General features: G+C 42.4%; 50 protein-coding genes and 2 pseudogenes (1 of these 52 running past the window's edge). 20 read left to right on the top strand and 32 right to left on the bottom strand.

Annotated elements, in window-relative coordinates:
• The 4 genes from DQX05_RS21935 to DQX05_RS21920 form a co-directional block, all read right to left on the bottom strand.
• On the bottom strand, positions 1-22 hold the 5' portion of the coding sequence (locus DQX05_RS21935; protein ID WP_119795597.1) for a hypothetical protein. Its footprint begins 338 nt before the window's first position; 22 of the gene's 360 nt are visible here — the first part of the coding sequence; its start codon is at positions 20-22; the stop codon falls past the left edge of the window.
• A gap of 157 nt (positions 23-179) precedes the next feature.
• On the bottom strand, positions 180-620 hold the full coding sequence (locus DQX05_RS33300; protein WP_397335862.1) for a DUF4258 domain-containing protein: 441 nt from the start codon (positions 618-620) through the stop codon (positions 180-182).
• A gap of 8 nt (positions 621-628) precedes the next feature.
• Positions 629-1,786 carry a DNA polymerase III subunit beta gene (gene dnaN / locus DQX05_RS21925; RefSeq protein ID WP_119795595.1) on the bottom strand — a complete coding sequence of 386 codons (1,158 nt, stop codon included), beginning with the start codon at positions 1,784-1,786 and terminating at the stop codon, positions 629-631.
• A gap of 506 nt (positions 1,787-2,292) precedes the next feature.
• On the bottom strand, positions 2,293-2,514 hold the full coding sequence (locus tag DQX05_RS21920; protein WP_119795594.1) for a hypothetical protein: 222 nt from the start codon (positions 2,512-2,514) through the stop codon (positions 2,293-2,295).
• Between the two features lie 779 nt (positions 2,515-3,293).
• Between DQX05_RS21920 and DQX05_RS21915 the strand changes: the two genes are divergently transcribed.
• Entirely contained in the window at positions 3,294-3,653 is a 360-nt protein-coding gene (locus DQX05_RS21915; protein ID WP_119795593.1) for a hypothetical protein, read from the top strand.
• A 451-nt stretch (positions 3,654-4,104) separates the two neighbouring features.
• On the opposite strand, the gene DQX05_RS21910 is transcribed toward DQX05_RS21915, so the two are convergent.
• The 4 genes from DQX05_RS21910 to DQX05_RS21895 form a co-directional block, all read right to left on the bottom strand.
• Positions 4,105-6,759, bottom strand: coding sequence for an ABC transporter permease (locus DQX05_RS21910; RefSeq protein ID WP_119795592.1), 2,655 nt, complete (start codon positions 6,757-6,759; stop codon positions 4,105-4,107).
• Positions 6,756-7,442, bottom strand: coding sequence for an ABC transporter ATP-binding protein (locus DQX05_RS21905; protein ID WP_119795591.1), 687 nt, complete (start codon positions 7,440-7,442; stop codon positions 6,756-6,758). The genes DQX05_RS21910 and DQX05_RS21905 overlap by 4 nt, the downstream gene beginning before the upstream one ends.
• A gap of 104 nt (positions 7,443-7,546) precedes the next feature.
• Positions 7,547-8,791 (bottom strand): sensor histidine kinase, encoded by a 1,245-nt coding sequence (locus DQX05_RS21900; protein ID WP_119795590.1) that lies wholly within the window; start codon positions 8,789-8,791, stop codon positions 7,547-7,549.
• A gap of 3 nt (positions 8,792-8,794) precedes the next feature.
• Positions 8,795-9,490 carry a response regulator transcription factor gene (locus DQX05_RS21895; protein WP_119795589.1) on the bottom strand — a complete coding sequence of 232 codons (696 nt, stop codon included), beginning with the start codon at positions 9,488-9,490 and terminating at the stop codon, positions 8,795-8,797.
• A 355-nt stretch (positions 9,491-9,845) separates the two neighbouring features.
• Here DQX05_RS21895 and DQX05_RS21890 point away from each other — a divergent pair.
• Both DQX05_RS21890 and DQX05_RS21885 read left to right on the top strand, forming a co-directional pair.
• Positions 9,846-12,814, top strand: a pseudogene (locus DQX05_RS21890) (Tn3 family transposase).
• Positions 12,811-13,518, top strand: coding sequence for a tyrosine-type recombinase/integrase (locus DQX05_RS21885; protein WP_119795588.1), 708 nt, complete (start codon positions 12,811-12,813; stop codon positions 13,516-13,518). The pseudogene DQX05_RS21890 and the gene DQX05_RS21885 overlap by 4 nt, the downstream one beginning before the upstream one ends.
• A 319-nt stretch (positions 13,519-13,837) precedes the next feature.
• Here DQX05_RS21885 and DQX05_RS31025 read toward each other — a convergent pair whose 3' ends face one another.
• From DQX05_RS31025 to DQX05_RS21790, 20 genes are all read right to left on the bottom strand, one after another.
• Positions 13,838-14,044, bottom strand: coding sequence for a hypothetical protein (locus DQX05_RS31025; protein WP_182914866.1), 207 nt, complete (start codon positions 14,042-14,044; stop codon positions 13,838-13,840).
• Positions 14,045-14,274: 230 nt separating this feature from the next.
• On the bottom strand, positions 14,275-14,424 hold the full coding sequence (locus DQX05_RS31020) for a hypothetical protein (RefSeq protein WP_182914865.1): 150 nt from the start codon (positions 14,422-14,424) through the stop codon (positions 14,275-14,277).
• Between the two features lie 120 nt (positions 14,425-14,544).
• Positions 14,545-15,936, bottom strand: coding sequence for a hypothetical protein (locus DQX05_RS21875; RefSeq protein WP_119795587.1), 1,392 nt, complete (start codon positions 15,934-15,936; stop codon positions 14,545-14,547).
• A 105-nt stretch (positions 15,937-16,041) separates the two neighbouring features.
• Positions 16,042-19,251, bottom strand: coding sequence for a DUF5704 domain-containing protein (locus DQX05_RS21870; RefSeq protein WP_259392172.1), 3,210 nt, complete (start codon positions 19,249-19,251; stop codon positions 16,042-16,044).
• Positions 19,252-19,262: 11 nt separating this feature from the next.
• Positions 19,263-20,408 carry a copper amine oxidase N-terminal domain-containing protein gene (locus DQX05_RS21865; protein WP_119795586.1) on the bottom strand — a complete coding sequence of 382 codons (1,146 nt, stop codon included), beginning with the start codon at positions 20,406-20,408 and terminating at the stop codon, positions 19,263-19,265.
• Positions 20,409-20,444: 36 nt separating this feature from the next.
• Complete coding sequence (tnpA, locus tag DQX05_RS21860; protein ID WP_119795585.1) at positions 20,445-20,843, bottom strand: IS200/IS605 family transposase; 399 nt, start codon at positions 20,841-20,843, stop codon at positions 20,445-20,447.
• Between the two features lie 50 nt (positions 20,844-20,893).
• Positions 20,894-21,865 carry a hypothetical protein gene (locus DQX05_RS21855; protein WP_119795584.1) on the bottom strand — a complete coding sequence of 324 codons (972 nt, stop codon included), beginning with the start codon at positions 21,863-21,865 and terminating at the stop codon, positions 20,894-20,896.
• The gene (locus tag DQX05_RS21850) at positions 21,852-22,403 is read right to left on the bottom strand and encodes a death domain-containing protein (protein WP_119795583.1); all 552 of its coding nucleotides are present in this window, start codon (positions 22,401-22,403) and stop codon (positions 21,852-21,854) included. Before DQX05_RS21850 ends, DQX05_RS21855 begins: the two co-directional genes overlap by 14 nt.
• A 12-nt stretch (positions 22,404-22,415) precedes the next feature.
• Entirely contained in the window at positions 22,416-22,796 is a 381-nt protein-coding gene (locus DQX05_RS21845) for a hypothetical protein (protein WP_119795582.1), read from the bottom strand.
• Positions 22,797-22,858: 62 nt separating this feature from the next.
• Positions 22,859-23,332 (bottom strand): ABC transporter permease, encoded by a 474-nt coding sequence (locus DQX05_RS21840; RefSeq protein WP_119795581.1) that lies wholly within the window; start codon positions 23,330-23,332, stop codon positions 22,859-22,861.
• Between the two features lie 212 nt (positions 23,333-23,544).
• Positions 23,545-25,635 (bottom strand): hypothetical protein, encoded by a 2,091-nt coding sequence (locus DQX05_RS21835; protein WP_119795580.1) that lies wholly within the window; start codon positions 25,633-25,635, stop codon positions 23,545-23,547.
• Complete coding sequence (locus DQX05_RS21830; protein ID WP_182914864.1) at positions 25,628-27,508, bottom strand: P-loop NTPase family protein; 1,881 nt, start codon at positions 27,506-27,508, stop codon at positions 25,628-25,630. Before DQX05_RS21830 ends, DQX05_RS21835 begins: the two co-directional genes overlap by 8 nt.
• A gap of 4 nt (positions 27,509-27,512) precedes the next feature.
• Positions 27,513-28,343, bottom strand: coding sequence for a chromosome partitioning protein ParA (locus tag DQX05_RS21825; protein ID WP_119795579.1), 831 nt, complete (start codon positions 28,341-28,343; stop codon positions 27,513-27,515).
• A gap of 2 nt (positions 28,344-28,345) precedes the next feature.
• Entirely contained in the window at positions 28,346-29,032 is a 687-nt protein-coding gene (locus DQX05_RS21820) for a hypothetical protein (RefSeq protein ID WP_119795578.1), read from the bottom strand.
• Positions 29,033-29,058: 26 nt separating this feature from the next.
• Positions 29,059-30,027, bottom strand: coding sequence for an SAF domain-containing protein (locus DQX05_RS21815; RefSeq protein ID WP_119795577.1), 969 nt, complete (start codon positions 30,025-30,027; stop codon positions 29,059-29,061).
• Positions 30,028-30,056: 29 nt separating this feature from the next.
• Positions 30,057-30,920 (bottom strand): CpaE/TadZ family protein, encoded by an 864-nt coding sequence (locus tag DQX05_RS21810; RefSeq protein WP_119795576.1) that lies wholly within the window; start codon positions 30,918-30,920, stop codon positions 30,057-30,059.
• Between the two features lie 22 nt (positions 30,921-30,942).
• Positions 30,943-31,890, bottom strand: a complete 948-nt coding sequence (locus DQX05_RS21805; RefSeq protein ID WP_119795575.1) for a hypothetical protein — start codon at positions 31,888-31,890, stop codon at positions 30,943-30,945.
• Positions 31,871-32,764: a S1 RNA-binding domain-containing protein gene (locus tag DQX05_RS21800; RefSeq protein ID WP_119795574.1), complete on the bottom strand. Its 894-nt coding sequence runs from the start codon at positions 32,762-32,764 to the stop codon at positions 31,871-31,873. Before DQX05_RS21800 ends, DQX05_RS21805 begins: the two co-directional genes overlap by 20 nt.
• 248 nt (positions 32,765-33,012) lie before the next feature.
• Positions 33,013-35,907 carry a type IV secretory system conjugative DNA transfer family protein gene (locus DQX05_RS21795; protein WP_182914863.1) on the bottom strand — a complete coding sequence of 965 codons (2,895 nt, stop codon included), beginning with the start codon at positions 35,905-35,907 and terminating at the stop codon, positions 33,013-33,015.
• Positions 35,904-37,406 carry a hypothetical protein gene (locus DQX05_RS21790; protein WP_147385221.1) on the bottom strand — a complete coding sequence of 501 codons (1,503 nt, stop codon included), beginning with the start codon at positions 37,404-37,406 and terminating at the stop codon, positions 35,904-35,906. The genes DQX05_RS21795 and DQX05_RS21790 overlap by 4 nt, the downstream gene beginning before the upstream one ends.
• A gap of 1,201 nt (positions 37,407-38,607) precedes the next feature.
• On the opposite strand from DQX05_RS21790, the gene DQX05_RS21785 reads away from it, so the two are divergent.
• The 6 genes and pseudogenes from DQX05_RS21785 (at position 38,608) to DQX05_RS32450 (ending at position 44,088) form a co-directional block, all read left to right on the top strand.
• Positions 38,608-39,024: a hypothetical protein gene (locus tag DQX05_RS21785; RefSeq protein ID WP_119795571.1), complete on the top strand. Its 417-nt coding sequence runs from the start codon at positions 38,608-38,610 to the stop codon at positions 39,022-39,024.
• 6 nt (positions 39,025-39,030) lie between these two features.
• On the top strand, positions 39,031-40,467 hold the full coding sequence (locus DQX05_RS21780; protein WP_119795570.1) for an FtsZ/tubulin family protein: 1,437 nt from the start codon (positions 39,031-39,033) through the stop codon (positions 40,465-40,467).
• A gap of 461 nt (positions 40,468-40,928) precedes the next feature.
• On the top strand, positions 40,929-41,975 hold the full coding sequence (locus DQX05_RS21775; protein WP_119795569.1) for a hypothetical protein: 1,047 nt from the start codon (positions 40,929-40,931) through the stop codon (positions 41,973-41,975).
• A gap of 549 nt (positions 41,976-42,524) precedes the next feature.
• A complete protein-coding gene (locus DQX05_RS33295) occupies positions 42,525-42,854 on the top strand; it encodes a hypothetical protein (protein ID WP_397335849.1) in 330 nt (109 codons plus the stop codon).
• Positions 42,760-43,743 (top strand): annotated as a pseudogene (locus tag DQX05_RS33290) (condensation domain-containing protein). The gene DQX05_RS33295 and the pseudogene DQX05_RS33290 overlap by 95 nt, the downstream one beginning before the upstream one ends.
• Before the next feature lie 210 nt (positions 43,744-43,953).
• Positions 43,954-44,088, top strand: a complete 135-nt coding sequence (locus DQX05_RS32450; RefSeq protein ID WP_259392170.1) for a hypothetical protein — start codon at positions 43,954-43,956, stop codon at positions 44,086-44,088.
• Between the two features lie 281 nt (positions 44,089-44,369).
• Here the strand turns inward: DQX05_RS32450 and DQX05_RS21750 are convergent, their stop codons facing one another.
• Positions 44,370-44,750 carry a hypothetical protein gene (locus tag DQX05_RS21750; RefSeq protein WP_119795564.1) on the bottom strand — a complete coding sequence of 127 codons (381 nt, stop codon included), beginning with the start codon at positions 44,748-44,750 and terminating at the stop codon, positions 44,370-44,372.
• Between the two features lie 418 nt (positions 44,751-45,168).
• On the opposite strand from DQX05_RS21750, the gene DQX05_RS21745 reads away from it, so the two are divergent.
• Together DQX05_RS21745 and DQX05_RS33285 are read left to right on the top strand one after the other, a co-directional pair.
• Positions 45,169-45,765 carry a restriction endonuclease gene (locus tag DQX05_RS21745; RefSeq protein WP_182914861.1) on the top strand — a complete coding sequence of 199 codons (597 nt, stop codon included), beginning with the start codon at positions 45,169-45,171 and terminating at the stop codon, positions 45,763-45,765.
• Positions 45,766-45,799: 34 nt separating this feature from the next.
• Complete coding sequence (locus DQX05_RS33285; protein WP_397335860.1) at positions 45,800-45,886, top strand: topoisomerase DNA-binding C4 zinc finger domain-containing protein; 87 nt, start codon at positions 45,800-45,802, stop codon at positions 45,884-45,886.
• A 276-nt stretch (positions 45,887-46,162) separates the two neighbouring features.
• On the opposite strand, the gene DQX05_RS21740 is transcribed toward DQX05_RS33285, so the two are convergent.
• Complete coding sequence (locus DQX05_RS21740; protein ID WP_119795563.1) at positions 46,163-46,834, bottom strand: hypothetical protein; 672 nt, start codon at positions 46,832-46,834, stop codon at positions 46,163-46,165.
• A gap of 242 nt (positions 46,835-47,076) precedes the next feature.
• Between DQX05_RS21740 and DQX05_RS21735 the strand changes: the two genes are divergently transcribed.
• The 9 genes from DQX05_RS21735 to DQX05_RS21695 all read left to right on the top strand — a co-directional run bounded on the left by DQX05_RS21735 (position 47,077) and on the right by DQX05_RS21695 (position 55,915).
• Complete coding sequence (locus tag DQX05_RS21735; RefSeq protein WP_119795562.1) at positions 47,077-47,463, top strand: hypothetical protein; 387 nt, start codon at positions 47,077-47,079, stop codon at positions 47,461-47,463.
• 63 nt (positions 47,464-47,526) lie between these two features.
• Positions 47,527-47,844, top strand: a complete 318-nt coding sequence (locus DQX05_RS33280) for a PrgI family mobile element protein (RefSeq protein WP_119795561.1) — start codon at positions 47,527-47,529, stop codon at positions 47,842-47,844.
• Positions 47,844-48,728, top strand: coding sequence for a hypothetical protein (locus DQX05_RS21725; RefSeq protein WP_119795560.1), 885 nt, complete (start codon positions 47,844-47,846; stop codon positions 48,726-48,728). The genes DQX05_RS33280 and DQX05_RS21725 overlap by 1 nt, the downstream gene beginning before the upstream one ends.
• Positions 48,700-50,808: a VirB4 family type IV secretion system protein gene (locus tag DQX05_RS21720; protein WP_119795559.1), complete on the top strand. Its 2,109-nt coding sequence runs from the start codon at positions 48,700-48,702 to the stop codon at positions 50,806-50,808. The genes DQX05_RS21725 and DQX05_RS21720 overlap by 29 nt, the downstream gene beginning before the upstream one ends.
• Positions 50,805-53,045: a TrbL/VirB6 family protein gene (locus tag DQX05_RS21715; RefSeq protein WP_119795558.1), complete on the top strand. Its 2,241-nt coding sequence runs from the start codon at positions 50,805-50,807 to the stop codon at positions 53,043-53,045. Before DQX05_RS21720 ends, DQX05_RS21715 begins: the two co-directional genes overlap by 4 nt.
• Positions 53,046-53,075: 30 nt before the next feature.
• Entirely contained in the window at positions 53,076-54,449 is a 1,374-nt protein-coding gene (locus DQX05_RS21710) for a M23 family metallopeptidase (RefSeq protein ID WP_119795557.1), read from the top strand.
• The gene (locus DQX05_RS21705) at positions 54,446-54,955 is read left to right on the top strand and encodes a hypothetical protein (protein WP_119795556.1); all 510 of its coding nucleotides are present in this window, start codon (positions 54,446-54,448) and stop codon (positions 54,953-54,955) included. The genes DQX05_RS21710 and DQX05_RS21705 overlap by 4 nt, the downstream gene beginning before the upstream one ends.
• Positions 54,952-55,275, top strand: coding sequence for an S-layer homology domain-containing protein (locus DQX05_RS21700; RefSeq protein ID WP_119795555.1), 324 nt, complete (start codon positions 54,952-54,954; stop codon positions 55,273-55,275). Before DQX05_RS21705 ends, DQX05_RS21700 begins: the two co-directional genes overlap by 4 nt.
• A gap of 16 nt (positions 55,276-55,291) precedes the next feature.
• Positions 55,292-55,915, top strand: coding sequence for a hypothetical protein (locus tag DQX05_RS21695; RefSeq protein ID WP_119795554.1), 624 nt, complete (start codon positions 55,292-55,294; stop codon positions 55,913-55,915).
• A gap of 265 nt (positions 55,916-56,180) precedes the next feature.
• Here the strand turns inward: DQX05_RS21695 and DQX05_RS30385 are convergent, their stop codons facing one another.
• Both DQX05_RS30385 and DQX05_RS31010 read right to left on the bottom strand, forming a co-directional pair.
• Positions 56,181-56,972 carry a hypothetical protein gene (locus tag DQX05_RS30385; protein ID WP_147385220.1) on the bottom strand — a complete coding sequence of 264 codons (792 nt, stop codon included), beginning with the start codon at positions 56,970-56,972 and terminating at the stop codon, positions 56,181-56,183.
• 271 nt (positions 56,973-57,243) lie between these two features.
• A partial coding sequence (locus DQX05_RS31010) for a hypothetical protein (protein ID WP_182914860.1) occupies positions 57,244-57,671 on the bottom strand: 428 nt, incomplete at its 5' end.

Genomic DNA, 57,671 nt, shown 5'->3' with positions numbered 1-57,671 from the left:
AAGCAGCTTTGAACTGTATCATCCAATATTCCTCCCTCGTCACTCGCGTCTCAGGAATAATACAGGATTTTGGGTTATCGGATTCTGGCCGCCCTGGTTTTCTTCCCATTAGCTGCACTCCTTCCCTATCTTCTCCTATATTATATCCAGAATGATTATTTTTTGCACGACAAAAATTATTATTTCATAGAAAACTCACAAAAACAGATCTGCTTTTCATAAGACTCATTCCATTTCCACGGCCTCTCTGATGGATCCATTACGGTTATTACCTTCCACACTGATGGTTCAACCACTTCAATCACAATGTGAATAGGGCGGTACGTACGGCTGCCTACACTTACATAGGACATCAACGTGAGTAATCTTCTCCCTTTATCATTCTGCGATGCAGAAATAACCCATCCATTTTCAACAGTTGAGGCTATGTCTCGATTGGAGTAGAGTCTATCTACTAAGCGTTGATGAGAATGAAAAGAGGCTACTAAGGTGGCCTCTCCCTCTATCAGCTTCTCTCGAAATTCGTCGTGTATCTTATCTGCAATTTTTTGGCTTCGTTTGAAACTGTTATACTTGCGCTCAGCCTTCTTAATGCATTTATATAAATTTGAACAGCTCATCATTCAGCTCACCCTTCTTCTAACCGCATTGGAATAACCAGGCCAAATGTATCAATCGCATTGTCACTAACCGGAAGAAATCGAACAGCTCGCAGTGGGCCTTCAATATCCATCCTTATCCGGTCTGAAGGAATATGCTTCAGTGTATCGATCATAAAGGGCAAAGATAATGCTAATCGAATATCTTCGCCCTCTCGTTCTATCGCTATCGTTTCTAGTGCAGCTCCAATTTGTGTTGAACTGCTTAACTTCATATCGTTACCAATATCAACATAGACTCTAGCTTTCTTTTTCTCTCTTTCTCTATCAAATAAGATTATTCTTGACAGAGAATCCAATACATCAGATTTGTTAAAGGTCACTTTATGATTTACTTCTTTAGGCAGTAACGTACGGACATCTGGAAAGATACCCTCTAATGAGCTAGCAATCAAGATAGCCCCTGCAGAAGTAATCGTGAATAGCGATTCAGTAATGATCATAGTCACTTTTTCACTGTTTGTATTCTTCAAGAAATCGATTATATCTTTGCAAGCATTCTCGTCGATAGTCGTATTAAACGGATTACACTCGATATCAGGAATACATACCGAGGATAAGCGAAATCTATCCGTTGACGTCAAAATGAGCCCCTTCTCTCCCATATTAAAATTAATCCCATTCAATATGGTCAGGCAATCATCCACAGCACATGCATATAGTGTCTTCTCCAACCCGCTCCTAAGATCGACAGTAGAGATTTCGACTCTTATGCTTTTTGTAGATTCCGTCCTTAACTCTGGGTACAGGTTAACATCTTCAAGTGAGATCTGATACTTCGCTTTTTTTGACCTTATTGTCATTATCCGATCGTTAATTTCTAACTTAAACTCTTCTGTAGACAGCTTACTAAGCAAATTAGCAAATGTCTTAGCAGGGATTGCAAGACTAACATCCCCCGAAGAAGTTGCGATGTTGGTGGCACCAAGACATATAGTCTTAGTCGAGTCACCGCCCATAACGACCATCTTACCACCCTTCATATCTAACTTTAGACACGACAGGATTGGTATGATTCCTTTGCTGCATGCTACAGATGCTGCCTGCTGAATCATTTTTGTGAACTTCTCCAAATTGGTGATGGTTATCGTTTGCTTGGTCTTCTGTTGTTTACTGACAACTGTCATTTAATCTCCTCCTTTTTTTCAACAAAAAAAGCCCTACAGGCGGCCTCAAATTGGTCCGAAAAACGGAATCCAAAATAATACCACCCATAGGGCTTAATGCTTGATGTCAAGATCGAAAAATCGATCAAAGTAATAACAGATACACGTTCATATTATCATATGTATAAACCCACAACAACATTATCATCTTAAAAATCACTTTGGAAGAGTCTAACATGGGCGCTACCTCGAATTAGGTCCTGAGCTTCGGGACGGCTGATGTGACTTTGGACGTTCGCCCCCTTCTAGATAAACGGCTGCACGCCTACTCCTTGACACACTCAACCGATTAGATCGTCGGAAAGATAAAGTTAAATCGAAAAACAGTCATTTAGTCGAAAGGAGCGGGGAAAAACTGCCGGACAGACAACAGTACGCCACAGCAAGGTGTGGCTAAGTACGTAAAAACCACTCTTGATTAAAATGTCCTTTACATGGGGGACAGTTTAAATTAGGAGTGGATTTTCTTAGCATTCTATAATTTTCGAATCAAGCTGCATAGTTTCTTTTCGAAGTGAACGATTAATTTTACTCTGTACTTCTTCCGAACGTTTACCGTTTAGCGCCATGTAGTCAAAAAATGAGACACCCATTCGTTTTTCTATGTTTCGCATGGCGGCTTCTGCAGCAGCATTTACTTTAGTTGCTGCTTGAGGTCCTGTTTGAGGGAGCTGTAGCACTTTGGCCATGATCCCACCTCCATAATAAGTAGCATAATTATGTTCTAGATGTCATCTATCTTATGCTCTATGTTATCTAACATCATTTTAGCACAAAAAATACACCATTATGCATCGGTTAGTACAAAAAATTGTATAAAAACTCTGAACTCCTTTGGTGCGTATCATTAAAATTCCTAACGAGCGGTTGAGCAGGTCCACAGCGGACGACGCTTTAATGCATCCGGTTTTGATGGAATGGAGATGTTGATATGACGCCATTTACTAGGTAGAGTATTGAAACTGAATTGGAGATGTAGTTGTCTACCCGGCTGTGTAGCCGACACGTGCCGAACGTGGCAAGACAGTTGGGCGACAAGAAGTTGGTCGTATACCGATGCTGAACCGCAGGTGCCGCAGCGGGGGGGATTGAGCGACAGAAGCTGGGTTGCAACGGATGCTGCTTTTCCCCGTGCGAGCCGTACATCTGAATGGGGAAAATAAAGCTTTTGACGGCAGATGTTCATTCAGCGCAATATTTAAGTAACCACAGGTAATAAGAAATTAGACTGTAAATCAAAAAGAACCAACAAACTAACCGGATCGGAGAACTAAAGTCTTAGAATGTTCGAGTCCGTCGCGCGGTGCCAGCACATGCCGATCGCTCCGCTGGACGCCCCTGGTGTTAAAAGAAAATAAAGAAAGCATTAGACCCAAGCAGTTGATTTGATGGGGTTCCATACTCGAAAAATCATTAGCTAATGAAAAATAATTATTAGACTAAGCATAAAAATGAGGCCTTCGACAAATTGGATTCGGAAAAAGTATCAGACTTCAGGAACTGGCCGCGCTTCGCCGGCGGCGCCGATCGTTTCACCCGGCCGCGTCCGGAAGCACCAGGAATGCGGAGCAGCTGCAGGAGCTGGCTGTGCTTCGCCGGCGGTCGCCGATCATTCCGCCCGACTGCGTCCGGAAGCACTAGGAATGCGGAGCAGCTGCAGGAGCTGACCGGGCTTCACCGGCGGCGCCGATCGTTCCGCCCGGCCGCGTCCGGAGAACGCGGGAATACCGAGCTGCAGCTCAGGCCCGCTGCGCGGTGCCGGCCTGAACGTCCGCTGGCCGCCCAACAACCAAATGTGATAGTATACAACTCTATTTTTCAAGTCTAATTATTTTTTTCTTCGGTCTCATACTCTATTTTTCAGTCTAGGACTTTATTTTCTTTGATCACGTTCCGGGGTAATACCAGCGTAGCTGACATCACCCGCAAACATTTGGATATAAATGTAAGTTACATTCCATGTCGTCAGGAAAGTTCATTTTATGAGTAATAAATGTTAAATTTGCAGCCTGTTCGATTAAACTAACGTGCCCGTTAGGTATGAGCTACCGGGTATTAAAGTTTCTTTTCCTTATGTCAGTACAAGAACTTGCTCCCATAAAATGAAAGAACCGCGTAGTACGCGGTTCTAATGAGGTATGCTCTTGTCCCCCGACACGAGCTTAAGCCGCAGCTCTCCTGTGTTACTCCTATTCTAACCATTTTGATTGAGCGGGGATCTCTGTCTAAAACTCGATGGTCATTTCGAAATTTATGGGACCTTTTTCAGCTAGTTTACCCTAATTTTCCATCCGAAGAGCATCTACGATATTTACTTTATTTAACCTGTACATCGGCCAAATCGTTGCGACAAGCGTAGTAATAATCGAACCTGCAAAAGCAATGCCGATACTGTACCACGGGATCACCCAAGCTGTATCCAACGCACCTGCGAAGAGATCATGTATGCCATAATCCAGAGCCGTCCCAATGATAGTCCCGATCACGGCGGCAAACAGACCATAAAATATGCCTTCTAAAATAATCATTTTCCTCACTTCATGCTGGGTCATGCCGATAGCCTTGAGAACTGCAAACTCTTTCGTACGAAGAATGAGATTCGTACTTACTGTATTCACAATGTTCAAGAAAGCAATTAACACAATGACACCAATAAAACCGTAAAGCAAGATGCTGAGAGTCATTGCGTCGTTTTTAGCTTGGGCTAACTCCGCTACTCGATCATTGTAGTTAAATCCGGCGTCTTTTTCATTTAACGATTTGAGATAGTCTGTTATAGGCTGGTTCGATATATCCGGATTTGCAAGAATGAAGATTCTGGAATATGCGTCGATCCCCATAATCTTGGAATAAACTTCCGGCGTCGTAATGAATGAAATAATTTCACTGCTAGTATATCCCTTCATCAACAAACCTTGATCAACGATTCCGACCACTGTCACGGTTTGGTAAACTTTTCGGTCTCCGTCAATTGCTCTAATTTTGATACGATCTCCAACCTTAAAGCGGGTTTGATCGATAATCAGTTGTTTTCCACTTTCCGTTTTCGTGCTTACTTTTTGTAGAACGACAACTCCGTTTTCTTGGTTCATTTTCTCCTTGTCGATCTTTCCGGCCGTGAGTTTGAATTGCAGAGCATCCAAGCTATTGTCTCCATAGGACGTAAGGAAATTATTATCTGTTCGGAACCCCTCCCCTTCAGCAACGACATATCGACCTTTTCTTAATTCATAATATTTGGGATCAACCTTATCCTTAGGGATGATTGCCTCTACTTGATCATTGTAAAACTTGTAAGCTTGTTGAACAGCATCAAGCTTGGCAATATGCTGATACACGGTATCATCAATCCGTTTTGAAGGGCCATCATAGGAAAGCGAATAAGAATACTGAGCACCAGAGTTCTGTGTTGCTTGCCGCATGAAATCAACCAAACCGCTAAAGACAATAAACAAAATAATGCTAATAATCATGGAAAGGGCAGTAATCCGGAAACGTTTTTTGTTCCGCTGCAAGTTCCTGCTGGCGAATTGCCCTACGATGCCAAACAGCTTTTTAACGAACCGGGACTTTTTGACCTTCGTGATATGTTCAACCTTCGGGTTCCCCGTACTTTTTAGGGCTTCCAGAGGTGATACGCGAGCTGCTTGTTTTGCTGGTCCAATGGCGGAAAAAAATACGCTCAGCAAGCCTAGTAAACCGGCAGCAATCAGAATCGGTACGGAAATGACCATTCTCATATCGTTTAAGAAACCTAATGTTAACAAGCTGATATTGTACAACAATAACTTCATAAAAAGGGTTCCCGTAAGAAGCCCGATGGGTATGCCGATCAAGCTCAACAGTCTCGCTTCTTGCATCACAATTTTGCGAATTTGGGTTGGTGTAGCTCCAATGCATCTCAGCATGCCAAATTGTGAAATTCGTTCCAGTACAGAAATATGAAAAGTATTATAGATTACGGCAATCGTACAAATCATAATAATCACAATAACTGCGGCAAACGCAAGGGTTAGACTATTGTTTACCCCCTTATAAATACTTTTGCCAAACAATTTAAGCAACTCATTATTGTACTCAATTCTTACATTCTTTATAAAATTATCCTTATCCAGTTGCATAGCAGAACCTTGTTCGGCATTACCCAGCTGTAAAGAGGACATGATGGCTTCCGTTTTCTTTTGGATTCCATTCAAAGATTTCATTTTGACATAAACGAAGTACTTTTTCTTGTTGTCGATGGTCTTGTAATCGTTGAAAGTAATGGCAGGAAGGATGTAACTGGAAGACCAATTCCCCGTTGGCGGCTTCATAAAGCCGACGATGGTATATTCTTTTTGGGATTGAGCTTGGAAGGCTTCGTCAAGATCCCAGCCAAAATCGCCAACTCCGTTAATTTTCTTGTCTTCACCGGTGGACGCCACCTTCCGAATCCCAAGCTTGAGCTTCATCGTATCGCCAAGTTTCGGTTTTTCTGAAAAGTAACTTAAACTCGATGATGAAAGGACAATCTCATTCGGATTTTTAGGCAGCCTGCCTGAGTCGAGCTGTACTTGAAGCATGGATATCGCAATCGCATCATATCCCTTGACATTCAAGTATCGGTAGGGTGCGGCAAACGGATTTTCGTGCATTTCCTTCTCGTTTGTTTCCTTAATGACGGCGTATCCTTCCCTACTGATGACGCCGGCACTTTCCACGGTTGCATTATTTCTAACCTTCGGGACGGCTTCTCCTGAAATATCATTGATGGAGACGTGGTAATCTCCGTAGTCATTTATGGTTTGTCTGATTAATTTATCCCAATAGCTCATCCCGATCGTTCCAATTGATGTGAGCAGCGTAACTGACAAGATAATACCGAAAATCGTAAGCAGCGATCTTTTTTTCTGTCCCTTTAAATATTTACCGGTAAGACCCGTGTAGCTATTCAACGTTCATTCACCTCATTTGGCTGTTGAAGGAAGCCGTCTTCGATTCTTACGACTCGATCTGCGGTTTTGGCAATATTCAAATCATGCGTGATCATGATCAACGTCTGATGATATTTTTTAACGGAGAACGTTAGTAAGTCCATAATCTCCTTGCTGCTTTTACTATCCAGATTTCCGGTGGGCTCATCCGCTAAAATAATCGAGGGTTTATTGATTAACGCACGTCCAATCGCCGTTCTTTGCTGTTGTCCGCCTGACAATTGGGATGGAAGATGGTGCCTTCGCTCGGTCAGACCTAATATCCCTATTAATTCCTGCACATATTTTTCATCTACTTTTTTGTTCTCCAATAATAGCGGCAACTTGATATTTTCCTCCGTGGATAGGACCGGGATCAGGTTGTAGGATTGAAAAATAAATCCAATTTTCCGTCTCCGGAATATAGCGAGCTCCGCTTCACTTTTGTTATAAAGATCCGTACCATCGATGATGACCTGTCCGCCAGACGGGCGGTCCACCCCGCCTAATAGATGCATCAAAGTGCTCTTTCCTGATCCGCTGGCCCCTACGATAGCAACAAATTCTCCCTGTTGAACGGAGAAATTTGCATCTTTTAAAGCTTCAACCTTCGCCTCTGCGCTTCCATAGGTTTTGCATAAATTCACGGTTTTTAGTATATCCACCTGTCTACCTCCTAAGCTTACGTTTCACGTTTCTGTTTGTTATTATAAGCGTCGAAGCTTACGATAAAGTGAAGAGGAAGCTTACTTTTTCGTAAGCTTCCTCTTCACCTATTGCCTTTAATGAATGTAATCTTGAATTCGGTCCCCTCTCCTGGTTTACTATCAACCGTTATGATCCCGCCTTGTCCTTCAATGATTGACTTGGTTAACGACAAACCAATGCCAATGCTTTGTGGCTTTGTTGCGCTTCTCGCGCTATAAAATCGTTTGAAAATATGAGGCAGGTCCTCCGGGGAAATACCTTCTCCGTTATCGCGAACGCTGACCGTAAAAAATAGTGCGTTTTCTTCCAAAACGATCTTGATTTCCCCGTCTCTCTGGGTATGCTCCAGTGCATTTTTGATCAAATTAATAAAAGCTTCTGTCAGCCACTCCGCATCCGCTTTTACGAGCATTTCTTCGCCACCGCTGATACAGATCGTCTGCCTCTTTTGCTCGGATAACAATCGCAACGATTGTACGGCATCTTCGATCAGTTCCCTTAATCGAGTCTTTTCCTTGTGAAACACGATTGCACCCGCTTCGACCCGCGCCAGCTTCAGTAAACTGATGATCAGCCATTCCATTCGTTCAAGTTGCTGTTGGCTCCGTTCTAGAAATTTCATTTTCATTTCATTCTTCATATTTGGATCATTTAGCAAATTCTCATTAAAAACAATTAGCGATGCCAAAGGCGTTTTGAGCTGATGTGAAATATCGGAGAGTAAGTTGCGCAGAAAGCTTTTTTCTTGTTTCAGTTGTTCGAGACTGTTGTGCAACCTTCCCGCCATGGCGTTGAAGCTGCGTCCCAAAAAACCAAAGTCCCCCTCATCGTTCTCGGGAAGCGGTTTGTCGAAATGACGTTCTACGACCTCCTCCGCGGCAACGGCAACGGTCCTGATCTTGCCAAACAATTTACGATATTCCCATAGCAACAACAGCATGATTGGAATGACAAAAAGCAAAACGAGAGCTGCCGTAATCATGGGCATTGCGATGCCTGAAAGGGCTGGTTGATCTTTGACTGACATTTCTTCTTTGTACCCATATTGCGCCAATATCCTTTTGCCTTCTGTTACTTCATGTTCTTGGGCTCCCTGAGTTATGTAATGGATGATTTCATTTTCAAATTGCGGCTCTTTCTTCAAAACATGACCAATCAGCGCAACATTCTGATTAACGATGGCCTTATTGATATGCCCGACTTGCTGACTCATGAAAACGAACATGAGTACCGCTAATAATACTTGTAATACAATGAATTTACCGGCGATGGACTTCCACTCTGGATTACGGACGATTTCAATCATGGTTTATCGTCCTATGACATCTGCATTCCATTTGTATCCGACTCCTCGAATGGTAATGATATATTTCGGTGCAGCAGGAACATCCTCAATTTTCTCTCTTAATCTTCTGATGTGGACCGAAAGGGTGTTGTCATCAATGAATTCTCCTGACATATCCCATAGACTGTGAAGGAGGGTACTTCTGCTGCAAATTTGTTTCGGGTGAGTTATTAGCATTAATAGTAATCGATATTCCAGCCCCGTCAACAAAAGCTCTTGATTGCACTTGAAAACAGTTCCTTCGAGAACTCGGACTTCAATATCGTCGGATATCCATCTATTTACTTCATCCTTAGACTTAGGATTTCGCCTTAATACGGCTTTCATTCTGGATAGAAGTTCTTTGGTCCGGATCGGTTTGGTCATATAATCATCTGCTCCCAAATCAAGCCCTACAACAACATTTGCCTCCTCATCCAAAGCCGTCAAGAATATGATGGGAACCTGAGACGATGTCCGGATTTCCCTACAGAGGTCGTACCCAGAACCATCGGGTAAATTCACATCTAACAAAATTAGATCGACGACATTCGTCATGAATGCCTTTTTGGCTTCTTCTAAGCTACCGGCAACAACAACGGTATATCCTTCACTCGTTAAGGTATATTCAATACCAAACACCAAATTATCATCATCTTCAACAAGTAATATTCGATTCATTCTGCACCTCATCTGGCATTATTTTTACATGTATAAGGTGGTTATATTCATGTTCATGTCTAGATTGGGGTAGTTGTGTATTCAGCTGGACGATGAAAAGTATGAATGCGTATTAAAAACCTTAGGCAACATATGCATCTAATTCATCCTAGTATAACTTTATATAGCGATATAACCTACTCTGCCAGTTAGCTTAGTCCAATTAATAAATTTATGTTCCGAATCTATTTTTGTAAACGGAACTTCGAGCTATTTGATACTCATATTGTCTAAAATATACAGCTTGGATATACTTATTTCAAGTACTAAGTTCCGATACTCACTCTTATAGGAACTTTACTCTGGAGGGGATAGTTTGAAACGAAATTGGGAACTGGACGAATTAATCGAGCATTTCACGATCCTACCGAACGAGATGAGGTTGATAGAGAACAAGACCGGGGAAACAAGGATTGGATTTGCTGTGCTACTCAAGTTTTTTCAAAATGAAGCCCGTTTCCCAACTCATAAGTACGAAGTTCCCAAAGCGGTGATCGCGCACATTGCAAAGCAAATCTTCTCTGAGCCGGAATTATATGCTCAGTACGATTGGACCGGTCGTTCGATCACCTACCACCGAACACAGATCCGGGAGTTCTTCGGGTTCCGCGAGGATACGATAGAGGATGCTCAGGAAATGGCACAATGGCTATGCCAACATGATCTGCATCACGATCATGAAATTGAGCATTTAAAGGAACGCGTTTACCGTCGATTCCATGAGTTAAAAATCGTGCCTCCAACGCCAGATCGCATTGAGCGTTTGATCCGTTCAGCCATTCACACATATGAAGAGTCCTTCTTCCAAGCGACATACCAAAAGCTGCCTTCCAAGTCTCTAACTCAGCTAGACTCTCTAATTGATAGCATTTCTTATTTAGAGATTGACGAAGTAGAAGCCGCCAGCGACAGCAGCATACAAATATCCTTTAATGAGCTAAAGGCAGATCCTTGCCGTGCTGGGGTGGATAGCATGCTGAAGGAAGTTAACAAATTGCGGACTATTCGCAATTTGGAGCTTCCGGATGATTTATTTCGAGACATTCCCCATAAGGTGTTGAAAAAGTATCGGCAGCGCGTTTCTACTGAGGATCTGCGTGAGCTGCGCCGACATCCAGATCCGATTCGATATACGCAGTTGTCAGCTTTCTTTTGGTTACGCTGCATGGAAATATCGGACAACCTGGTCGATCTGCTTATTCAAATCATTCACCGTATCGGAGTACGCGCCGAACGAAAGATCGAAAAGGAAATACTGAACGATCTACGACGAGTCAGCAACAAGTACGGCATTTTATTTAACTTGGCGCAGACCGCCATCGAGCATCCGGAGGGAATCATTAAAGATGTCTTATACCCGGTTGTAAACGAACAAACACTAAAAGATTTGGTCAAAGAGTTTAAACATACTGGGCCGGCATACCGCGAAAAAATCCATACTGTCATTCGCGCTCCTATGGCAGTCATTACCGCCGGATAGTTCCAGAAATTCTTAGCATTCTTGATTTTCGTTCTAATAACGACGTTCACCGTCCGGTTATCCTCGCGCTCGAACTAATCAAAAAATACACTCAAACAGGAATGCACTATTTTCCCTTAACCGACGAAATTCCGATCAATGGGGTGATCCGCAATAACTATAAAGAAATTATCATCGAAAAGGATGAAAAGGGACAAGAACGAGTAAACAGGATCAACTATGAAATCAGCACCTTACAAATGCTCCGGGATAAGTTACGGTGTAAAGAAATATGGGTGTCCGGCGCGAACCGGTATCGAAATCCAGATGAAGACCTGCCGGTAGACTTCGAGGAACGTCGGGAGGAAAACTACAAAGCCTTAAATCAGCCTCTGGATGCAGATCCCTTTATAACTACGTTAAAGCAGGAAATGATTCAAGGCCTTGAAAAATTAAATGAGGGAATGCCGAAGAACCCTAAAATACGGATTACTGATAAAGGTAAGGGTTGGATCTCGGTTTCTCCGTTGGAACCGCAAGAAGAACCGGTTAATTTAATCCGTATCAAAGGTGAAATTACGCGCCGATGGCCAATGACCAGCTTGCTAGATATTTTGAAGGAAACCGATCTACGTATTTCGTTTACAGAAATGTTCAAGACGGTGGGCCATCGAGAGATATTAGACCGAGATACGCTACAAAAGCGGTTGATCTTATCTCTTTACGGTTTAGGAACGAATACCGGTTTAAAGCGTGTCAGTGCCGGTGATCATGGTGAAAGCTATAAAGACCTTCTTTATGTCCGGCGTAAATTCATTCACAAGGATAACCTTCGCAACGCGATTTCCGAAGTAGTGAACGCTATCTTCAAAGTACGGATGCAGGAAATATGGGGTGAGGGAACAACTTCTTGCGCCTCCGATTCAAAAAAATTCGGGGCATGGGATCAGAACCTCATGACGGAATGGCATATCCGGTACCGCGGCCGCGGTGTTATGATCTATTGGCATGTAGAAAAAAATTCGACTTGCATCTACTCGCAGCTTAAATCGTGTTCTTCATCAGAAGTCGCCGCGATGATGGAAGGGTTGTTGCGCCACTGCACCGATATAGAAGTGGAGAAGAATTATGTTGATTCACATGGACAGAGTGAAGTTGCATTTGCCTTTTGTTATTTGCTTGGTTACAAACTCATGCCTAGATTAAAAGCTATTCATACACAAAAGTTATACCGTCCGGAGCCAGGAATGACTGATGCATATGCGAACCTGCAGCATGTACTTACGCGCCCGATTAATTGGGAACTGATCCGTCAGCAATATGATCAAATGATGAAGTATGCAACAGCTTTACGGCTTGGTACGGCCGAAACGGAAGCCATTCTGAAAAGGTTTACTCGGAACAACTTGAAGCATCCAACGTATCAGGCGCTTGGTGAGTTGGGTAAGGCAGTTAAAACCATTTTCCTTTGTGAATATTTGCATTCGGAAGAATTACGTCGGGAGATTAATGCTGGTTTAAATGTCGTGGAAAATTGGAATTCAGCCAACGGGTTTATCTTCTATGGCAAGGGTGGAGAAATTGCGACCAACCGCATGGAAGATCAAGAGATGGCTGTTTTATCTCTTCATCTACTGCAAAATTGCTTAGTCTACATTAATACCATCATGTTCCAGAACGTATTATCGGAAAAGAAATGGTTTGATCTAATGACTCCGGAAGATTTACGTGCAGTGACACCCTTGATCTATACGCACGTTAATCCATATGGCACATTCCGATTGGACATGAAGGAAAGACTTCCATTGGAAGGTGAACTGGCATGATTGAAAAACGCGTATCCGCGAAAAAGAAAGCTAAGGAACTGGCGAAGTATATTCGCTCAGAACGACCTGACTATGCTTACTTAAAAAGTTTGTTTCAGCATTTAAGAAGCGAGCTTGAAATTGAGGTTCCAAAATCATCTAAGAAGCTACCTTACGTCCCGACAGAAGAAGAATTAATAAGATACTATGAAGTGGTTTGGAATGCCAAGAATTTTCAGGACATGATGATCGTGAAAACACTCATGTATACAGGTGTCCGGGTTAGTGAATTAATTAGCATAAAACTAGCGGACATCGATTTTCATTACTATCAGATCAGGATCAACAAAGGAAAAGGTAGCAAAGACCGCATTGTTCCATTTCCTCAGACCTTTAAAGAGCTGCTGGCCATGCACGCAGATTCTATGCAAAAGAAACAAGCAGCCTATTTGTTTGAGTCCTCATGGAAGAAAAAGTACACGGACAGGGGAATCCGCAAGATTTTGGCCAAATATTCAGAGGAGGCCAAGTTATCTCAAAATCTGTCTCCTCATAAACTTCGTCACTTCCTATTAACCTGGCTAAAAAAGCAAGGCATCGATGACGCGCTGATTCAACCGTATTCCGGCCATGAAAGCAGAAAGTCGTTAGAAGTATATTCAAAGCTTGCTATTACCGATGCGCAGAATGAATATAACGAGTTTATAAATAAATTCCCAATTTAATCCATGCGTTTGCGGGTGGTGTCAGCTACGCTGGTACTACCCCGTTCCGAGGAAGAGTTGGTGGACCTGGGGCAGGAACTGCTGGAGCATATGCTCGACACTGTCGCGCGCCCGTGCGAAGATGAATTCAACCTACTCGAAGTCGAACCCCTTGTGCTGACGGATGCCAGGCGCATCGTATTCTGGAACTAAAATACGGGAAGCTCTCGCCCAAAGGTGAGCTCGATCCCGAAGGGGAACGTCTCCTTTTCCAATACGTCGGGGAGAACTAGCAGCCGGGCTTCGTCTTCCTTACCCGCTACCCGCAGGAGATTAGTCCCTAATATGCCATGCCGGCAGCGGATGAACCGATATTGACGGCATCAATCGATTTCTGATGGTCGGTCTGGAGATTATAACTGGAGGCCAACGGATTCATGAACTGGAGCAGCTGATCGCATCTATCCGGAGCCAGAGCCTGAACCCGGCACAGGGGATTCGAAATCGGGCTGGAGCGTCTGACCTCGCGGCTGCTCGGCCTCGGCAATGTGCAAGGAAGCTTCCGCCTTCCCGCGGTATCGCAACTGATTGACACCGTAATGCGGGATGGCGCAAAGGGTTTCCGTTTGGAAGCCCTTTGTCCGCTTATGCCACCGCAGAGAACTGGCAAGGCGGCCCATCAAAGCGATGGCCAACTTTATTCGTTATTCCGCACGATGCTTCAATCATTCGCACGATATAACCGGCCATTGTTTTTGCAGATAGAAGGTGCCTTCCTTAACTTGCCGGAAAGCTCAGCAGATTCGTCTCGACCATGCTTGGCTCGCTCGCTCTGACTTTAACCAGATTCGCTACCTGCTTCTGCTCCGCGCCGACACACTTCGTCAACATATCCCGGTATTGGCTGAAATCGACTCCGCCGCGCATAGGTAAACCGGCTGCAATGGCTCTGCCATCCATGTAGGCACTAAACGTAAAATCGGCAGCGACGGATAAAGAAACTTCCGATATGTCGGCGAATCCACCAAAACAGTTAATCTACTCGAGTTAACTTTTCACAAGTGCTTTTAATTTGTTTAGTAGGGTACCTTCTTTCTTCTTTGCTCTGAAATGATCACTAGGAAACATGTTATTACAGAGGGCTTGAAAATAGGGTAACAGAACCTCTCTTTGCTCTTCATAGTCCTTGCTAATCCATAGGTTATCATCGTTCAGTAACATTTCTTGAATTTCAGGAACTGCAGGAATATGAAATAAGTTGTTTGTTTTATAGGCTTGCTTTAGGTTTTCTGAGTGTTCCTTTTCAAGCCTATTCGTAGATTTATTAGCGACCACCAGTACTTTATCCCTCTCGGCTCCAGCAAGCAAGGTTCTATAGTTATCCCGTTCTCGATTAACGCGGAGCGGGTCATATCCAGTTACAAGTAAAATATGCGCCGCCTGGCGTAACAATACACTTTCTCTTTCATTATTTGTCCCACTTCCAATATCAACGAATAATATAGGGTAATTACGGCCGTAACCGATGAGATATGCATACTGGGTAATATCCCAATCTGTATAGATTTCATCTTTTGAACGGATCATATATGCTACGCCATTCTTTTTAAGTTCTGTCCCTAACTCGATTTCGTTGGATTCCTGCAACTGCCGATGCCAACTTCTCCAAACCCCTACCTTAGGTATTCTCGATGCATTGATTAACTCAAACCAAGAGTACTTAGGAAAAGGTGATTCCATTATGGCCACGGACATTTCACATGTGGCAAGGTACTCGGCTAATAGTTTACATACTGTTGAAGAACCAGCTCCTTCGTATGCCGAAGCAACTACAATTAATTTGGATTGTAAAAATACATGCTCATAAACGGGGACTGGTACTTCTTTAGTGATAGTCCGCTCAATGATTTGCGGTTCAGTTTCTGATTCTGATAATTGAACCTTCTGTCTTACACCTTTTTGAATGATTTCTTCGGCTTGACTTTCTTTTGATTTTTTTAGAAACTGTTCCGCAGCGCTCTGCACCTGATGAACTGGCCTAAATTTTTCAATATTCTTAAACGCCGGTTGTTGGGCTAATTGAGTCAGATACGTCTCGGGAAGGCGCCCATGGTTGAAAATATCGTAAATCGAATAAGTAGTTAGTTTCGTTAAAAACAGATCGTCGTCCGGACGATCGCAGAAAAATACAATTCGAATGGAGACGGATATTCTTCGGATATCATCTATGATTCGCTCCCATTCGTCATCTGTTCCCGCTTCACCTATTAACTCGTCACCAATGAACACTAAAGAGGCAGAAGTCTCCATAATGCGGGAAACGAGAATTTGACGAGTCGTTACTTTGGAGACAACTTGACCTAAGCTTTGTGATTCCATATCACTTTGAATAAGGTCATCGAGCTGTTCATGCCCTGTTCCAATAATAATGGTATGCATCACGTTACCCCTCCTATCGTGAATTCCTTTTTATTATCCGGTTATGCCCCAACCCTCATGATAGGAACAACCCCCATGATAACCATAGGGGCTGCTAATCCTTTATTAGTGGGTTCCTCCAACTGTAAAGTCATCAACAGATGATTTATCGGCATGATAGAACATCACATCTCCGTCCTTCAGTTGGAACTTGATTCCGTATGGATCGATCGCTGAATATGAAAAACCTTCTCGTTTCCATTGATTTGTGAGCGGTGCATAAATGTATTGAAGATGCGGTGCTGACTGATTTCCATTACGGATCGTCTCAATATTAAAGTTTACAATGATATATCCATTTCTTAAGAAGAATGGTGCATTATCATTGAAGTTGAACTGTTTACTTAAGTCGAATCCTTTCGGAACGACATATACCTTAGATGGCAAGTTATATTCCGCATACCATTGTTGAATCGCAGCATATGCTCTCGAAGGGTTTACACCCTCTGGAATAGCTAATGGTCCCATATACGTTCGCAATTCTTTAGGAAGTAGAATATGACTGTAGCCACCAACAATCGTATCTTTTTTAGCTCGCTTCAACCAATCATTTATAAAAGTTTGTTGGTTTTTCTCCATTTGATTAGGATGTAAATTGTAATAGGCAGCAGCCGTGTTTACCATTGTTTGCTGGTCCATATTTCTAAGACGCTCGTCTAGCTTCACTTTTCGCTGTACCGTATCATACTGAGAGCCAATCTTTACGAACTTTCGCTTATCCGTATGATAATATATGTCCACTTCCTGGCGGTTTTCCCCATTCTTATCAACATAATAAAAGGTAGGCGTAATTCTGATGGCGTCATCTGGGCCAAACATATTTCCCTTGCTTTTTAGGTCGAACTTAAATGAGTAACCTGTCTTTACCGCTACATTTTTATATCCTGGATTAGGATGGCTGCCGCGGCGGATCGGTAAAACATAAGGTGATTTATTCCCTCGAACTTCCCCGTCAATCCCCAGCTGGCCTACCCAATAAAATAATCCTGAATGCTCTTTACTCCCTTTCTTTTTGCGGAAAACATCTTCCCATTTGAAGTCCATAATATCTGTAATTCGGAAGTCATACACCCGCCCTATTACTTCAACTAAAGCGGTGTCGGTTGCACGATGGTGTTGAAGATTTAGGTTTGCATGATGTTGATCTGTGACGCCAGATGGTGCGTTTTCGGCGGTTACCCTGAAATCGACAGTATAGTCTCCTTCATCTACCCATACAGGAAGAAAGAAAGAAGTACTTTCTTGTGAAACCGGGATATTTATCCACGTTCCCTTCGGGTGGAAAGTCCGTTTATCAGCGCTGTAAGTATCAAAGGGAAAACGGACTTCTTTGGAGCGATAATACTTGGCATAATCCCGGTTACCATATCCTTTGATATCCCTATGCTGTCCGTATGTCGGCATTTGGATGGAAAACGGACGATCCAAAATAAAGGCTGATCGATTGGGATTGGGATTCGTCTTTTGGTTATGATCACGATCATCGGAAACCTTTGCGTAGATTACAACCGGCGTATGAATAGTAACCGTATTGATTCCGTAAATCGGATACTGTTTATTGGCACCGCCGTTAATGTTTTGCGGCAAAAGGTCATAATAAATGGTGCCGGTACTCGGAATATCTTTCGCGTTAACTTTATGACTTTCGATGAGTAAGCGATCTTTGTACAACACATTTTCATTGATCTGATACGGCTGCGGGATTTTTCCTGGTGTTAGACCACTCTCTTCAACGGGATCTCCATCCATAATGGACTTTCCCTTGAATGTGAGTGAATCATTGCGAACCTGCACTTTACCGATCGCTTTCTCCGCGGCCGCTTTAAATTCCCCTGAATAGTTTGGCAGATCTTTTCCCACCGTTTGGGGTGGTAAAGTGACCTGCTGTGCTGCAGGCTCACTTACAATTCCGCCCTGCTGCGAAACAGTATAGTCCGGTGGGGTGTAGCCTGACGGTGATAAAGTAACGCCTCCGCTCGGCAACGCCGTATTTTGGAGTTTTGTTTCACGAATTTTGTAGACTTCCAGATTATCGATGACCCAATATGAATAAGGCCGCTCCACCGTAATGACGTCACTGACGGTCTCTTCTTCCTCGAACTCTTCCTTCGAGGGTTTCCCATCTTCCCCTACTGCTGGTTCTGTCCATTTTTTCGTAAACGTTTTTTCTACGGGAACTTCATACGTACAGGTGCCGCCCATCTGAACAAATTTGTTCTTGAATAAGTAATTAAGGGCGAATGAATTTGCATACAACGTTTCTGATGTTGGAATGCCAAGTGATACATCGAAGCGTTCATTTCCCCTGCTGTCCGCTTTAATCAAAGCCGAAGCTTTCGGATCCATCACTTCGTCAGGTATGGTTTGCAGTGGAGCTGGTAACGTGCACTTTTTGGTTCCCGGTGTCGGATCTGGATCAGGTGGTGGCGGAGAATTAATTTCCTTATACACACCGACCACATACGTCCCCCCAAGTGCTATGGTGAAATTTCTATTGGTCAGTTTCGGGTTCGTATCTGGATCGCCATCCTGCTGAAATTTTTGTTCCCCCGGCTTTCTCGCTGCGCGGATATATGATTTATAAATTCTATATTTTTTGCCTTTGTCATCCGTGATTTCATTATCGAAAGTGTGAAAAATTGATGATCCCACGGGCCAATTTCCGTGCGCTATAGCTTTATTCGGTATTTTAGTTATACTCACTTCCGTTCCATCAGATAACTTTATTTGTGCCCAAGCCGTAAAATTAGCAGAATAGGTGACTTTAATGTCATAAAATTGACCGAACCGATTAGGATCCGCCCAACCCTCTGCTTTTTTTATTCCTTGTAAATCATAATATTTTGTCGGAAGTAGCTTATCCCCATGCATGACTTGAAAAATAGAAGAGAGATAGATTGTATGGCCCTCTCTAATTTCCTCTAGGCCGGCTTCTCCGAGGGCAGCTGATGCTATATCCTCTGGAACAACAAACCGGGTTCTCACCATGCCATTACCAATTTCCTCGTCCTTACCAACTTGCTGGAGATCCTCAATTATCCCAACAGGAGCTTTAGAACGTGGATCACATTGTACTCGACCAGGTTCACATAACGCTTCTTTATGTACCATAAATCCTGTGGTACGGTATCTAATTGCGGTGGTTGCTTGTGTACTTTCGGTAGTAAAATGTATCTCTCCGTCTACAACTTTGACGTTATCATCGGCAAATGCACCGACAGGGAATAACGTAAGCGTAAAAAGAAACAATGTTACCCTAACCCAGTATTTCCACATATTATTGGACCTCAATTTTTGTTAGGTTTAATGAATGCATTTTTTAAAAACAAACTTGGATTATCTAACATTAGATTAGGTGTGTAACGTGCTCCATTGTTATTGGAAGAAAGTGCAATATCGGCGTAACCTTCATACCAGACATTTTTTTTATAAACAGGCAAAGGCCCATTAGCATTCTTTTCTAAGTGAAAGCTAGAATCATACAAGATATTTTGATATTTATCAAAGCTGACAATTCGAAATTTAAATTTTGTACGCATTCTGTAATCAGTACCATCATCATAGACAATACTTGGCTCTGCGACCAAAGAACCCTCTACTTTAATTTTGTTTTTTCTTACCCAATCGACATAAGATGTTATACTTTCAACTCCACCAAGCATATTCTTGTAACTCCGCACATTCTTTGCCCAATCATAATCAATACTTGTGTAATCTGCATTCAAAACGAGTCCGTAATATTCCTCTATTTTCTTTTTCCAGCCATCTACATTTACCCTGATAATATGCGGACTTTTAGATAATTCAGCAGGACTAGCAAACCTTTCTTTACTCCATTCATCAATGTAAAACGGAACTTCGTACATCTCATTTGCAACATCTTTTAGAATATAGGGAAAGTCTTTATAGTTCTTAGGCAAATTCGTGGTTCGGATCTCCCTACCGTACTCGTCTAACTTCACCGCGGATTCATTGAAAGCCGGTGTTTTCACGTAAACAAAATACGCACCTTTATCAAACTCAACCTCGGTCCCAAGTGCCTCACTTACGAACCGTAATGGAACCATCGTACGTTCCCCCATCATCACCATTTGACTATCAAACGTTTTGGGCTCTCCGTTGATGTACGCAGTCGAGTCATTTACCTTCATTTTGATGGTTACCGTACCCTTTTTAATTTCAGCTTGCTTATTTTTTCCATCCCATTTCACTTTTGCACCCAAGTTTTCAGATACAACTCGTAGGGGAACCAAGGTCCGGCTGCTACTATCCATGATCGGACGTGCATCAGTAAATGGAACCTTCTTACCATCGACTACAATCTCAAGAGCACGTTGCGTGACATCATACTTCAATGGTGCAGCGGAAAGCACTCCAGCAAACATCCCTAATGCCAGGGTAGCAGCCATGGTCCCCATAATCATTTTTCTCATGTCGTTGCCTCATTTCCTATTATTTTTTTGGTTTGGTTATAATCCCGTTTGAGATTCAACATAGAATGTGACTTCACTTGCTTTGACTTCCCCTAGTGTCTTTACAAAATAATGGTGTGTCCAAAGAGAAGGTATTCGTGATTTCAACTGAGAAAACTCTTCTCTTAATTGTCTCGACGTGTGCGCCTTTAACTGTTTAATCATCCGATGAATGCCTAATCGTGGTTCACACGTTACTTCCATGACAACATAATCAGATTTAATTTGAAGATCTAACAACTTCTCTCCTAACTCACTTACTTTCTCTTCTAATAAAGTTTTTAAACGTTGCTCTACCGCGCTCTCCAGAACTCTCCGACGTAGTTTTGTACAGAAAACAACAGAATAGCTGCAATTCGAAACAATGTTTGTCTTGTCATACCCCTTATTTGGCATATCATCACCCACCTAAATAATACCACAAACGTTAGATAGGTTCTACTTATCTAATAACAACGTTTGACATAGTATCCATTTTGAGCAGCTTCTTTCTCCGTGGAGAACGTTTCTTCCACCGAAGCGGGAGCACAATTTTGCGGGAAGGCATACTTAATGCCATTGATGGTTGTTCCATATAGAACTTTTGCTTTTAACAATCTTGATCCTCCAAGTGCATAGTTGTTATAAGTAGAGTGTCCGATCGGAAGGCCTTGAATAAAAGCGACAAAACCTACATCATCAATGGTATTGTTCCATTCCTCATTGGATATCGTAGGAAGCGTAAAGGTGTAAGATACCCCGTTCCTGGAAGCCCACTCATTGTGCTTGTTAATGGCCCGCTCCAAGGCATCCTGTATAGTATTGATGATGGTAATACGTCGTATTGCATCAAAATGCTCATCATCTTGTAGCAAAGGCAGCGCACTGGAATATTTTAATTCCCTTTGGTACCCCTTTATCCATGAATCAGCAGCTGGCAGATAAATCGAGACATAGTTGTCTAAGGTAAATGAAAAAACGTTCCCTAGCGTGTCCGTATATGTATAAGGTGTAGTCGGCTTCCATATATGCTGAAGCTTTGACTCCCCATTTATTGCGGCAAACTCTTCTTCAACATAAAGGTCAAACGCTTCGTACCCTATGATGGCCACAGCTGGGAGGTAATGCTTTAATTGATTCTGAGAGATAGGATCATCTACTATATCAAAATTCAAATAGAGGGTGTAAAAGAAAGCTTGAAGTGCATCCTCTTTACGTAATTCTAAGCGTTTGGGTGACTCATACGACTCTTCGGTTTTTTTCCATATAGCCGAGCTTTTTAAAGTCAGCGCTGCGTCATCGACAGCTGTATCAAGAGCGTAGTTATATTTCATCTCCGTCTGCAGCTTAAACATTTGTTCTTGCACTTGCAGCCTGTTTATCCAAAAGAAAGGCAGCATAATGAGGACAAAAATAATAGCAAATTTAGTAGTCCTCATTCCGGACAATCCCCCCTACAGGTACAATGATCTTCTCTTTTGGAGCAAATGTACCTGATAACCAATCAAGCAGCAATGTGGCTTGCGTTCGATTGGAGTTACTTACCTTCACGCCAATGTAGTCACCTATTTTGAGCTTGTACCGCCGATTGGATGATTCTATCGGTTCGGAGTTATCCGGGTACATGACCTTTAAAATATCATCCTGGTTCGTTAACTGGTAATGGATCAAGAAATCTGACTTGAAGGTTGCTTGTTGGGTCGGGTCGTCATATACCGGTTCATAGGTCTTCGCATAATGTTCCATTGATATATCAAATGTATTCCCTGTTAAACTCAGCTCTCTCATAAATTGATCCCACATTCTGGGAGTAATATATCCCTTCTCACGAACACTATCAACAAATTGGGTGGTGCTTTTGATAGCATACAAATTCGATATATCATCCTGTCTCTGAAACGACTCCAGGAGCGGGTATATGAACAACAAAAGCACACATAACAAGGCTCCAAGCAGCTTTAATACTGAATTAGACACATCATTCCCCTCCTACTGATACGCTAATCGTTTAATGTGCCCTGCATCATCTCTTGCTTCGATTAATCGGTACTGTTTTGTTGGAATAATCATCGATAAGGTTACATCATCCGGATCATCCGCAGAAGTAAACTGGTGACCTTCTACAAGTATGTCATACTTCAAACTAGGAAGAAGTCGGAGCGAATTAATGATCTCTGCGCCCGTATACACCCTTTCCTGTGTAATCTTTAAAGTTTGACTCATATTCCGATCCTTGTTTTGATTTTGCCTATCAACATTTTTAATGGCTTCTGAAGCATCACCGATTACTTGTAGAGAAAAATATATTGCACTAAGAAAGAATGTAACTGTAACAGCTATGTCCATCATCCTACGAAAATTACCTAACATAACCCCTCCTGTTTTTGAGGAGAAGGGCGTCCCCGAACCGAGACGCCCCCCAATTTATGCAGTTATTGCTGATCGAAAACAATTCCTCGAGTCACATTGTTTTTATCCACGATGACTTTAGCTATGAATTTACCGCTAGGATTAACGTATGAATCGAGAGTTTCCGTCTGAGCGATCTGAATATTTTCATTCTTGGAAGTTCCACTGATTGACCCATCGTCCAACACATTCATACCATAATAATTACCTGTTTTGTTGTTATTCGCTTTGTTTTTACCAGTAATCACGCGTATTCCGAATTGGTCTTGACTATAATATTTACGAATAGCGTTGATAACCTGAGACCCGCTTACTGTCGTATTGTCATACACCGTAAATGCAGCTCTACTTAATTCCGTTTGGATGGACGAGAACTCATTCTGTGCAGTTTTGGTTGCTTCGTTAGCATTTGCAAACAAAAGTACCACAATTGTAATTAATGCAATAGTCAGCAAGATACCGGCTGCTACTTTTAGTGCACTTTGTGCGTTGTTCATTCGATGCTCTCTCCTAAATATATAAAATATTGTTAAAAGTTTTTAAAGGGATTTTTATTCTCTTGGTTTGGCCAGATAACGGCTATCTGTTGCCCCATAAGTACCAACCTCCTTTCTGATTCTCGAATTACTCAGAACAGATTCAACATCATACTTCAGCACTCGTTATCTCCCCTAACCGATGGAAAATATATGAGAGTTAAGTTGTTAAGCTACAAGTTTTGAATCTGTGTGAAGAATTGTTTCATTTGAATTGCACTTGTATAGAAAATAGGAACTACGAGATATAAAAATATCACTGCATATAATGGGGTAAAACCAATTGTTCTCCCCCATTCTGACTTTAAGTCGATCAATCGTTCATTATCGTACCGTCTCTTTTCGTGGTAGTAGTTTATGTCACTTTCCAGATCATCAAAAGCTTGCTTTATTGGAATTTTTTCTGTTGCGAGCTGTAATTTTTCAATGATACGAACAAACGGTACGAAAGGTGCATCATTTTTAAGCTCTTCTAATGCTTCGTGTGCCCCACTCTCATAATTTAGGAGACATCTTCGAAGTGGTTCTTTGAAGACACGTGAATACCTCTCCATCCACTCCAGAATCATCTCCACCGACATCCGTTCAAATTCACGCAGCATTACAATTAGATTCAAAAACTCATCGACTTCATTTTGCATGTCAAGTTGGCGCAACTTACGTTGAAAATGTAAAATCCATACAGGAACTTGATACGCAATATAAGCTGCTAAAGTGCTAATTAACAGCTCCCACCATTTTAAGTAAGCTTGTGAGAGGGTGAGCATTTTAAGATATATCCGATTTACCGCCTCGTTGATCTGTTTGTCATTCCATGTAGCATCGTTAGCTGCTTGTACCGCCCGAGTTATTACAGATAACAAATCATCTCTTTTTAATTCGATCTGACTTACATGGTTAATAATGGACCGGTCAAAATTCGTTTCTTCCTGTAGGATTTTCTTCTCCTTGTCATCTACAATTCCAAACATCGTTTTAGCAGGAGCGGGAGCATATAGAATGTTCTGTACCTGCAGATGGTGCATATATGAAAAGAGACCTGCGAATATAGATAATGTCAAGATGAATAGACAGATCCGGCGTAGATAGAATGGCTTTATTTGAATAGGCACATTACTATCCTTTAACATAATTTGTATCTTATAATACTCTTTTGTATGTGAGCCAGGCGTAAAACGATCAACGAACCATTTGATCGGCTTTACCTGATACAGCCATGATTCCAATTTGTTCTTGGGGACTTTTGCTTGATAGTTGCCTTCACTATTCTCCTGCAGCTTACGAACTAAGACGTAACATAAAATGGTGGTCACAAATAACAGGATTTTCGTAATTAGGCCTAGCTGCCCCAAGTAATAAGCATCCATAGCAGGAAAACTGCTTCTAGCCCAGGTTTCGATACGTGATATAAAAAACATGGGAATGACGGCGATGGCCGACAAAGAACTCAAATAATACTGTAATTTTTGTCTTTTTAAAATCTCTAAGTTGATATCATTGTTGATACGAGTAAGGGCTGATAAATACATGGAACCGGTCGTAACCACCTTATCCCCAAACTGCATCACTAGAAAAGAAAACCCAGCAAACCACTTCAGGAAACGAGAAGGCGCGACTCGATAGTACTCTTCCAATGCCTCATCCGGTTGATTTGAAGTCAACACCTCATGAATCTTTTTTCCATGTAAAGATGCTTCATAGGTAGCTGCTTCAGCAGCCTCCAGTACAGCTTCTTCCACCATACCGTGACGGTGAAAATGATGGCGTACATCACTATTGAAATGTGGCAATTGCTTTAGGAGTCGAAACTCAACTCTGGAAATTAAGGCATCGATTATGAGCCCGTTAAATACGAATACCATTATGATGACCATAAAAATAGCAGTTATATCTGGAACCATAAGCAAAAGCAAAACACTGGCGCCGATTACACTGGACAATGTAAGGATGGTTATTTTCATGGTTTGTTTTCTCATCATTGTCTCGTCATACGAATGTATCTGTTGAATCCTTCCCCGTATGGACAATGTGTACGTCTTTATGAAGGGCACCTTAATAAAAAATCGATAACTTGCCGTTAACCCTTTTGTCCATATCTGCTTCCAGCGGTTTCCCTTTGTCGGTAGAAGCGCACGATAAAAATACTCATCACTTGCAGCTCCTAAACGTTGATTCTTACGTTCAATGAACTTATAACAGATGTATAGAATCAGTGCCCCTACCGATGTTACGATTAACAACCCGTAAAGCCATTCTTTATCCATGGGAATGTCCCCCCCATACTTGCCCAATGAATAATTGGAATTCTTGTGAATCTTGTTGATTCATAGAGGCAAGCATAGCTTTAAGGTTAGCGTCCGATATTTTATTCATGAAAACATATTCGCCATCACGGTACTCCACAATATTTCGAGCTTCATAAAGTTTCCGATCCGTCATCCGTTCCATAAAATCGACCATTGTATCCATAAACGCTTGTTCACGAGAATCCTTATCTTGTATCGCGTTGTACCTTCGATCGTAGGGCTTTTGTTCAGCAGGTACACACTCCGTGATACGCTCTATATATCGATGCCCATCATTGGAACGATTGAGATGAATATCAAAATTAATGACTCGAATAACTTGCTCTTCGGCTATTTTCTCATTTGAAAAAACGCCGGTCTTCAGCATGGAGTTACGCAGAGATTCAATCAAAGAAATGAATGTCTTCGCATGATGAGAAAACAATGTGAATAAGGACGCTACCTGCGAAGTCTGAATAACCCAAGCAGCAACTGGATCGGTCGCGACCTCCCCAACAATGTTGACTGCACCGTCCGTCTTCTTCTGAATATCTAGACCCTCTTGACCGGATATATTGTCTGTTTCACGTAGCGTCAAAATATTCCGATAAGGATAGATCTGACGAAGATGTAGCTCAAATGCCATTTCTTGTACCCGGAGCGGGAAAATAGCCGAGATGTGTTTGACCATGGCCATGAGTAACGTGGTTTTCCCTGTACCCTGTGCCCCCGTAACTGCGGTCACCCGACATCCTTTGACCAAGTACTTAATCAGTCTAATGACCGGTCCTGCATTTTTATCTGTAATGAGCTGCAGCAAGGTGGCATTCGGAATATCGAATTTACGAACAAAGAAGGACCATGACTCCGCAAATGGTGGCCTTAGAACAACAATCCGGGAGCCGTCTTTCATTTCGTTTACTTTATAGCCCGTTGTCTCAGAAAGCTGCCCTGGATGATTATATTTATAAATGTTTTGGCATACCCGCTTTAGCTCGTGTTCACTCCCAAATGATAGGAAAGATAAATGGATTGACTTTCCTCGGTAGAAGAGCCAAATGCTATCGTGTGTCTCCGGAACCTTTTTCATTTGGTGAAAATAAATGTCGTACTCGCCTGCGACTTGATACATATAATTGGATGGAATTCCTGAAACACCGCCGCTTACTCCATCAATATTCTGGTCTCTAATCTCATCTATCACGCTGAACCCTTTGTAATTCTGATATATGATCTGTACGACGATTGCGAGTCGATCCTCGAACACCAGCGGATGATACTCTGTATTGAAGATTTCGTTTATTTCTTCGGCTGTAATGACATACGATTCTGTTTGTCCGTCTTCGATAATATACTTAGGTTTATCCAGCTCGTATTTCTCAATTAAGCACTCAAGTGCCTGATTGCCGTGTTCTTTTTTGAACATATGAAGTAGTATTGCGAATTTTTCTTGAGCGGATAAGGAAGCGGGCTTATCAAAAGCTATTGCATGATTAAGATTTTCGCTGTTGACCTGATACGTCTTCAGCAGTAAGTCTGCAATAAACTCTTTGACATAAGCCTTATTCTGCACATCTCCTGTAGAGCATTCTCGTAATGCTCGCTGGAGCATCGCCCTTTTGTTATTCCGTCGGCTGTACTCTTCTTCAGACAACCCCCAGGCCCGCAAATCCACCGTGATAATTTCATTGAGCATCTTCCGTACAAATTCGGTTAAATGTTCTAAACTGTAACGGTCCTCTTCTTTTGGTGGCGCCTCCTTAATCTCTTTTCGATCCGTTAAACGTAAATAAAGTAGCAGCCCGATGATAAGAAAGATGAGTGCGATAAATGTGAGATTCAGTGCATTCAACTTGTTATGCCCCTTTGTCCCCGATAATTTTGTTGCTTAAGCCGGCCTTGGTAAGAATAGCTTTACTTAACCTACGAACTTCATTCAGGAAGTAACCCGCTTCATGTTCTCTGGTTACTTTACGGTTCCGAAAGAAAAACTCTTTTATCGCACCCTCATTCAATGCATCTGCATAGGCGGGCAGCCGTGGAATGACATAAATAGGATCCTTGACTCCAAACTTTCTCGCAATTTGTTTGTTCGAATAACGTGATTCTTTTTCATAGTTACCTATCACATAAATCATAGGTTTTTCATTTAATACATTTGGCCAATCTCGCTTTGAAAAAAAACGGTCCAGCACATACATATTCTGTGACAGGTTTACGACAACAAGGTCTGAACTCCGTAGCACTTCAAGAGTCATGGGATCCTGTGAGCCACTGTTTACATCAATCATGGTTAAATCGTAGCTGATTGAAGCATGGCCAAATATTGTTGAGACAACATTGATAATGTTTTCGTACATGGCGATTACCGGTTTCTTTGTTCCGACAAGCAGATCTAATCGGCTTTTTAAAATCTCAATTGTGTAGTCTTTAATATCTGCCGGCTTTAATTGATTGGTTCGGGCCAATCGCTCTAACGCATCTATTCCGTAATCGTTAAAAGATATGATGTCATTCTGTATATGGCTCGGCCGAATAAAAGCACTCTCAAGCGTGGAATGGGAAAACTTAGTCTGCGCCATTAACACTCTGCAGAAATGCTCCATGCTTGTAATGACGGATATGGCAGCCATAGTAGACGTTTGACCCGTTTGACCATGTAATTCAGACCAAAAAGCAATTTTCATGACTATCTTCCCTTCAGAAGCAGCTTCCAATTTTTTTTGATATCTTCACCTTCTAGAGATATTTCATTTGCTATACTTTGTAATGCTTGGACATACTTTTTAGAAAGCCGCTTCATTCCTCGAACGTGCATGTTATACGAATTGTTAATTTTGATTGCTTTATCATAGTCATCGAGAGGTATTTCGATGGCTCGGCCCCAGCGAAGCGGCAGATAATAATAATATTGTTCCAAATACTGAAAATCGACTTGACAATCGACAGCTTCTAAGACAATACAGTTAAATGAAATCGGCTCCGGCTGATTTAAGAAATTAGTAATGAATAACTCTTTATTCCGCTCAACCACATATTTCTCATAATTCGTAACGAGATATCTCGCATTCATTTCTTGAAGCATAACTGGATCTAAAAAGTTCTCGTTATCGGTATCGAGAAGCACATAATCATAAGCCCTGTTTTGTAGTAGCTGCTGAAGCTGCTTATAATGTGTAATGTAGTGAGCAATGTCAATCCCATAAAAGTCAGTTATGTTATTGTTCAGTTCCTGTGAACATACGTGATATCGTAGCCACTGTTCTTTCGTCGCGTCAGCCAGCAATACCCGCTTCTCTGTTTGACTTAATAGGGACCCTAGATAAATGAGAAAATCTGATTTATCTAGCGCTCCGACAAAAATAGTTTGAATCATAGTAGACCTCCGGATTAGTCATAATGCTAGTTTTCGTTGGTAGGCTCATTCACCAAGGATGGGAACGGTTCAATAGCATCGTTATGTGTAGGCTCAGGCTCCTTCATTGCCGACGTATCTTGTACCGGATTAGGAATTTCCGCCGGAGCGGGAGTTTGATTCCCCTGCTGCAAACGAGAATTTACACCTCCACTGTTAGGCATATCCCCTTTTGTATTCAAGGCATCCAGTTCTTTTTCAAGCTGTTTTCTCATAACTCTAGATAGCTCTTCACGCGCCTTGCTTAATATTCCGGGATGGCTTTTCATCAGATCCAATACACTCGAGTTAACCGGGTAGTTAACCTCTGCTTTCTTCTGATAACCTGCATCAACATAGGTAAGTGCATATAACATGCCTTGATTAAGGTAAGCGTCTACCAGAGCTGAAGAAATGGTGAGTATCTCCTCTTCGTTCAGCTCAAACCAAACTTTGCCGGTCAATAGATCTTTAACTTGCTTTTTAGTGAGAACCCTGTAATCTTGACCTGTCGGGAAGTTAATCCGAACATCGATAAATTCGTTGGTCTTGAGTTTCTGAGGCAGCTTGATCTCGGTAAATTCCTGATGTCGCAAATCATTTGTAATGGACTCATCCTCAAGAAACATGGAATTGGTGACAATGGTATGGGACTTTAAAGGAAGCCGCGCTCGTCGTTGATTTAATTTAGCCACTTCCATAAGGGCATCTTCCGGAATTCCCATTACTTCAACTTCCAAGTATGTAAAGTCTTCTGGTTTTAGTGTCTCTCCCATCTCTATGTCACGCTTGGTCACTACAACTTCACGTTTAAGTTGTTTCTCCTTCGCTGCATACTCCATCCGTACAGTCGTTAACTCTCTCTCATGCTGGTATTGTTTGTATAGAAGTACGCCCGTCGCCACAGCCCCAGTTATTACTACACCGAGTCCGGCAGCCACAATTAGGTTCTTCGTTCGTTGACGTATAACGGCCACTAGCTGACTCACTCCTCAAAATAAATGTCTCAATAGAAAAACGATTTTAACCATCTCTTTGCTGATGAAATACGCCTCGGTTCAACCGACACAATCGAATCCATCAATTCAGACATCTGTTCCGACAGTTTGAACGGATCCGTATGATACGGAATACCAAAGAGCTTATATTCCGGAATCATGCTTTTTACATCCAGTAAAGACTCTCTATCTGCCAGTGAAACGCATACTCTCCAGTTCTGGCGATGAGGCTCGGCGATGTCATGTTGTTCTACATATTGCTTTAGCTTATGCTGCTTCCACTCACTACCCGCTCCAACCAGGACGGGTATGCTTGCTCTTGTGAATTCCTTATATATGGAAGAACTCTTATAATCTCCTACATCCAATACGATATAGCTGTATTCGCTCATCAATTGAGACATCTGGAGCGGGTGAGCTGATCGGAAATAAGTGACACCATGTATATGAAAATGAGTTCGTGAAGATGGCTGTTTCAACCCTTCATAAGCTGCCTCGATATATCCAAATTCATCGGATTGGTCTGCCTCTACCAAAGCAACCGCGTAGTTCCTTTTTGCTAATTGATTAGCGATCATAATGGCAAGGTGAGTACAGCCAACGCCACGATCAACACCCGCTACAGCAATGACACAGTTTCCTACCGTTTTTTCAAGCACCCGCTCTTTCTTTGAGTTTGATAGAATAAGCTCGGGTACTTCTTCCTGAATATCAACCAGGAGCTCGCTCACTTGGCGTGCTTCGATTACTCCCGTATCATCGAAAACGTGAAATCGATTGGTATGTCGTTGCTTTCTTCTTGCTCGTACAACGAATCCACCCGCAGCTAAAGCTAACGCTGCAGTTACCCCTAATGCAAAGTACATATTCACTTCCTGTACCTCCTCTACCCCGTTAAACGGTTGCAATGAAGTCCCATACAAAAGGGCGAATCATAACCTCGCCCTCACCTTCCCCTTTTTGCACTACACGGAAGGCTTTCCTAATATCAGGCTCCTCATCTACGATAAACAGTTGAGGTATGTTCTCAGGAAGGTAATAGAGCGATCCGACAATTTCCCGAATCGCTTCCTCACTGCCACAGCTCCACAATAGCATTGATGTTGCTTGTTCCTTAGTTGGATTAGGTAGTTGATTTTCATTCTTTTCAACCAGTTCCAGATACATATTGATCCGCCTGCTCATGAATTTAATTGGCTTTCGCGTTTGATCAAGACGTTCTACATAAAATACGATAGGTCCAAACGGAGTAACCATTTTAACCTGAGCAAACGGCTGATCCACATTTGGCCCTAGATATGGCTGAAAGCTAAAGTCATTCTCACTTTGCAGCACACCCAAATCCATCATTTGGTGCTTAATTTCATTGATAGCACAGACACTTAAGAAAAACCGGCAACGCCGTGAATTAAAAAATGGATTGATAAGATTTGTCATCCCCATAACGAATCTCAAATAATTTTGTGCGGCTACGCCGATTGTCCATGTATATTCACGGCTGTTGAAATCACTCTCCATATGCCAACCATCAAACCATGCTAATTTCTGTAGGAATCTCAGGCGAGTCGCTAATTCATGATCCTTCCGGAAACGATGCCTGAACATTCTTCGTAATTGCTTTTCAGTCAATGCTTGAGCGTTCGCTAACGCTACGGCGATTTCAATATCTACTTTCGTAATCTGTCCCGTCTGAACACGAAATAAGGTCACTTCAAAATTCGTATCAGGTCGTCCTTGCCAGCGAAGCATCGTGAATTTTAATGTAGGGTCATCAAAGATGGGAACGGAACCATCCTTGGCTCTCCAAACAGATATAGATGGATTAAAATCCGGCATATCCATTCATGGATTGCTGTAACGTGGGATCAATGCGGAAAATAGTGGCTCGACCCTTTCTTTTCTCTTTGTCCATGCTGCGTATCTCCACATGGACCTTGAGTCCGCTCGGTAGGTTTTGCCCATACTGACGACGCAGAGTTGTTCGCAAGTTTCCTAGAATAACGACTCTCTTCGGTAATTCTAAAAAGTATGTGTTATAGCCAGGGCCAAAGCCAACAATTTTGGCTTCGGTTTGATCGCCGGGAGCATAGTGCTCTTCGATCTCATGCCAGATCTTTGCGACTTCTTCATTAAGAACGGATTTTCGGGAAAGGCGTATGCGGTAGCCAAATTCAACTTCCCGCTCCTTCTCGTTATCCGTCTCGTTTGGCGTGTATTCCTCAATGTTGATAACTTTAGCTTCAATTTGGCTGCCGATACGAATCATTTCTTCGAGATTCGGAATCTTCACATAATCCCATTCTCCTGGAGGTATCAGGCACGGGAATCCTTCTACTTCAACAAAAACCAACCCATTTTCTAAAACACCGGTCACAGTACCTCTTACTGTATCGCCCTCGTTTACAGTTCGTAGAAAGCGTTTGACTACTTTAGGGATGGCTTCTAAGCGGCTCACAATCACGTGTCCGTCTGGAGTAATAGACTTCACAAGGAAAGGAACTTTTGTACCCAGAAAGCCAGCCAATGACGTCTGGCGCTTAATAAAATCTTCTCTCTTGCAGTAACAATCAACTCCGTTGAACTCGATTACGACATACTCACCTTTCTGCCCGCCCACCGGCGCTGTCTTTACGTTTCCTACATTTCCCATTTGAACGTACTGGCGCAACAAAGATTCGTGTAATAAATCCAGTACTGCTTTATTCGCTGATGCCATAGAACAAAAATCCTCCTTTTGTGGTCATAGCTAATAGGGCACAAAAAAAGACGCAGCTCCCTATAGGGAGCATGCGTCTTCCGCTCTATTGCTCAATTTAATTTGCTTCTTCAATTACACCTAATATACCAAAGGTATTGCTTAGAAGCAATCACAAATTAAAAATCTTTAACAGGGCCCAGTTGCAAAGAAGCATCCAAACAATGAGCATCACTCGCCAGAACTGTTTGGTCCTCATAAAGGATATTTCACTCCTCTTTCCCTTTGGAAAATAGTTTTTTGAAAAACGCCGAGCCGGATAAATCCAATTCGACAGGTTTTAATTCGTCGTGATCGCCATTCGTTCCTTCCTTGACCAAGTCCTCTGGAAACACTTCCGCACGTTCGTCCTCGCTTGGAGATTCATTTATTGGATCATCTTCCGTCAATGGAACAGATGGACCAGCATTCGGTTCAATCGGTGGTGGCTCGATTCCATCTGGTGGAGCGTCCGCCAATGGAGCGGGACCATTAACACCTAGTTTTTGCATAAACTGAGTAAATGCAACGGCTGCTAACGAATCCGCTTCTGAAGCAGACGCTTTCTCGTTGGGCTGGTCCACCACATCGTTTAGAGATGTCTCTTTCTTCTGCGTGACGGTATGTCGGGTATATAAGATTTGTGAAGCTAATGGCCCAGTATAAACATTTGGTTCTGTTAGGTTAGGGGGTATATCGCCTTCCCGCTCCTCCTCGTAACCTGAAAATCTGTTCGATAACACTCGCATTTCCTCAGCACGTGTCTCATTAGTTTCCCTTAATAACTCCAATTGCTGTTCCAATGAGACCACAAAGTTTTCTGCTTCTGCATCATCTTCCCATGTGTCTATCCATTCCATGTTAAAACTTGATGTCAACTCTGTGTCTTGTTCCACCCAATACGACATAAACTCCTCTAAATGTTGTTCCTTCAAACCCCTTCTCCATTTAGATTCCTTACTGTAGTCAACAAAATCGCCAACAGCTCGTATTGCCTTCCGTGTGCTCTTATCTACGACGAGTCTTACGTAAGAAAAGGTGAATGGATTGAACATGATGTCGTCTTCACTTACAAGCTCTACTTCTTTTCGGGAGATATCTTCAGCAATTGAATAGCCTGGACTATCCATGTTCGATGGTGACATGCTTTCTCGGATTTTCACCTCTTCGACCGTATGCTTGCCGAATATGGGGATAAGCTTCTTGACATCGTATTCCCCTACGCCGCCATATACAATGTAATTTCGTAGAGTCCCCATCATCCCATCGACAAAGGCTTCATCAAATTTAATTGCGAATTGACTCAAAGATTGACAGGCGACGAAAATAGCTATTTTATATTTACGCCCTTGTCCCGCTAATTTTAGGAATGGCCGGTTCATATAGTCGTAGAACTCGTCCGCATATAACGAAACAAGTGGTCTTGTATTCTCATCTCCAAGACGGCGGAATACAGCATTTTGACAACTCATTAGAACCATTTTTCCAAAAGCATCTGAAATGTCACCTAACAATCCATTGTCGGTATTACACAACAGGATGCCGCCTTTCGCCATAAGACGATCCAAATCCACCTCATTCTCGCCTATTAAAATCCTTGCTAAATATGGATTGGTTATGAGGTCCGAAAGTAGATTTCGTGTTTGCCGTGTAAATTCCGACTGTTTATCAATAATTTTAACTTTTCCCTTATGTGGACCCGATTCGTATCGAACGAGCTGCTGTGTCATTCGATCTCTTTGTTCTTCTAATCCATCATTGTCGAACCAACGGATCGTTCGATTGACGAGCATCCAGTAGATACGTTTATCTCTTTCCATCTTTCTGATGATTTCATCAGAGGGAACTTTCTTCCGGACCTCCTCCACTAAATCTTTGACATAGCGTGGGTCTTGATACATCTGGTCCAAATCGATTAATGTGCAATCGTTCTTTTTTAGAAACTTCAGAAGATAAATGTATTGTTTCAGAACCGTTCGACAAGCCTGTCTAAAGAACTCGTTACCGACTTCACTCATACCGTCAAGCACGGCAGTAATCATTTCAGCTACTTTTTCTACTGGACCGACCATACAATTTACCCCTGGCGAATCCGGATTGGAAGGGTCCAAGTATACAATGAAGTCATCAGGAATACCATGCATAAGTGCAATTTTATAGGCGCTATCACATAAGTCTTTTGAAGGTTCTATGATGATAGAACCAACCAAATGCTTTCCCCAAGCTTTTTTAAACTCAGGAGTCATATAGCCATACTTTTTAACAAGGCTCGGGAAGGCATTGATCGCTTTTTGTAAATGTGCCATATCTTGACTGAATGCCTTGCTGATTTTCTGGGATGTCTTCCCGCTTCCTGGAGGACCAATTAGCATCGTCCCCAATTGACGCGATTCCCCTTGAAGAACCACTGGTGTATGTTTCTCCGCATCAAGAGCAAGCAAAATGTCTGGCATCGCCATCGTATTTTCTTGGCCGAAACGCCCCAAAAAACGCCACTCAAATTTATACTCTTCAAATGCCTTTTGAAGTACTTTGTCACCCTTATACATACCGTAAATGCGAATACACACAAGCATAACAACAATGCTAGGAATACACATTGCAATTACACCAAGTAAACGTAGTGCGCCCGCATTAAAATAGGCTGCATATTTCGAATTAATATTATCATCGAACGTAACAATGAGATCATATGAAATTGGTTTAATATAGGATGCCGTAAAAACATTGAGCATGATGACGAATGTACCCGCTGCCAATAAGAAAAATAACCAACGCCGAAACAAATTCTTGTTGCTTATCTTCACACGAGTACTGAACAACCACGATGACAAACACACCGCCAGACTGGTAAAAAACTGTACCCAATTGGGTTCGATGGGACTTACATAGAATACTGCACCTGCACCAATTACAGGATACAGATGCAGCAGCGCGGAGCGGGACAAATCAAACTGGTCAGTTAGGATGACATAAATCATGCTTAGACCCGACCACAAAAAGAGGCAAGTTAATGTATAAAGTATCAGAAGTAAGATTAAAGGTCCTCGTTTCCAAAACCATGCCTTTAATTTTTCTTTCTGCAGCATCAATAGTAGAATCACAAGTACCTGGACCCGCTTCATAGAGCCACCTCTTCCCATGCATCCCCTCTGCGACCTACTGTATGTTTCCAACCGAATACCAAGCCGGCTTCTTTCATATCGGAGAGAGTTATATATAGCTGCCCATGGTCGATACAATACGGTATCTCCTCATACAACTCATCTTGATCAGGAAATAACATTAACAATTGAATTGCCTCGTTCTTTTCCCTTGCCCACTCTGATAAGCTCATTACTTTTGCATGAGGGTTTACCCATGCTTTGCGTGCATATACTATCGCAAAATACTTCTTGGAGGTGCCCTCTGTCACTTCGTACATCAAATCGACAGTACATGGAAGGTGACCGTTATCGACCAGAAGTCTGATTTCGTCCTCGGAAACGAAAGCAACCATTCCCTTGCCGTATCTCTTGACAATGTTCTCTTTTAATATTTTAACGTCTACATAACTCCCTAAATCACCGCATGTTTTAAATGTGTGGAGAACTCCATCCCGGGCATTATATTCATCTGCTTGAATGATTCGCATCTCATCTTTAGCAAGTTCATTTTGTAATACGTCTAAAATACTGCGACGGACAGTTTTAACCCGTATCGTATGTTTTCTATCGTTACGGAGAAGTACATTGTCCTTTCGTAAACGGCCCATATTAGTAAATACAGCAAATGTATTAGGAATGTGTTGAATAGATTGTTTAATATTAACCCACTTTTTCTTAAGCGCTTCATAGGAAGCCGTCTTGCCGTCACATTCAATAGAGATGAAGGGCTTATAATGTTCAGCAAGTATTTTATGGTCTAAATTATCCCTGGTTTGAAGCGGGATATGTAGTGGGTTCTCCCACTCCCTCCCCTCTTTTACCATGCTGGTGTAGTACTGTCCTGGCTTAAAGAATACCCAATCGGGCCGATAACCCACCTTTCCTTCATCATCGAAAAAAGGGTATCTTCTCCATTCGCAGTGAGCTGTAACTACATTGGATGACCGTAGACCGTCTATAACCAGCGAAACAAATTCTTGTGTATCAAAGTGGTGCTTATGCTGGTTGACCTTTAAATCGTCTACTAGATAATGCTGCTTAGGTAAAGTTGGATCGTCTTTGTAAAAAATAACATCCATGAAAGTCGAGGCTACGATCTGCAGCCCCAGACTGGACAAACTGTAGTGGTACACAAATGCTTCACCAAATGTAGATGCGATTTCATGGATTTTTTCCCTTTGAACTAAGTTGCGTTCGTATAGGGTTTTAAACATGTTCATTACTGAATTCATTTTCATGTCCAACTGTGCAATTCGCTGAAACTGAGAGATCGTTAATCGACGATGCACATATAGGGCGCAAAGCACCGACATATGATTCTTGTTGGCCGAAGCTAATCGAATAATTTTCTCTATTGTCCATTTGCGCGAACCAATACGAGAACTACGGTTGGTATCAGATTTTACTTCCTGATTCGTTTTCCAGAAAGATTCCCCTTCAATTTCGTAATATTCATGATCAAGGTCTACGTCCCTCAAAAATTCCACCTCCAAAAAATAAAAAAGACGCACAAATATCCGTAAGGACATTCATGCGTCTTCCGCTCTCTTCTATGAACTTATTGCCCATTGTATCATATTATCCTAGCTTCTTGAACAAGCAGTTTTGAGTTATGAATTCTTCAAAATCTCAAAGAATACTTTTTCTCCTGAAAAAAACGGTCCAATTCTCTTATTTAGTCGTTCCCTGCTGCTTCATTATCTTATTCCAAATCCGGTATCAGATAATATCCTTCTCAAGCCCACGTAAAAATCCATCAACCGTAGGATCTGATAAAAACAATTGGTGATGACTAAGTGAATCAAATGGAATGATTGCATCACAAATTAAGAATGATTAGTTTCCATGAATGATTAGTCATCATGAGTGTTACTGCCCGATAAAAACCAATAATCATTGATAATTAGCATTTCATTAATCCTGATTAAACACTCTTAATCATTATAATTCAGCCGATAAACCACTATAAGCCGTTGTAATAGGCATGCGCCGAACACGGCGAGATTCGCACCGAGGACCCGGAGTGGAGCTAATGCTGTTCAAGCGAACCTGCAAACCGTTATCAGTCTAATGCTTTTTTCTTTACAATAAGGGCTATTCTTGCTGTTACAGCAGACCATTACAAAGGTGACTGATTCGCCATTCTAGAAGCATCATTGTTTATGAGAATAGGACATAGATCGTAACATGCATTTGTAAACGTCGTATGCACCCCCAATTGTAGTAAACAGATTCTCTGGCACCTTAAAAAACTCCTTTAACACCCGTGTCAAGTTAGGTGATAATCACCGAAACGAAGATATGAATCCCAATAACAATCATTTGAGTTTTCTTAATAGATTTCTATTTATCAACAGTAACCAATATAGTTACTAGTATGGTTACTGTTATAAACTATTCTTAGAATACGCTGTATTAATAACGTTTTTATATAGTAACTACATAAGAATATTTTTAAAATTCAATAGGCATTTTTATCGCTTCTTATTCTTAGATTAAGGATTAAGCAATGAATATCACCGTTTTTTCGGTCCGAAAATAAATATAGTAACCATTTTAGTTTCTTTTATAGTGACTATAAAAAAGTCCTTGTAGACAAAGGCTTTTACAATTTTATTGATTTACTTATGTTCATCAGTTATTGTATATGTAGTAACTACAAGAAGGGAGGTGCGTTCGTTGGATGATCTCATAAATAATAAATATGAAGACATAACCTTCACTGAAGTTCAAAATAATATGTTTTCAGACCTGGTCGAATCAGATATTGCTTTAAAGCGCGTATTAATGGTGATTGCCAAACACTCTCAAACTCACAAAGATAATGAGGTTAGTGGTGGCATAACAGTAAAAGACATTACAGAGCAAATTATTTTGGATAGAAAAGTTCGAAAAGGTAAGAAGGGCTTCACTACTGAAACAACCTACATAAATCGCAAACACGCTGAAAGGGTCGTAGAGACTCTACTTAAAATGTCTTTGTGTTATAAAGTACCATTTACGCATCCTTCTAAATTAATCTACCCAACCGTACGCGGCATCTCAGTATCAAAGGAACTAACAAGAAGGTATCTTGAAACCTCTAAAGGGAGATGAAAATGAATGAGCTCTACTAATCATGAACCATCAATTGATATGACTCTAGTTGGACTCGGTCAAGCTGGCGATAGAATTATTGATTGTTTCGCATCATATTTCACACCGGATGGAAAGCCTGTTTATAATACTCTCGCACTTAATTCAAATGACGGAGACCTGGCTGAATTAAAAAATGTGCCTATGGAAAATCGCTTCAGTCTGAAGTTAGGTGGACTAGGAAAAAACCCTGAGAAAGCCATGTCCATTTTAGAAGATAATGAATCAGCTAAGGAACTTTTAAAAGAGTTCGTTACCAAGAGAATTCGAGTAAAAGATAAAATGGTTGTCTTCGTTGCGGGACTTGGTGGTGGTACGGGAACTGCAACGTTAGTAAAAGCAATCGAAGAGTTCCACGAATATCACAACATGAAGTACGTTAAGGAAGAATTAAAAAAGATTATTCAACAGATTGGCCCTGCGGAGTATAAAGCTAATTCGAATAAATATAAAACACTAGCGTTCAGAGAAGCAGAAAATAAATTTATAAAAATTGGTGTAATTGCATGTCTCCCTGTACGATCTGATGGTCCAGATGTTCTCCGACAAGTAAACAATTTTGCTAATCGTATCTGGACAGCGGCTAAAAATCCAACCAAGGGCATATCTTTCGTGTGGTTTCCTGACAACCAGATGTTCTATGACAGATTCAAAGAAGAGCGCGGCAAACTAAGTAATATTGAGAATTACCGTGACTTTGCTAATATTGAAATTGCTGATATCATTCATCAACTGAACATCGGTACGAATGCCGGTGGCACAAGCGTGGTTTACGATTCTCATGACTTTAGAAGAACCATTTCTGAACACAACGGTTGTTTGGTCTTAAATAAATTAGAGGTACCATCGAAAACCATATCAAGCAGTACTGATTTGAATAAACTACTTGTTAAATCAATACAGGAAAATCGCTTCCACGATCCTATCCAACTTATTGAGACTAACGAATCTGGAGAGTCCCTATATTCAAAGGTTTATCATGTAGGAATGCTGGCCATCATCCCCCCTGAACTTAATTCATTCGGAAGCTCCTTCATTGATGATGCCAAAGACGAGATTAGTCAGCAATTGCGTATACAGGGCACTATATTCTCAGGTTATCTCATTCGGAAAAACAACTATAACGTTACTGCATACACGATTTACAAGACCGACGCCCTCCCCTCTCGCCTTTCAAGAGGGTTAGTTGAAGAATATACGGAATTTATGGAGAAGCAAAAAGAAACACAATTTAAAGAAAGTGGAGCAATACAACAGATAGCGGCTACTAATGAAGATTATCTAGATTTTGAACTGGATGAAATGGACTTAGGAATTGAGCTTGACGACATTACAAACGACGATGAGCTGGGCGATATTAATATTGATGATGAGCTGCTGAATATAGACCCTAATAAAATGTAGTTCTCTCTTGGGCTGATGGTAAAAAAACCACAGCCTTTTTTCTTTTATGACAGGATTATCAACCTCCCCCATCAATAAGGTATCAGTTCATTCCACCTATCATCACGATCCCCCAGTTTATTCAACACAGATACCCATATTATTCCAAGACAAACACAAATAAATGCATTCTCTACGCAAAAGGAAAAGAACAGCACCCTATTACCCCCTATTAATAGCCCTATTATCGATAACAAGCCCTATAAAACCCTATAATAGTCTTTTATAGAGATAATCCTATAGATAATAATACTATATTCTTATCAATCTTAATCGATATATATGTATCTATATCACTTATTATCAATAATTATTAGTTATTATAGATGTATATTGATTCGGATAGGGTATTATTATGTATTGAATTAGTCCTATAATGATTGCTAATATAGATTTATGATGATTAATAGGGGGTGAACAAAATGAAAGCAGATGTTACCACAGCTGATGACATGAGACGAAGGGAAGAAATGAAAGAACTCTTGATTACTGCTTTTGAAGGGAAGTCTGTACTTTACGAAATATATGAAAAACGAAATTGGTTAGACCGATTATTTACAGTCCCAGTCTTATCAATGGAACCGGAGATCTTATACTCTGTAAGTCAAGTTGCAGAAATCTGCGAAGTACCCGATCATCAGATCAGAAATAAACGTAAAGAATTCCTTGAATACCTCGAGCCAGTAATTATGGGGGACACCCATAAATACAATTACATTGGAGTATTTAAATTAAAAATGATTGATGGGTTAACTGGCCAGGGAGCAGACTATACAATTCCACAGCTGAAAAGCTTAATATACGATGGTATAAAATCTTCTCATAGTAAACAGGCATCAAATAATGTCAATGGAGATACCATGCGAGAAATGATATCTCATATGCAACAAGAACTGTATGCAGCTATGGAAAAACGATTTTTACAAATAGAAGGAAATTTGAAACAACTGGCATTACCTGCAACTGAAGCCGACATTAGAATTGAAGAGATGATTGAAGAAAAGCTGAAGTTAATGGCTGAACAAAGTGCTAATGAAACCCAACATAAGATAAATCAAATAAATGACTTACAACATGCTCTTAGTGAAGTGTCTAACACTATAATGGACCCTGGCAGTAGCATTGAATTTAAAGAGAAAACAATGGGACAACGTTTTCCGCTCTTAAAGGACAGTTATCCTGAACAATTGCACATCATACAACTGTACGAGAGAAACCTTGAAGACTATATAAGGAACCTTAAACAAGAACATAGAACTGCTGAAGTAAATCAGATAAAATTAAAATCTCTGGAGCTTTGCGAGGATGTACTTCTTTCTCCTATGAACAGTGAAGAGAGAAAAGAAAAATTTGAAAAACTACAACAATTTGCTGATCAATATCCCGAGTTGAATTTTGAGATCAGACATTTCTTAGCTACTGCTAAGAATACAACGAAGAAGAGAAAAAAATTTTTAGGTTTATTCTAGAGCAGCGCTGAAAGAGCGCTGTTTTTTTATCGACAATTAGCGTGCCCGGAGAACTGTCCATCGTAGGCGCCGGGGTTGCCCGGATACTGGGCGGCATCCGGATCTGACAGCTGAGAAAGTTGTGGACAGACCGTTTGTTTCCGACAAGCGGCTGTACTCGACCGAGATTGCTCGCTGGTTGCCTTACGACCGGCTGGAGCTTATGGAGTGGATCGACCATCAGTTGAAGATCGTGGACACCGGATTGTCTTTGGTGAGATCGAGGCCCGGCTGCTGCAGTAAGCGAAGCCGTTGTGACTGCAACAGAAATGGGTGTGGAGAGCAGGAATTGAGCGCTTATGTGATAGGTGGCCATCCGCTTGCGGGGACAGAGCTGCGTGCCGCCCTGGTCATTTCGCTGCCATCGTACATGGTGCCGACGCACTTTATGCAACTGGAAGAGCTGCCGCTGACGCCGAATGGTAAAGTAGACCGTCGGTCGCTGCCACAGCCGGGTATACAGCGCCGCGAACCGAAGCAGAGGCGAAGCTGGCGCAGTTGTAGCAGGAGGTGCTGGGGGTCGAGCGTGTAGGCATCCACGACAACTTCTTCGAGCTGGGCGGCCATTCCTTGAAGGCTATGACACACGGTATCGCGGATTCATCAGGCGCTGGATGTAGAACTGCCGCTGGGACAGCTGTTCCTCTCGCCGACGCTCGAAGGGTTGGCGGGTGGCAGCACGTACGAAGCGCTGGCCTCGGCCCAAAAACGGCTGTACGTCCTGCAGCAGCTGGAGGGAGCCGAGTTGAGCTACAATATGCCGGTGGCGCTGCGGCTCGAAGGAGCGCTGGATCGGGCACGGCTGGAAGCGGCGCTGCAAGCGCTCATCGCCCGCTATGACTCGCTGCGCACTTCGATTGCCGTCGTGGACGGCGAACCGGTGCAGCGGGTAGTGGAGCAGGCGATGTTCGAAGTTTCCTATGAGAAAGCGGAGGAAGGGGAAGCCGAGGAGCGCATTCGTGCATTCCTCCGTCCGTTTGACCTTGAGAGGCCCCGCTGCTGCGTACGGCCGTCCTGCGTCTCGGCTCGGCACTTGCTGCTGTTCGCTATGCACCATATTGTCTCGGACGGCATATCGATGAGCATTTTTGTAGACGAATTCACGAAGCTGTACGCGGGGAAGCATTGGCTCCGCTCCGTTTACAGTACAAAGATTATGCCGTATGGCAGCAGGATCACTACGCCGAAAGCCGGGCAGACGAGCAGCTGGAAGCGCACTGGGTGGACCAGTTTGCGGGCGAGCTGCCGGTGCTGAGCCTGCCGGCCGATCGTTTTCGTCCGGCAGTACGCAGCTTCGAGGGCGGCCGGGTGACTGTTGAGCTGGACGGCGGCGGTACGCGAGTTGGACCCCGAGAGCGGCGCTACGGTATATATGGTTCTGCTGGACGCTCTCAGCACGCTGCTGGTGCGGCTTAGCGGGCAAGAAGAAGTCATTATCGGTTCGCCGGCGGCGGGCCGGCCGCATGCAGAACTGAAAGGCATGCTGGGGATGTTCGTGAGCACATTGGCACTACGGACGTACCCGGCTGGGGAGAAGATCTTTGCCGCCTATCTGCAGGAAGTGAGGCAGACGGCGCTCGAAGCCTTCGAGCACGGGGACTATCCGTTCGAGGAACTGGTGGAACAAGTGGTACGGCAACGCGACACGGCCGCAACCCGCGCTTCGACGCGGTGCTCGTGCTGCAGAACATGGAGCAAGCGGAGATTGAGCTGCGCAAACTGCAGCTGACCCCGTATCCGTCGATTCCAACGCAACCAAGTTCGATCTGCCACCAGTATGGCCTGCTCATGGAAATACGCTGCTGTATTAATTGAACGGACCACGGTGGAGCGACGGGCCGGTTACTTTGCTGAGCTTCTGCTTCAGGTTACCAGGGATCCGTAGGTGACGCTGGGAAGCGTCAGCTTATTGACGGCTGAGGGGCAGGAGCTACTGATAGTGCACTTCAACGATAACGGTACTGCCGCCGCGGCGCCGTTGGACATGACGCTGCATGCAATATTCGAGGAACGGGCGGCAAAGACGCCGGAGCGTTTGTCCATTGTATGCGGCGAGAGCCCCCTGACCTACTGAGAGCTGAGCGAGCGGGGAAACCGGCTTGCCAGTGTCGTACTTCGCTATAGCGCGGGCCCAAAAGTCTAGTTATCTAGTTGGGGTGCAGTGCAAACGATCTATGGCTATGACTGTTGCGCTGCTCGGCGTGCTTAAGGCCGGAGCTTCCTATCTGCCGATAGGACCCTGCCGGCAATATTTAATACCTTAAAAGGTATTTTAAGGCGCAATTGAAAACTAAAATTAGAATAGCAATAAAAGCATAGGCTATTTTAAGCCTATGCTTTTCATCAAAGAATTAGCTACTGTTGAGATCCCGTTAACTTTCTACAAGCTATCCGTGCTGCAGGTACTCCGCCACCTGCACCAAGTGCCGCTCCAGCTGCAGCACCCCAAGGGCCACTAGCAGCGCCTATTTTAGCTCCCGCTGCAGCAACTCCCGCCGCAACAATCGTAACGCAATCATCAAAATCTGGATTAGGATGATTCTCATGATACTGTAGAGCTAAAGCATCTGCTTCATTCTGTATCGCCTGTTGAGCTGGTTCTGCCAATGAATTAAATGCTTGCTGCGCTTGCTCTCCTGCATGTATTACTGCATTATTTAAGTTATGACCTGCACGATTTACGGTGTTGTTCAAGTCACGACCCGCACGACGTATATCCCTCATACCAAAAGGCATATTCTGTCCCCCTTAATGTTTGAATTAGAACATGTTTTTATGTTCCACAGATATTTTCTACCGCGAGCCTTATTTTATTTATCCATTTTCAACCAGATAAATAGCTTCATCCATAATGTCCTTGGAAGCTTGATGAAGGTTGAACTAACGGGTACGATGTCATTCGCTAGGCGTTGGTGTACTCGGTTTCCCAACGGTTGTCCAGCTATTGGTTGTATGACGGCGCCGGACCGCCACCTGAAGCAAGCACTTCATCGATAGGTATTGGATTTACCCCGGGCGCTGTAGCCAATGACACATAGGGCTGTCGTTAAAACGTGACGTAACTCTTCTCGTCTTTTCTTCATTTCACGCAGGGATTAAAGTCCTAAATGTCGAATATTGGTATATCATAACGGATGTATGGGGGATATTAGACATGGCGAGGAGAAAGAGCAAGGCAAAACAGCAGGAGGAGTTTATTCAAGGCTTATTTGGTCTTGTGGTCATAGTGGCGGGCTTCGGGACGTACTCGTTAACGAAATCATTCCAGGCATCTTTGATAGTTTGTGTTCTGGCTATCACGGTTTTGATAGCTGTGCTGGTCAGCATCAGTCTAAAAAGGGGCGAACGGCTAAAAAGATCAGGTATCGAGGATATCGATAAGATGGAAGGAGTTCAGTTTGAAAAGTATTTAGGGCACTTATTCCGAGCACAAGGTTACAAAACCCAAGTGACCAAAGTTGCCGGTGATTATGGTGCCGATCTAATCCTTCAAAAAGATGGTAAGAAAATCGTTGTCCAAGCCAAGCGATACACCAAGAATGTGGGGATTAAGGCTGTTCAAGAAGCACAAGCGTCAATTGCACACTATAGAGCTGGAGAAGCCTGGGTGGTGTCAAATAGTGACTACACGGCTGCGGCGTATGATTTGGCCAAGTCTAATAAAGTGAAACTGATTAATCGTGAAGCCTTGATTGACATGATACGGAACAGCTCCGGCACCAAAAGCGGTCATTGCAGCAGCGCTAGTTGATAAATTGACTTGTCCAAGATGCGGTAATAAGTTAGTGCTGCGAAGCGGGCCCAAAGGCAAATTCTACGGCTGCAGCAACTTTCCAAAATGCCGGTATATTAAGAATGTCGAAGCAGTGTAATAAGGTGAGCACCCATTGCGGTGCTTTTTCTATTACCACATAACGACGCAATATTTCAGTTTAATGAACTCACGTTCGAATTAAAGCAATTGGAGTCGGGAAACGGCGAATCTGATTTACCGGCCACGCGATGGCAGCAACTCCAATTTATCTTTCCTTGTGCTAACGGCCAATCGGCGGGTATTAGGCGTATGATAGCCCGAACTGGCGCAGGGTGGTTAGATTATAAGGTTGTTCTAGTCTGATTGTATTAGGGACACAATCAAAAGCCTGCTATTAATAAGCAGGCTTTTGATTTTCTTGCTCCAAGGTTCTGAAATAAAAAGTGGGTACAAGGCCAAATTGTTCATCGATCAAAACTTTATTAATTGCTTTTTCTACTGGGAGACCAGCCATTACCCAAGCATATGCTAACCTTTTATTTCGTTCAGTATCTAGTTTAGAGTCTATATCATATTTCGTTGAAGGTTTGATAAAGTTATCAAATTCTTTTATTGAGCAAAACTGATATCTAATAATCTTTGAGTGATGTAGTTTGAGATAATCATCAGTCGTTGGATATTTCTTTCTTATTAATTTTTCCAAGGGTTGGTCTAACTTTAGCTTAGAACGAATGATTGAAATAATGGTATATGTGATCATTAGAATGAAAAATAGGGTATATGTAAGTCCTAGTCCAACATTCCTCATAATGTCCTCTGAAGACAACCACTTTTCACTAATTAGCCCACATTGATGCAGCCAAGTTGGAATATATGGTGAAAAAAAGAATAACGGTACAAATGTAGTAAACATGAATGCTGCCGTACTTGCAAATATCAACCACATACGAACATGTATATATGAAAACATAAATAAGAGTATTACTCCAAAAATCAAGAATACAGGAAATGCGGTTGTGGGTTGTAAATTATCATAAAGAATTTGAAGATAAGCTTCGACGAACATAAATATACACCTCCTCTATTTATGATTCCATATATTTTATTATATGTTATTATTTACATATTGTCAAGGGCTTTTATTCTTTTATTGTCTTTAGATTTAGAGTTAGTTATAATATATCTTGAAGTTTGAGAAACAAAACCAATTTCATATTTAATAGAGCGGAAGACGCAAATATACCTTTTACAGGGTATGTTTGCGTCTTTTTTTGTTTCTCGAACAATCCTAGAAGGAGGAGGAAGAATATGCAGTTAGCAAAGAAAAATGCAAATATAATAATGTTTTTGGCAACCATGATGATTGCATTTGTTTGCATTTTTTCAGGATGGGGAGTAGAGCATGCATATGCTTCTACGGATATCATATCACAGACCAAAATTGGAACCGGTTCAAGTGATTTATCGGATGTAACCGGAATTTTAAAGGATTGGATTACTATTATCAGGGTTTTTGGTATTCTAGTCCTCGTTGTCTGTATTATTGTGGGGGCAATCATTTTTGGTTCATCATTAGGCAACTCACAAAAACGAGCAATAGGAACAGCAGCTATGATTGGAGCAATTGTTGCAATTATCGTTGTAGCTAAAGCTCCTAACTTAGCCGATTATATTGTCTCTACTTCACTTAAATAGCAAATTAAGAAATTTAGAACCCCTACATTCAATATGTAGGGGTTCTAAGTAGGGAGGGTTAGTATGCGTACTTTAATGCCATTTGACACGGAGAAAGAACGGAAACCAGTAAAAGTCTATGAATGGAGTGTTTCTTGGAGGCAAGCTACTTATCTAGGAGGAGGGAGTTTATTATTCCTTCAGGTCTGTCAATGGGTCTATACGGATAGCGTAAACTTTCTTATTAACATCCTATTTTGGGTTATGTGTATTCCCATTCTGATTCCGTTTTTTGTGTTCGCACTTATGAAAAACAGTAAAACTGGTCACTTTTATGACAGATACCTATTCTATAAAATTCAGCATAAACGAAAACAGAGTGGCGTGTGGAGGATGAAATAATGTGGGACATTTTTATGTGGGTGGCTATAGGTGTTGTCGCGTTCTTATTATACCGAGGAATAAATGACAAGCCAATGTTGCCAGGTATCAGTAAAAGAAACAAGAAAAAATCAGTAGCTAAACCCAGAAATCAACGAGCAAAAAAACTTGATGTCTCTTTTCAGGAATTAATAGGCGTAAAACAAATGTTTGGAAATCTTATTGAGTTAGAATCTGATATTCAAGATGTACGAACCTTCGTGGGCGCTGTGAAATGCGAACCAATAAATTATGCTTTGCGGGCTCATGCAGAGCAAAAGGAAACGGACCAAGCATACGAACATCTTCTGGCTAGTTTATCTCTAGGTCCGGGTAGAGAAGTTTGTATCGGCACCCATATTTGTTCCCGTCCTATAGAGCTTGATGACCAAATGAAGCCTTATTACGACACCTTTGATACCTTAGACCCTGTTGCTCAGCACTACGCTCAATCATTGTTTTTTCCATTCATTGAGGATTGGCAAAAGAGTGTTGAAGAATATGACTACGATCGATATTTCCTTATCCCTCTAGAATACACTCAGAGGATGATCGGTGACATGGATGAAGAAACCCTCCTTGTAAAGGTGAGGAATGAATTCAATCGATTGGCCAGTAATGTCATAAGTAACTATGGATCAATGGGGGGCATATCCGAGATCTGTTCGGAAGAGCAATTGTATGAAGCATTGTATTTTGCAACACACAAGAAGACAGGAAACCAAAAGCAAATCAGAAAGATACTGGATGCAAAGCACGCTCTATCTCCAATTGTTATGAGCGACTATTCTCGTAATTCGTATCGGTATGTAGAGGGTAACGAGGAGGAACTTATCGATGCTGAAGCTATTTCGCAAGAAGAATAAAACAAAGAAAAATATAGGTAATTCGAATAAAAATAATGATACACAACCAACAGTTGAATCAATTAAATCCTTAACATATTACGATTTAATCCAATTGAATGGACATGAAATTCCAGATGACCTACGAGACATTGGCTATCAATCAGAAGGGGCAGTCAGTGAGTACCCTTTCAGATCCTTCATTCTTCATTTTGGTAATACGACATTAACAACTGGTGCGTTAGAAAGTTTGTACCGTGCCGGAGCTGTCAATGTTACTTTCTACTTTAATAAACTCACAAAATCACAAGCAGTAAGAACATATAAGAATGCAGCTACTGATGAAGGCGCCCGTTTAACAAACCTATTAAAATCAGGGAATGAATTGGAAGCAGCAGAAGCAGCAAAATCTATTACTGCTGCAAAAAGACTCTTAGATGAAATATCAGATGGATACAATGACGGGTTCTTGGGTGTATGTGTTGCAACGGTTTTTGCCCCTGATGAACGCACTTTGGACAATATCGGGATGATTTTACAAGATGACCTGATTGGGAATGACCACAATTTGAGAGTCCTCTACGATCGTCAGCGCAGTGGTTGGGTCTCCACCTTACCAATCGGCAATAACAAAATAAAGGATAAAGGAGATCGGAGATTTTTTGATAGAACTGCAATTGTAGCAGCCTGCCCATTTTACTCAAGCCGTATCCCTTTTTCAGGAGGAGTACCTGTTGGAGTAAATAAACACTCCTTTACCATGGAATTTCTTAATGTATTCGCACCCTATCTTGATAACTACTCATCACTCATTGTAGGTGTATCTGGTAGTGGAAAATCATTTACTAATAAATTCGTATCTTCCTCACAAGTACTGCTAGGCTACCGAATATTCTCTATTGATCCAGACGGTGAGAATGGCCCGATATGCCGTTTGATGGGTGGACGTGAAGTCGAAATCCGTGAGGGTGGAGAGGTCTGTATCAATGCGCTAGCCATATCAGAAGAAGAAGTGGAAGTTACGTTACCTAATGGACGGCGAGTAACCAAGACTGTAGTACCTGTTGGTTCAAAAATCGGTCAGCTACTTAAATTCTTTAGCAAATTGACCGGTTCGTTATCGTCAGAAGAAAAATCGGTAATTAAAAAAGCATTGAAAGATGTTTTCGATGATTTTGGTATTACTACCGATCCTGAGTCTCTGTATGAGCCTGACAAAATTGCTGTACGAACTGAGTCTGGAGCAATTGAGTACAAAAGAAAACGCAAATCTGAAATGACGCTTACTGATGTCTACATTCGAATTTTGAAAAACTGTGCAGAAGGAGTTGACTGGGAGAACTACACGTATGAACGTCTGACGGATCGGTTTGCTGAAAGATTACTTAAGGTACTGCGTGGATTTTTACGTGACTATCCTGATGGAAAGATGCTAGATGGCCAGACTAACTTTGGTGATGGAAAGCCAGTAGACAACATGCTTGAAAATGTTTGCTGGATTAACTTTAATATCAAACCGATTGAAGGTTCGGATATCTACGATACGATGATGCACGTCCTAACAACAATCGGTTGGGAATACTTTATGAAGCGGCCATCATTAAGGCGGTTTAAGAAGAGAATTAAAATCGAAGAAGCTTGGCGGATGAAACGGGTACCCGGCGCAATGGAATTTATAGAAGACCTAGCTCGACGCAGCAGAAAATACAATGGCGGCGCCGATATTATTACTCAAGATTTATCAGCTTTCCTAGATGATCCAAGTGGACGCGCATTGATTAAAGCTGCAACAACTGCCATCTTCCTACGGATCGGACAGATATCACACGAAGAAAAGATGGAATATAAATCAATATTTAATTTCTCTGAAGGCGAGTTAGATATTATCTGCAGACGGGCACCGGAGAGTGAAAAAGACCAATCTAAAGGGGAGGGCGTCCTTAGAGTAGGAGGTAGCTCCGCTTATATCAAGGTAACAGTTTCTGATGAGATGCGATCTTTTGTTGATACGGATCCAGACTATCTGATCAAAAATGGACTCATGCCGGAGGTAGAAGAATCCTATATTGAAAAGGAAATTCGAGACGAGGTGTTGTTATGAGTAAAAAAGGAATCATCGCTATCCTGCTCATTATATGTGTCTTGCTTACGGGGATTATCATACCTATGGACACTGTGCATGCAGAATCAGATGATGACCCTTCCGGCGACGCACCCTGGTATGCAAAACCGATCATATGGATCTTAGATGTCATTCTTGGTGTATTTGGTGGAATTCATGAGCCTGCAGAACACGTCTATTATCAATCATGTTCAAAGGGAGACCCCTGTCCGGACAGAAAGTACGGTTTATACGAATATGACAAGTTTGATTCAGTGATTAGACGAGGATATGTTCTTTTCTCCGTTCTTGTCATGTTATTTGTAACCATATCCATCGTCAAAACAGGCATATTTATGGGGTTTACACCAATTTCATCAACGATGAAAGTAGAAACCTCTGATTTATTGGTAAAGTGCCTCCTGGCATCCATTTTGCTGGGTCACTTCTTTACGGTCGTAGGTACCATGTTTGATTTCAACAATATGATAGTGAAAATAACATACTTAGATATTAAAAGTCCAATTGACTTATCAAGTTATGACCCTACTGTTTCAACCGGAAGACCAGGTATAACCAAAGAAATTGAGATGAATATGATTGCTAAAGATCAGACTGGATTTTCAAAAGCCATCATCAATATAGCCATCAAAGGGATATCCATCTGGTGGGAAATTTTTTATTTGCAGCGATTTATGATGATTTCCATCCTATTAATATTAGCTCCATTGTGGATATCGATGCTCTTTTATCCCATGCTTCAGAGTATCACTTGGACAGCAATGAAAGAACTTTGGACTCAGATCATCGCACAAGGCTTACATGCAACCTTATTCTGGATTTTTTATTCGTTGTTCGATACGAATCAAATGACATGGTTTCAGATGACTGTCGTAATAGCACTCTTCATTCCTATTTCAGAATCAGTTCGCTTTATATTTGGTGCAACTAGTGGTACTGGTAACAAATTAGCGATGCTTGGTACAATTGCTGGCGCTGGCGCCTTTTTGCATATGGGTAATGCCATTAAAGATTTAGGTAATGTAGGCAGTGCTCTCAAAGGTGGTTCTGGTCAAAGCCGGGATGGACTAGGAGGATCAAGTTCAGTTTCTTCTAACGGATATCAGCGAGATTATGCCACGTATGGTGGATCATCTAGATCGGTTGCTGCAGCACAATCCACCCAGGGCTCAAGTAAGCTCGCCTCAAGAATGAGAGTGGCTGGTGGAATAGGAAGTGCTGTCGGTAGTGCATACCTTCGTACTGGTGGTTCCTTCGCTGGTATGGGACTCGGAGGATTTGCCCAATATGGAGCAGCAGAATTAGGCGCAAAAACCGGAAGTTCTATAGGATATCGAGCAGGTGCTGGAAGTGTAGCAGTGGGACAAGGAACTGCTAGTTGGGCTAAAAATACTCGCGAACATATGAATCCCGCTTCGTCTGCGATGTACAAACATCGAACTCAAGATTCGGTGAATGGTTCTCTGTACTCCGAATCATTTGATACCGGTCAAGGCAATAATCAGACTTCTGACTCCGGGTCTTATCGTCAAAGCAGCTCTAATAGTAAGACTGTTCCTAGAAACGCTAATAATTCTGTACCTAATAGCTCCAATAGTAATACTGTTCCTACAGGTGTTTCTTTCCCTAAGGCGATGTATAGAGGATTGAAAGGTGGAATAGGGGCACATCAAGATCCCTCAATTAAACGACAAACTGCTGAAAGTGTGTATGGAGCTATTGGAGAAGTTGTAGGAGGACGAGGGGGATTCGAGATTGGACGGAATTACGCTCAATGGCGCTATAACGGTGCGCCCGTAACCCCGTCTCATTTTTCTCATGGGGATCGTGTATTCACGGTCGAATCCAACGATACGAGCTTCTTGGCCACTCAAAATGAAAATGGGACTTTCCAACGTATAGGAAATTTTAGCGCTGGGAATAGAGCGCTAAGCAACGGGGAAGTTGTTGTAAGGGCGTTTGAAGCTAATAAAACTAATGGACAGCCTTTCTCATTTCAACCGGTTATGCAACAATCACCAACCAATCCTAATATGATGGAACCTGCGCCGGCAACGAAATGGGACTCCGAAGGTAACCAAATCATACATCAAGGAAATACCATAAATCCTCATCAGTTCTTAGATCAAGCCAAACATAATACCAATCATGTTGACTTGAAGAGACGGAGTGCATATACGCCTCCTGTTTTTAGAAAGGATATATCGGGATTCTAATATCCCGATATATCTCCGGGGAGGTTCAGTATGAGCAATTTCTCACAAGGCGATTTATCAGAATCAACCAAACAGGCTGGAGCATTTGTCGGTAATAAAATTAAAAGAGAACTTTCTAAGGGGTTCAAGCGATTAGTTAAAAAAGCATTAGTCAAAGCAGCTAAAATAATTGCAAAGTTATTAGCTCAGTTAATGACTAAGCTATTAGCTGTAGCTATGTCTTTTCTGGGAGTAACCGGCTTTGTCGTGCTAGTAGCTGTCATTATAGTTGGTGGTGGAATTATCTACCTATCTTCCATATTCGGCTGGTTAGATGCAGATAGTCCTGTTTCTTCTGAAGAACTGGCTGCAAGATATAAAGCTGTACATGAACAAACAAGTGAACTAGAAGAATATAGAACCCCGCAAATTATTTTGCAGGCGATTGACAATGTTCGGATCGTGAAAGAAGACAAGGACACTTATGAAATAGACCCGGAAGATATCGGTCCGTTATTATCGGCAGATATTGAATATATCCATCTTGAAGACGTGAAAGTAACGACCACAACAACCACTTCACAAGGAACCATCAGCGCTACACAATCGAGTTCATCAACTACCACAGATCGCACAAAGAAGAAGGTTGTAGCAAAGAGTCATACATGGAACGCAATATACACCTATAGCTATCATGAAAAAGTAACATCCGGAAGTTCTACTTCAACTGATAGTGATGGCGTTCAGACAACGGTCTCGTGGACCAATACAGAATGGGTCGCTGATCCCCAAAAAATCGAGTACGATTATTCGAAATTTGATGCTGCAATGGATAAGTATCGATTCCTTCATGCAGATAGAGAATTGGTGGTCGAAATTATTTCTGCAAATGGTAATGGTGGTTCAACAGGAATAGAAGGTTACGCCTTATTTAATGAAGACTTCGATACACCTTATATTCCTGGACCAGGGGATTTCCCCAATGCTCTGCCTTCTGAAGATGGGTCCTTCATTTGGCCCACAGTAGCGAAAATTATCACCTCAGGATATGAGTATAGAGTTGATCCTATTACAGGTGCTGCAAAAGTCTTTCATAAAGGAATTGATATAGCGGATGGTAAATGCAAAAAGCAAGACTGTCCGAATTATGCAGCTGCTGAAGGTAAAGTGATAGCTGCTGGTGACGCAAATGACGGGTATGGATGGAAAGTAAAAATCGAACACCCAAATGGACTCGTTACGCTGTACGGTCACATGAAAGCCAAAAGTTTAAAAGTAAAAAAGGGAGATCAAGTTGAACAAGGTGAGGTGATTGGGATTATGGGAACGACAGGGAATTCTACCGGTGTTCATCTTCATTTTGAAGTAAGACGAGACAATAAGCCTTTGAATCCTATGCCTTTCCTAGCTGGAGCATCGAAATGAAGAAATGGCTACTGATAATCATTTTGTTATGGGCGACCTTACTAACGGGTATTTTAATCTACTCTAAGTTAAATCAAACAGTATCTGAAAAAGAATCAATGCCTGTTCCCAGAATTGAGTACGATGGTCCGATTGTAGATCAGATGTCCTCCCGAGAATCTCTTCGGGAATTTATCAGCCACTTTTTAGCATGTATCAATGATGGAGCATTAGATGATGCATTATCTTTAATCGAGCCAAATTATCTATTATCTGAGCTTCAAAACAGATTGGGTAAATCCGAAAAAAACATGTATCAAATCGTTCAGTTATTTGAAAAAGGAGAGATGAATCGGTTCAGCCTTTCCTTACCTAATCAAATTAACTATGAGATGTCTTGCAAATTTCAAATCTATTTATCAACGGGACAATCCATTAGTTACGAGGTAATAATAGTTGAATTAACAGATAACCATATTAAACATCGAACTTGGTTTATCAAAGATATAAAGGAAATAAATGAATGAAAGTGATTAAAAAAGCGGAATCACCGGCACTTGAGAAGCCGGTAAATATTGAAGTAGACCAAACCTTTTCGGATCGAAAAAAAATGGCACCTTTGGCGATTGATTCGATTATGAGCTGTGTAGATTTTGGCCTTCTAGACGGATATCCGGATGGGGAGTATAAACCAAAACAAAATATGATTCGAGTTGAAGCGGCTGTAGTTATTCACCGTTTATTATTTAAATCCGGTTTAATATCTACGACTATCTATTCAGTACACTTAGCTGAGACGAAGGACATTGACTTAAGGGACTCCTCTAAGTCAATGTCTAATTCTTAAAAGGAGGAAGGACTCTATGAACGTACATAACTTTTTACATGAATATGCTGAGTTTTTGAGTGATTATGGATATGGCGCAGAATTCGAATTTATCCGAGATTGGGAAAGATCACCGGTACTTGCTGAGTACATTGCAAGAAATAATTACTTTTCTCGCGATGATATGATTAGGAACATTGTAAAATCCGCGTTATTTAAGGACACAATCTACAAAGCCCCATATACTCTTTCTAATATGCTAAAAGAAAACTCGGGGGGACAGCATAGTATAACCGTTACATTGAGTCCCTATGAAGATATTCACCATGAGGTCCAAATCGAAGCATATCACATATCAGCACACGAATGGTTTTTAATCGGCAAGGCAATCAAAGAAGAAATCGTAAAAGAAGAAGATGAAAATTATGAAGATACAATATATACTACTCGATTGTTTAAAGAGCCTAAAGATATAGAATTCAACTATTGCATACCAAATGATTATATTAGTTCTACGACTACGATTCATGGTAACTGCCTTAATGACGATTGTGACACATATGGTACAATCTACAACACCCGGGCTCAATCAGCTTTTGTTTTTTACATTGTTGATCAAAAAGAATACGCGGTAGTGTATCTTTCATACTGGTGTCTATAGTATAAAAAATACTAACTAGTAATATAATAATACAGTTGTATATGGTAATAACCGCCCATTGACCCTGAACTTGAAGCAGGGTCCCTTTTTTTATTTTCTTGCAAATGAACCCATACTCTTTTGGGCGGCAACCCTTGGATGATGAACCGTTACATTTATCCGCATCCGAGCTGGCGTAGCTAGGTAAGTCATCCCGCTCCTGCCTTCCGTTTAGATTACAATTACGATAACAAGGATGATTCTTGGAATCTCGCAGCCATTACGCCTATCCAAAGCCGTCTTTCCGCTCACGCAGCAGAAGCTGATCGGGATGACGAACGGGCGGGTGATGCCGATCGTATAGAAGGCCTGGGAGTTCCCTCCCGGTCACTACAAGGGCAGCCCTTGCTCTTTGGACAGGCCGGCACCGCACAGCGGGCCTGAGCTGCAGATCCGTATTCCCGAGTTCTCCGGGCGCGGCAGGGCGGAACGATCGGCGCTGCCGGCGAAGCGCGGCCAGCTCCTGCAGTAGCGCCGCATTTCTGGTGCTTCCGGACGCAGTCGGCGGAATGCGGCGACCGCCGGCGAAGCAGAGCCATCTCCTGCAGCAACGCCGCATTTCTGGTGCTTCCGGACGCGGCCGGGTTAAACGATCGGCGCCGCCGGCGAAGGTCGACCAGCTCCTGCAGTCTAATACTGATTTCTCTTTGGCTAATGATTTCTTGAAAAGTAGAAAAGCAACGCGGCGAGCTGCAGGCGGTTGCGTCGCCGGCTTGCAGCGGAACGCTTCGCCAATTGGTCCGAAAGCAGCAGAGATGCGGCATGCTGCAGGCGGCCACTCCCCCAGCTTGGAGCGGAACGCTTCGCCGATGGTTCCGAGAGCAACCGAGATGTGGCGAGCTGCAGGCGGCCACTCCGCCGGCTTGCAGTGGAACGCTTCGCCATTTGGTCCGAAAGCAGCCGAGATGCGGCATGCCGCAGGCGGCCACTCCACCGGCTTGCGGCGGAACGCTTCGCCGATGGTTCCGAGAGCAACCGAGATGCGGCCGGTCGCGTCACATCGGATGCAACTTTTCAAGATTATTGGATGAGTATCAGTTGCAAATATCGGGTTGAACTACAGGGTGATGATGTTGAGTTGGCACAAGCGTATGTAAAAAATAGTGTAAAGTCTTTCACGTTGGCTGCATTGAAAAAGGCAGAGGAAACCATGCGAGCATATCTCCTAGGAGAACGCAAGGATCTCGATTCAATTGAGAACCACATCTTCTCTTCGATACCATCAAAACCGCAGGAGAGGGCGTCACCCAGCTTAGACCATATTCTACTTTGCATGGCTCGGGTTTCGGTTACACGGTGATTAACAGTTCCGGCGCCATATACGTATTCGCAAATCTCACGGGAATACTCATTGTTTCGATCATTAAAAAAAATCCGAAAGAAATCTTAGACTGGCAAGCCAACTCGCAGCTGGCCGCTGCCGGCGAGCCGATCGCGCCGAACCGGCGCTTCCGGAAGAACAACCAGGAGCGTGAGCTGCAGCTTCGCCGCGCAGCTGGCGCCGCCGGCGAGCCGATCGCGCCGAACCGGCGCTTCCGGAAGAACAACCAGGAGGTGAGCTGCAGCTTCGCCGCGCAGCTGGCGCCGCCAGCAAGCCGATCGCGCCGAACCAGCGCTTCCGGAAGAACAACCAGGAGCGCGAGCTGCAGCTTCGCCGCGCAGCTGGCCGCTGCCGGCGTGCCGATCGCGCCGAACCGGCGCTTCCGGAAGAACAACC

This window comes from Paenibacillus thiaminolyticus (assembly GCF_003591545.1).
Classification (GTDB): Bacteria; Bacillota; Bacilli; order Paenibacillales; family Paenibacillaceae; genus Paenibacillus_B; species Paenibacillus_B thiaminolyticus_A.
Note: the sequence above shows the minus strand (reverse complement) of the source record. Positions and strands in the feature narration are given on the sequence as shown.

What these genes read in the sequence shown, in the direction of transcription:
- DQX05_RS33300 (WP_397335862.1), bottom strand. Translation starts at nt 620, where the DNA reads ATGAGCTGTTCAAATTTATATAAATGCATTAAGAAGGCTGAGCGCAAG.
- dnaN (WP_119795595.1), bottom strand. Translation starts at nt 1,786, where the DNA reads ATGACAGTTGTCAGTAAACAACAGAAGACCAAGCAAACGATAACCATC.
- DQX05_RS21920 (WP_119795594.1), bottom strand. Translation starts at nt 2,514, where the DNA reads ATGGCCAAAGTGCTACAGCTCCCTCAAACAGGACCTCAAGCAGCAACT.
- DQX05_RS21900 (WP_119795590.1), bottom strand. Translation starts at nt 8,791, where the DNA reads ATGATTGAAATCGTCCGTAATCCAGAGTGGAAGTCCATCGCCGGTAAA.
- DQX05_RS21895 (WP_119795589.1), bottom strand. Translation starts at nt 9,490, where the DNA reads ATGAATCGAATATTACTTGTTGAAGATGATGATAATTTGGTGTTTGGT.
- DQX05_RS21885 (WP_119795588.1), top strand. Translation starts at nt 12,811, where the DNA reads ATGATTGAAAAACGCGTATCCGCGAAAAAGAAAGCTAAGGAACTGGCG.
- DQX05_RS31020 (WP_182914865.1), bottom strand. Translation starts at nt 14,424, where the DNA reads ATGCGCGGCGGAGTCGATTTCAGCCAATACCGGGATATGTTGACGAAG.
- DQX05_RS21875 (WP_119795587.1), bottom strand. Translation starts at nt 15,936, where the DNA reads ATGCATACCATTATTATTGGAACAGGGCATGAACAGCTCGATGACCTT.
- DQX05_RS21870 (WP_259392172.1), bottom strand. Translation starts at nt 19,251, where the DNA reads ATGTGGAAATACTGGGTTAGGGTAACATTGTTTCTTTTTACGCTTACG.
- DQX05_RS21865 (WP_119795586.1), bottom strand. Translation starts at nt 20,408, where the DNA reads ATGAGAAAAATGATTATGGGGACCATGGCTGCTACCCTGGCATTAGGG.
- tnpA (WP_119795585.1), bottom strand. Translation starts at nt 20,843, where the DNA reads ATGCCAAATAAGGGGTATGACAAGACAAACATTGTTTCGAATTGCAGC.
- DQX05_RS21855 (WP_119795584.1), bottom strand. Translation starts at nt 21,865, where the DNA reads ATGAGGACTACTAAATTTGCTATTATTTTTGTCCTCATTATGCTGCCT.
- DQX05_RS21845 (WP_119795582.1), bottom strand. Translation starts at nt 22,796, where the DNA reads ATGTTAGGTAATTTTCGTAGGATGATGGACATAGCTGTTACAGTTACA.
- DQX05_RS21840 (WP_119795581.1), bottom strand. Translation starts at nt 23,332, where the DNA reads ATGAACAACGCACAAAGTGCACTAAAAGTAGCAGCCGGTATCTTGCTG.
- DQX05_RS21835 (WP_119795580.1), bottom strand. Translation starts at nt 25,635, where the DNA reads ATGGATAAAGAATGGCTTTACGGGTTGTTAATCGTAACATCGGTAGGG.
- DQX05_RS21825 (WP_119795579.1), bottom strand. Translation starts at nt 28,343, where the DNA reads ATGAAAATTGCTTTTTGGTCTGAATTACATGGTCAAACGGGTCAAACG.
- DQX05_RS21820 (WP_119795578.1), bottom strand. Translation starts at nt 29,032, where the DNA reads ATGATTCAAACTATTTTTGTCGGAGCGCTAGATAAATCAGATTTTCTC.
- DQX05_RS21805 (WP_119795575.1), bottom strand. Translation starts at nt 31,890, where the DNA reads ATGGATATGCCGGATTTTAATCCATCTATATCTGTTTGGAGAGCCAAG.
- DQX05_RS21800 (WP_119795574.1), bottom strand. Translation starts at nt 32,764, where the DNA reads ATGGCATCAGCGAATAAAGCAGTACTGGATTTATTACACGAATCTTTG.
- DQX05_RS21795 (WP_182914863.1), bottom strand. Translation starts at nt 35,907, where the DNA reads ATGAAGCGGGTCCAGGTACTTGTGATTCTACTATTGATGCTGCAGAAA.
- DQX05_RS21780 (WP_119795570.1), top strand. Translation starts at nt 39,031, where the DNA reads ATGAGCTCTACTAATCATGAACCATCAATTGATATGACTCTAGTTGGA.
- DQX05_RS21775 (WP_119795569.1), top strand. Translation starts at nt 40,929, where the DNA reads ATGAAAGCAGATGTTACCACAGCTGATGACATGAGACGAAGGGAAGAA.
- DQX05_RS21750 (WP_119795564.1), bottom strand. Translation starts at nt 44,750, where the DNA reads ATGCCTTTTGGTATGAGGGATATACGTCGTGCGGGTCGTGACTTGAAC.
- DQX05_RS21745 (WP_182914861.1), top strand. Translation starts at nt 45,169, where the DNA reads ATGGCGAGGAGAAAGAGCAAGGCAAAACAGCAGGAGGAGTTTATTCAA.
- DQX05_RS21740 (WP_119795563.1), bottom strand. Translation starts at nt 46,834, where the DNA reads ATGTTCGTCGAAGCTTATCTTCAAATTCTTTATGATAATTTACAACCC.
- DQX05_RS21735 (WP_119795562.1), top strand. Translation starts at nt 47,077, where the DNA reads ATGCAGTTAGCAAAGAAAAATGCAAATATAATAATGTTTTTGGCAACC.
- DQX05_RS33280 (WP_119795561.1), top strand. Translation starts at nt 47,527, where the DNA reads ATGCGTACTTTAATGCCATTTGACACGGAGAAAGAACGGAAACCAGTA.
- DQX05_RS21725 (WP_119795560.1), top strand. Translation starts at nt 47,844, where the DNA reads ATGTGGGACATTTTTATGTGGGTGGCTATAGGTGTTGTCGCGTTCTTA.
- DQX05_RS21720 (WP_119795559.1), top strand. Translation starts at nt 48,700, where the DNA reads ATGCTGAAGCTATTTCGCAAGAAGAATAAAACAAAGAAAAATATAGGT.
- DQX05_RS21715 (WP_119795558.1), top strand. Translation starts at nt 50,805, where the DNA reads ATGAGTAAAAAAGGAATCATCGCTATCCTGCTCATTATATGTGTCTTG.
- DQX05_RS21710 (WP_119795557.1), top strand. Translation starts at nt 53,076, where the DNA reads ATGAGCAATTTCTCACAAGGCGATTTATCAGAATCAACCAAACAGGCT.
- DQX05_RS21705 (WP_119795556.1), top strand. Translation starts at nt 54,446, where the DNA reads ATGAAGAAATGGCTACTGATAATCATTTTGTTATGGGCGACCTTACTA.
- DQX05_RS21700 (WP_119795555.1), top strand. Translation starts at nt 54,952, where the DNA reads ATGAAAGTGATTAAAAAAGCGGAATCACCGGCACTTGAGAAGCCGGTA.
- DQX05_RS21695 (WP_119795554.1), top strand. Translation starts at nt 55,292, where the DNA reads ATGAACGTACATAACTTTTTACATGAATATGCTGAGTTTTTGAGTGAT.